The organism is Streptomyces sp. NPDC041129 (assembly GCF_055592265.1).
In genome coordinates this window covers 1-57,671 of sequence record NZ_JBVIYV010000008.1, presented here as the reverse complement: position 1 = coordinate 57,671, position 57,671 = coordinate 1, and the positions used below count along the sequence as shown (strand labels likewise).

The window sequence follows — 57,671 nt, the reverse complement described above, 5'->3', positions numbered from 1 at the left end:
TCGAGCCGGTCACCGAGGGCGCCTTCGAGGACAGCGGCGCCACCGAGGCCGTGCTGTGCTCCAGCGACGCGCTCTACGCCGACCGCGCCGGACAGGCCGCCGAGTCGCTGCGCGCGGCCGGCGCCCGGCACGTGTTCCTGGCGGGCCGCCCGGCCGAGCACCCGGGCGTCGACTCGTACGTCTTCGCGGGCTGCGACGCCATCGACGTGCTGTCCGCGACCCTCGACCGCATGGGAGTGTCCTGATGGGAATCCCCGACTTCTCCGGCATCGAGCTGGGGACGCCGGCCGTCGACGGCGACGCCGAGGAGTGGAGTACGGCCGTCAAGCGGGCGACCGGGAGCGAGGAGCCGCTGTGGGAGACCCCGGAGGGCATCGGGGTCAAGCCGCTGTACACCGGCCGTGACCTGGAGGGCCTGGACTTCCTCGGCACGTTCCCGGGCGTCGCGCCGTACCTGCGCGGCCCGTACCCGACGATGTACGTCAACCAGCCCTGGACGATCCGCCAGTACGCGGGCTTCTCCACCGCCGAGGAGTCCAACGCGTTCTACCGGCGCAACCTGGCGGCGGGCCAGAAGGGCCTGTCGGTCGCCTTCGACCTGCCCACGCACCGGGGTTACGACAGCGACCACCCGCGGGTGACCGGTGACGTCGGCATGGCGGGCGTGGCCATCGACTCGATTCTCGACATGCGGCAGCTCTTCGACGGCATTCCGCTGGACAAGATGACCGTGTCGATGACCATGAACGGCGCGGTGCTGCCGATCCTGGCGCTGTACATCGTGGCGGCGGAGGAGCAGGGCGTACCGCCCGAGAAGCTGGCCGGAACCATTCAGAACGACATTCTGAAGGAGTTCATGGTCCGCAACACCTACATCTATCCGCCGAAGCCGTCGATGCGGATCATCTCCGACATCTTCGCGTACACCTCGCAGCGGATGCCCCGCTACAACTCCATCTCCATCTCCGGCTACCACATCCAGGAGGCCGGTGCGACGGCCGACCTGGAGCTGGCGTACACCCTCGCGGACGGGGTGGAGTACATCCGCGCCGGCCGTGAGGCCGGTCTGGACGTGGACGCGTTCGCGCCCCGGCTGTCGTTCTTCTGGGCGATCGGCATGAACTTCTTCATGGAGGTCGCGAAGCTCAGGGCGGCCCGGCTGCTGTGGGCCAAGCTGGTCTCGCAGTTCGACCCCAAGAACAGCAAGTCCCTTTCGCTGCGCACCCATTCGCAGACCTCGGGCTGGTCGCTGACCGCGCAGGACGTGTTCAACAACGTCACGCGTACGTGCGTGGAGGCGATGGCGGCGACCCAGGGCCACACCCAGTCGCTGCACACCAACGCCCTCGACGAGGCGCTGGCGCTGCCCACCGACTTCTCCGCCCGCATCGCCCGCAACACCCAGCTCCTCATCCAGCAGGAGTCGGGCACCACCCGGGTCATCGACCCGTGGGGCGGCAGCGCGTACGTGGAGCGGCTGACGTACGACCTCGCCCGCAAGGCCTGGGCGCACATCCAGGAGGTCGAGCAGGCGGGCGGCATGGCGCAGGCCATCGACGCCGGCATCCCGAAGCTGCGCGTGGAGGAGGCGGCGGCCCGCACGCAGGCCCGTATCGACTCCGGCCGCCAGCCGGTGATCGGCGTCAACAAGTACCGGGTGGACAGCGACGAGCAGATCGAGGTCCTGAAGGTCGACAACTCCTCGGTGCGCGCCCAGCAGATCGAGAAGCTGCGGCGACTGCGCGCGGAGCGGGACGAGCAGGCCTGCCGGGACGCGCTGGACGCGCTCACCCGGGCCGCCGACGGCAACGACAACCTGCTGGAGCTGGCCGTGCGCGCGGCCCGCGCCAAGGCGACCGTCGGTGAGATCTCCGACGCCCTGGAGAAGGTGTACGGCCGGCACGCGAGCCAGATCCGTACCATCTCCGGGGTGTACCGCAACGAAGCCGGCGAGTCCCCGTCCGTGGACCGCACCCGTGCCCTGGTGGACGCCTTCGAGGAGGCCGAGGGGCGCCGGCCGCGCATCCTGGTCGCCAAGATGGGCCAGGACGGCCACGACCGCGGCCAGAAGGTGATCGCGACCGCCTTCGCCGACCTCGGCTTCGACGTCGACGTCGGCCCGCTGTTCCAGACGCCGGAGGAGGTCGCCCGGCAGGCGGTCGAGGCCGACGTGCACGTGGTCGGGGTGTCCTCGCTGGCCGCCGGTCACCTCACGCTCGTACCGGCGCTGAAGGAGAAGCTGGCCGAGGAGGGCCGCGAGGACATCATGATCGTGGTCGGCGGGGTGATCCCGCCGCAGGACGTGCCGACCCTGCTCGAGATGGGTGCCACGGCGGTGTTCCCGCCCGGGACGGTGATCCCGGACGCGGCCTACGACCTGGTGAAGCGGCTGTCGGACGACCTCGGCCACGAGCGGTAGCCGCTGGTGGCAGCGATCGATCTCGACACGTATGTGAAGGGTGTGCTCGACGGCAGGCGGGCCCTGGTGGCCCGCGCCATCACGCTGGTCGAGTCCACCCGGCCGCAGCACCGGGCGCTGGCGCAGGAGCTGCTCACCGAGCTGCTTCCGCACAGCGGCCGGGCGCGGCGGATCGGTATCAGCGGTGTGCCGGGCGTCGGCAAGTCGACGTTCATCGACGCGTTCGGCACGCTGCTGACCTCGCTGGGCCACCGGGTGGCCGTCCTCGCGGTGGACCCCTCCTCCACCCGCACCGGCGGCTCGATCCTGGGTGACAAGACCCGGATGGAGCGCCTCGCGGTCGACCCCGGCGCCTTCGTGCGGCCCTCCCCCAGCGCGGGCACGCTGGGCGGGGTCGCGAAGGCGACCCGGGAGTCGATGGTGGTGATGGAGGCCGCCGGGTACGACGTGATCCTGGTGGAGACCGTCGGCGTCGGCCAGTCGGAGACGGCGGTCGCCGACATGGTCGACTCCTTCCTGCTGCTCACCCTGGCCCGCACCGGCGACCAGCTCCAGGGCATCAAGAAGGGCGTCCTGGAACTGGCCGACGTGATCGCCGTCAACAAGGCCGACGGCCCGCACGAACGGGACGCGCGGGCGGCGGCGCGTGAACTGGCGGGCGCGCTGCGGCTGATGCACGGCAAGGACGCCTTCTGGACGCCGCCGGTGCTGAGTTGCAGCGCCCGTGAGTCGGCCGGACTGGACGTGGTCTGGGAGCGGCTGGAGCAGCACCGTACGCTGCTGGACTCCACCGGCCGGCTCGCCGCGAAGCGGCGGGACCAGCAGGTCGACTGGACGTGGTCGATGGTCCGGGACGAGCTGCTGGGCCGGCTGCACGCGGATCCGGCCGTGCGTGCAGCCGCCCCCGCCCTCGAACAGCAGGTCAGGGACGGCACGTTGACGGCGACCCTGGCGGCGGAGGGCATCCTGCGGGCCTTCGGGGAACGGCGGGACCCGGCGCCGGGGCGGTGAGCCCCGGCGCCGGGACCGCGGGCGCGACCTCACGGGTCCTCAGGGTGGGGCGCGCGGCCCTCGCGCGGTGCTCCCGGGAGTGTCACGGAGTGCGGAAGCCGCGGAAGGTCACGTGCTCGCGGGACGTGAACCCCAGTCGCTCGTAGAGCGCGATCGCGCCGGTGTTCGCCTCCGCCACGTGCAGGAAGGGACGTTCCCCGCGTTCCAGGACGCGGGCGACGAGGGCGTCGATCAGCCGGGCGGCGTGGCCCCGGCCGCGTGCCTCGGGAGCGGTGCAGACGGCGCTGATCTCGGTCCAGCCCGGGGGCCGCAGCCGTTCCCCGGCCATCGCCACCAGCCTGCCGTTGTCGCGGATGCCGAGGTAGGTGCCCAGTTCGGGGGTGCGCGGCCGGAACGGTCCCGGGCGGGTCCGCTCGACGAGGTCGAGCATCTCGGGCACGCTGTCCGGGCCGAGTTCGAGCACCTTCGCGCCGGTCTCCGGGCGCGGGGGCGCGGACCGGCCACCTGACCAGGTCATCTGGCGGCCTTCCATGGTGAAGACCGGCTCCCAGTCCTGCGGCGGAGTGGCCGGGCGGCTGAACATGTCGGCGAGTTCACCGGGGCCGAGCAGCCGGGCGAGGTCGGCCCATGCGGCCGGGTCCGGGTCGGCGGACACCGCGCAGAAGGTCGCCACGTCCGGCAGGTAGCCGGCGGCCCGGCCGAACCGGCGGGCGAGATGGGCGTGGTGGCCGCGGAGCGATTCACCCACGGGGTCGTCGAGTGCCACGGCGTCGCGGTTCACCATCGTGCTGTCCCTCTCGTCCGGCGCGCGCGGGTCGGTCGCCCCGGGCAGCGATCATAGGCACGCGCCGTCCCGCTGGGCGAAGGCTCCGGGCGGGCCGGGCGGGGTGCGTGGTCCCCGCCCGGCCCGGCGGGGTCAGCCGGCCCGGTGGAAGGCGTTCAGCCGGGCGGTGAGGTGGGCGGCGGCGCCCTCCATCAGGGTGTCGGCGATCGCCTCCACCGTGCGGGCGGACCACGGCTGCAGACCGGTGCCCTCGACCACCTGGTTGAATGCGCCCATCGCCGGTCCGCAGTGCACCAGGTAGTCCACCCGGTGCCGGTCGTCGCCGGTCACCGCGAGCCGGAAGCCGCGGGTGAAGTAGGCCCGGAAGAACTCCGCCAGCTCCTGCTTCGGGTCCCCGCCGGGCGCCGCGGGCGCCGGGTGCGCTCCGCCCAGGTAGCGGTCGAGGATCTGGGTCATGGTCTCGTCGTCCAGCTCGGCCGCGGAGGCGTGCCGGCGCCACAGCTCGTGCAGCCGGGACGCCCGCGCGGGGAAGAACAGGCCCCGCTTGAGATAGCGGGCCCGCGTGCCGAACTCGAACAGTTCGCCCCACGGCGCCGTGTCCACGTCGTACTCCCGCGCCGCCTGCAGGACGTCCTTCACCTCGGCGCTGGTGGCGGCCTCGGCGGAGCACTGGTTGACGGAGCCCGTCAGGACGAACTCCGCGCCGAGCAGGAACGTCGCCGCCACCGCCTCCGGGGTGCCGAGGCCGCCCGCGCAGCCCACGTGGACCCGGTGCCCGGACGCGGTGGTGGCCGCGTCGCGCAGCCGCAGCACGGCGGGGAGCAGGGTCAGCAGGTCGGCGGTGCTGGTCAGCCAGCCGCCGTCGGCCTCCACGCACAGGTCGTCCGCCATGGGCCGGCCGGCCGCGGCGCGCGCCTCCTCGGCTGTGACCTCGCCGGTCTCCACCAGCCGGGCGACCAGCCGCTCGGGCGGCGGGGCCAGGAACTCCGCGGCCACGTCGGTGCGGCTGACCTTGGCGATGATCCGGCCGCCCTTGAGCCGGAACCGCACCAGGGCCGGGGTGATCAGCGGGAAGCCGGAGGCCTCCACCAGGTCGATACCGTGCCGCAGCAGCAGGTCCACCAGCGCCGACTCCTCCTGAGGGGCGCCGTGCCGGTAGAGCAGGTTGGCGCCGAAGGCACCGCCGAGGCCCAGGTCGCCGGCCAGTTCCCGGAGCCTGCCGTCGACCTCCTCCAGGGTCAGGCCGCCGGTGCCGAGGAAGCCGAGCAGGCCGGCCTTCGACGCCGCGCCGAGCATCTGGCGGCCCGAGATCCCGCCGTACAGCGAACCCAGCAGGTAGGCGCGGCGCAGGCCGTAGCGCTCCCGGAACGTGGCCGCGCCCAGGGTGTCGGCGGTCGTCGCGGCGGTGACCGGCGCGGTGACCGGTGCCTCGGCGGGGGTGGCCGCCGGAGACGCGGCCTGGGTGCGCCGTTCGGGCACCGGCGTCACGGGGACGGCGCGCGGGGTGGGGGCGGGCAGCGGCTCGGCGGTCTTCCTGATCTTCGCGACCAGGTTGGTCAGCACCCGGCCGGGCCCGATTTCCACGAAGTCGAAGTCGCCGTGGCCCATCAGCCGGCGCACCGTGTCGGTCCAGCGGACCGGCGAGACGATCTGCGCGGTCAGTGTCTCCTTGATCGCCTCGGGGTCGTACGGCTGCCCGTCCACGTTGGCCAACACCGGCACGTCCGGCGCCCGGAAGGTGAAGCCGTCGAGGAAGCGGGCGAACTCCTCGGCCGTACCGCGCATGTAGCGGGAGTGGAAGGGGGCGCTGACGTTGAGCCGCACCGCACGGGCGCCCGCGGCCTCCACGGCGGCGCAGGCCGTCTCGACGGACTCGCTCGGGCCGGAGAGCACGAGCTGGTCGGGGGCGTTGTGGTTGGCGATGTCGACGTCCTCGATGCCCGCCTCGGCCAGGACCCGAGGCAGACCCGCCTCGTCCAGACCGACCACGGCCGCCATGCCGCCGCCACCGGCCTCGGCCATCAGCGCACCGCGCCGCTGCACCAGGCGCAGCCCGGTCTCGAAGTCGAAGACACCGGCGGCGAACAGGGCCACGTACTCGCCGAGGCTGTGGCCGATCAGGTAGTCGGCCGGCGCGGGATCCCCGGCCTGCCGCTCCAGGTGGCCGAGGGCGCTCACGGCGTAGAGCGCGGGCTGGGTGAACTGCGTCTGGCCCAGGCGCCGTTCGGGGTCGTCGACGCACAGCTCGGCGAGGGAGTAGCCGAGCACACGGTCGGCGGTCGCGGTGTGCTCGGGGTACTTCTCCAAAAGCTGCCGGCCCATGCCCCGTGCCTGGGACCCCTGGCCGGGGAAACCGTAGACCTTCATGCGATGTGCCTTCCTTGGTGTCTTCGGTCGGTTCCGTGTCGCCGGGGCGGCCAGTTCGCGGGCCTTGTCCAGCAGGCCCGGGTCGTGGCCGAACGGGCTGAGAAGGGCGAGCGACTTCGATCGCGTGCCCGCCGGGAGGTTGCCTCGGACGAAGTTGTGCAGGGTGCCCGAGGGGCCGAGGTCCAGGTAGAGGAAGTCGCCGCGGGCGCGCATCCGGTCCATGGCCCGCTGGAACTCGATGGGTCTGCGGGCCACCTGCCAGAAGTGCTCGGCGCTCGGCCGCTCGACCAACTCCCCGTCCACGCAGGACACCCAGGGCAGCTCCGGCGGGGCGAACTCGACCTCGTCCAGTGAGGGCCGGCACGCGTCGAGCACCTCGTCCATCAGGTGGGAGTGGTAGGCGTACTCGACGGGGACGCGCTGGTGCAGCACGTCGGCGCGGCGCAGCGCGGCCTCGGCCCGGTCGAGGTCGCCGTCCGTGCCGGCGACCACGAAGTGACCCGGATAGTTGCGGGCGGCGATCTCGCAGGCCCGCAGCTCGGGCACCCGGTCCAGCACCCCGGGCCGCGCGAGCACGGCGAGCATGCCGCCGCGCGGGCCGGCCCCGAGCCCCTCGGCCTGCCGGACCAGCAGCCGCAGGCAGGTGTCGGGCGCGATGCTGCCGGACACCGCGGCCGCGGCGTACTCGCCCAGGCTGGAGCCCAGCAGGTGGTCGGGCTCCACCCCGGCCGAGCGCAGGGTCTCGGCGAGGGCGAGCTCGATCATGACGATCGCCGGATGGGTGAGCCGGGTGTCGGTGAAGGGGTCGTTGCGGCGCCGGTCCGGGTCGAACAGCCGGGCGAGCACGGACTCGCCCAGCTCCTCGGCCACGACGGCGTCGTGGCGGCGCAGCGCCGCCCGGAACACCTCGTTCTCGGCGAAGAGTTCCCGGCCCATCCCGTAGTACTGCGAGCCCTGCCCGGAGAACATGAAGACCACGGGCAGCGCTCCCGGGGCGGTGCCGCTCATCGGTACGTGTCCCAGAACAGGCCCGCCGTCGCGGGCTCGGCCGCCGGAGCGGGCTCGGCGGGTGCCGCGGGCCCTGCGGGGTCCTCGGACCGGCCGTCGGCACCCCGCACCACGACCCTGCGGTCGAGCGGGGGCTCGGGCAGCGGGGCGCGGGTGGCGCGGTGGTCCGCCGGGGCGGGCGCGAGCAGCAGGTGCGCGTTGGTGCCGCCGTCCGCGAAGCAGTTGAGCGCGGCGGCTTCGGCGCCGGCCGGCCAGGGGGCCGCCGCGCGCGGGAAGTACAGCGCGGAGGCGTCCAGGTCGAAGTGCGGCAACGGCTCCTGTCCGGAGCGGAACGGCACCTGCGTGCGGTGCTGGAGCATCAGCACCACCTTGATGAACGCGGCGATGCCCTCGGCGGCCAGCGGGTGGCCGATGTTCGGCTTGACGGAGCCGAGGGCGACCGGGGCCGAGCGGGCCGTGGCGGTGCCGTAGACGCCGTCGATCGCCTTCAGTTCGAGCAGGTCGGTGACGGCGGCCCCGGTGGCGTTGGTCTCCACCCAGCCGATGTCCCCCGGGGCGTGGCCGCTGCGGGCGAGCGCCTCGGTCATCACGGCCTTCTGCGCCTGCAGGTTGGGGGTGGCCGGTCCCGCCGTACGGCCGTCGTTGTTGACGGCGATGCCGCGCAGCACCGCGAGCACCCGGTCGCCGGCGGCGCGGGCGGCCGCGAGCGGCTTGAGCACCACGACGCCGACGCCCTCGCCGAGGACGAGTCCCGCGGCCCTGCGGTCGAAGACGTGGAACTCCGGGCCCGGGTTGAGCAGGCCGCGCCGGCCGAAGACCTGGTGCGCCCGGTCGTCGGCGAGCAGGCTCACCCCGGCGACGACCGCGGCCTCCACCGAACCGGACCGCAGCGCCTGCACGGCGGTGTCCATCGCGACCAGCGCGGAGGAACAGGCGGTGTCCACGACCAGGCTCGGGCCCTGGAAGTCGAAGAACTGCGAGACGTTCGCCGCCAGGTAGTTCTGCCCCGTCACCACGACCGGGTTCCTGGACCGCTCCAGCGCGCCCGGGTCGGGGGTGTGGGTGGCGCGGCCGCCGACGTACACGCCGATCCGGCGGCCCTTGAGGTCGGCGGGCCGGTAACCGGCGTGGTGCACGGCTCTGTTGACCTCCTCGAGCAGCAGCAGCGCCTGCGGGTCCATGGCAGCCACGTCCGCCTCGGACAGCAGGAACGCCTCCGGGTCGAATCGCAGGACGCCCGGCAGCAGGCCGGCGTGGTGGCCGAGCGGGCGGCCGAAGCGTTCCTCGGGGACCGGCCGCAGTGCCGAGCGGCCCTCGCGCAGCAGCTCCCAGTAGGCGTCGGCGGAACCGGCGTCGGGGAAGCGGCAGGACAGGCCCACGACCGCGATGTCCGACGCGGTCTGCGTGGCGGGCGCGGAAGGAGCCGGGGTGGGCGCCGGGGCGGTTTCCCGGCCGCGCGGGGAGCCGCTCGCGGGGGTGCCCGCCGGGGGCTCGGCCGGGGCGGGGCCCGGTGCGGGTGCGGGCGCGGGCGTGACGTCCTGCGCCGGAGTGCCGAATACGGCGAGGAGTTCCGCGCGGTGCGCCTCGGCCAGGTGCCCGGCGAAGGCGTCGACGGTCGGGTGTTCGAGCAGCGCCGACGGGTCGACGGAGACGTCCAGGCGCTTGGCGACGGACTGGACGAGCTGGGAGACCATGATCGAGTCCATGCCGTAGTCCTGGACCGGTACGTCACCGGAGAGCCGGGCGCGGTCGAAGCGCAGCTCCTCGGCGAGCCGGTCGAGCAGCCAGGAGGCGGCCGCGTCGGCCGCCGCACGCACCCGGGCTTCCCCGTCCGGTCCCTGGGCGGGAGCGGCGGAGCCGCTGGGCGCGGGCGCCTCGGGGGCCGTGGGGGCGGCCGGTGCCGAAGGGGCGGCCGGTGCCGGGTCCAGGCGGCGGGCGGTCAGGCGTCCGGGGTCGAATCCGGTGTCCGGGCGCGGCACGACCGGCATCACCACCCTGGCGCCGCTGCCCAGCGCCCGCTCCAGCAGGGCGAGTCCCTGTTCGTCGGAGAGGGCCGCCAGCCCGGAGGCCTGGTAGGCGGCGCTGCGGGCCTCGCCCATGCCGGTGTCCTTCCAGCTCGGCCACTGCACGCTGACCAGCGGGAGCCCGTACGGGCGGTGCAGGGCGACCGCGTCCAGGTAGGCGTTGGCCATCGCGTAGTCGCTCTGGCCGACGGCGAGGGCCGGTACGGCCGCGGCGATGGAGGAGTACACGACGAACAGGCCCAGCGGCTCGTCCCGGAACACCTCCAGCAGGGCGTCGAGGCCGAACACCTTGGGGCCGAGGACACGGGCGACGCCGGAGTGCGGCTTGCGTACGAACGCCGGGTTCTCGAAGTCGGTGACGCCCGCGCTGTGCACCACGCCGCCGACCGGGCCGAGCCGACCGCGGACGTCCGCGAGGGCCTTGGCGAGCGCCTCCCGCTCCTCCAGCGGCACCGCGAGGACCTCCAGTTCCACGCCCTGGTCAACCAGTTCGGCCAGCGGGCGCAGCTTGCGGCCCAGGGGCCCGTCCTGGGCGATGTGCGTGGCCCACTCGGCACGCGGGGGCAGTTCCTCGCGTCCGGTGAGGACCAGCTTGCGCACCCCGTGCTCGGCGACGAAGTGACGTGCGGTCAGCAGTCCGATGCCGCGCGTGCCGCCGGTGACCCAGAGCACGTGGCCGGCCGGGAAGCGCGGCGCGGCGCCCGCCCCGCCGGGCTCCTCCGTGAGCCGGGCCAGGTGCCGGGTGCCGTCGCGGTAGGCGACCTCGGCGGGCTCGTCGTCGTGGCACAGCTCGTCGGCCACCCAGCGGCAGAGCCGCTCGTCGCCGGCCGTGCCGTCGATCTCCACGTGGCGGGACCGGACGTGCCGGTACTCGCTCTGCAGCATCCGGTACAGGCCGATGCGGGCCGCGCCGCCGAGGCCGGGTGCGCCCTCGGGGGTGACGCGGGTGACCAGCAGCGCGCGCAGGTCGCGGCGGCCACGGTCGACGAGGTGCTGCAGCCAGCGCAGCCAGGTGGGCAGTGTGGTGTGGTCCGGGGCCGGGCCGGTGTCCGCGCAGCCCGCCAGGTCGACGACGGCGTCGAAGCGGTCCCAGCGGGTGCCGGCCGCGCCGAGTTCGGCGTCCAGCCGGTCGGTGGTGAGCACCTCGGCGGCGGGCAGGAGGGCGGCGAGCCGGGCGGCCAGTGCCTCGGTGCCGGGGGCGGCCAGTACGGCGGTCAGGCCCGGCTGCGCCGTGCGGGCGACGGGCGGGGCGGGCGTCCACCGCCGGGTGAGGAGCATGCCTCCGTCCGCCGGCGCGCCGGTGAGGGCGGCCAGTTCGTCGTCGGCGGCGGCCAGCCAGACCCGGTCCCCGTCGAAGGGATAGCCGGGCAGCGCCACCCGGCCCGGGTTGCCTCCGCGGTGCAGGTCCGTCCAGTCGACGGTCTGCCCACGGGTCCAGGCGTCGGCCAGGGCGGCCGGGCCGGCGGACAGCGGTGTGCCGGGGGCGGGGCGCCGCGGGTCGACCACTCCGGCCCAGCTACCGGCGGGCGTGCCACCGGCCGCGAACTCCTCCAGGCGTGCGGCCAGTTCGGGCAGTTCCTCGAAGAGGACGGCGAGCCGGTGGGCCATGGCCTCGCGCCCGGTCTGCAGGGTCCAGGCGACCTGCTGGGCCGTCGCCCCGCCGGTCTCCGCGCGCAGGTGGGCGGCCAGGCGGCGGGCCTGCGCGAGCAGCCGGCCGGCGTCCCGGGCGGAGAGGACCGCCAGGTGCGGCCCGGCCGGGGCGGCCGGGACGGGCGCGTCCGGGCCGAGGTGCTCCTGAAGGATGATGTGGGCGTTGGTGCCGCCCGCGCCGAAGGAGCTGACGCCCGCGGTCCGCGGCCGGACGGTGCCGTCCGCCGTCACCCGGCGCGCCCAGGGCGCCCGCTCGCGCTGGACCTCGAACGGGGTCGACGCGAAGTCGATGTTCGGGTTGAGGCGGTCGGCGTGCAGCGACGGGGCCAGCTCGCCGTGCCGCATCTGCAGCAGCACCTTGGTGATCGCGGCGATGCCGGCGGCCGACTCGGCGTGCCCGATGTTGGACTTGACCGAGCCGATGGGCAGCCGCTCGGGCAGGTCGCCCTCGAAGGCCCGCAGCATGCCGTTGACCTCGACCGGGTCGCCGAGCGCGGTTCCGGTGCCGTGCGCCTCGAGGTAGTCGAGGTCGGCGGGGCGCAGTCCGGCCCGGTCCAGCGCGGCCCGCACCAGGTCGCCCTGTGCCCGGGGGTTGGGGACGCTGTAACCGGCGCCCGCGCCGCCGTGGTTCACGGCGGACGCCTTGACCACGGCGAGTACGCGGTCGCCGTCGGCGACGGCCGCGTCCAGGCGCTTGAGCAGCACGGCGCCGGAGCCCTCGGCCGGGACGTAGCCGGTGCCGCCCTCGCCGAAGCTGCGGCAGCGGCCGTCCTCCGCGAGGAAGCCGCGCTGGGCGAGCTGGAGGAACTTCACCGGGTGGCTGGAGATGTTGACCCCGCCCGCCACCGCGACGTCGCAGTCGCCGTTGCGGATGGCCAGGCAGGCCTGGTGGATGGTGACCAGCGACGAGGAGCACATGGTGTCCAGGGCGACGCTGGGACCGGTGAAGTCGAAGAAGTACGACACCCGGTTCGCGACGGAGGCGTACGACGAGGAGGTCGCGAAGCCCTCTCCGCGCAGCGCGTCCCGCACGCCGTAGAGCTGATAGTGGCCGTACATCATGCCGACGAACACGCCGGTGCGCCCGCCGCGCAGTTGCTCGCGGGTGTAACCGGCGTCCTCCAGCAGGTGCCAGACCGTCTCCAGGAAGACCCTCTCCTGCGGGTCGGTGTGCTCGGCCTCGATCTGCGACATCCGGAAGAACAGCGGGTCGAAGCGGTCGGCGCCGGGCACGAAGCCGCCCCACTTGCCGTAGGTCTTGCCGGTGGCCGACTTGTCCGGGTCGTAGAAGACACCGTGGTCCCAGCGGTCGCCCGGGATCTCCTCGACGCTGTCGCGGCCGTCGCGCAGGTTGTGCCAGAACTCGGTGACGTCGCCGGCCTCGGGGTAGCGCCCGGCGACACCGATGACGGCGATGTCGTCCGCGCCGCCGGTCGGCACGGCGGAGGCCGTCACCGCCGCCGCGACCGGCTGCGCCGTACCCGCGGCCTGCGGCCCGGTCCCGGGGACGGCCGGTGCGGTCCCGGGGACGGCCGGTGCGGTCCCGGGGTCGGCCGGTGCGGTCCCGGGGACGGCCGGTGCGTTTCCGGGGACCGAGGGTGCCGACGGCGGTTCGGCGGCGGCGAAGGAGCCCGGGTGGGCGGCGGCGAGGTGGGTGGCCAGGTCGCGGACGGTCACGTGCTCGAAGAGCAGGGTCTTCGACAGCGGTCCGACATGCTGTTCGAGGGCGCGGATGAGGCTCATGGTGATCAGGGAGTCCACTCCGTACCGGTCGAAGGGCTCGGTGACGGTGATGTCCGCCTCCGGCGTCTTCAGCTCCCGTGCCAGCAGCCGCAGGACCAGCCGCTCGGCCTCCTCGCGCGATCCGGCGCCGACGGCGGAACCCGATCCGGCGTCGGCACCGGGCCGGGGGGCGGCGGGCGGCGCGGTCGTGGGGCCGGACAGGGCGGTGAGGATGCGGGCCGGGTCGCCGGGAGCGAGCAGCAGGGCCGGGGCGGTGCCGGCGAGGGCCCGCTCCAGCGCGTCCAGGGCGGGACGGGTGGCCAGCGGGCGCATGCCGAGCACGCGGTCCATGTACTCCTCGGCCTTGGCGTCGATGCGCATCCCGCCCTCGGACCACACGGGCCAGGCGGCGGAGAGGGTGCGGCCCCGGCGGGTGCCCGCCCTGCGCCGCTCCTCGCGGTGTTCGGCGAAGCGGTCGAGGAAGCCGCCCGCGAAGGCGTAGTCGGTCTGGCCGGCGTTGCCGAACGCGGCCGCGGCGGAGGAGTAGACGACGAAGTAGTCGAGCGGTTCCCCGGCCGTGGCCTCGTCCAGCAGGGTGGTGCCGCGCACCTTGGCGGCCAGCACGGCGTCCGCGTCGGCGCGTTCCTTGCCGCGCAGGAGCCCGTCGCGCAGCACACCGGCGGCGTGCAGGACACCGCTGACGTGACCGTAGGCGCCGCGCGCGTCGTCGATCAGCGCGCGCACGTCCCGGGGGTCGGCGACGTCGGCGAGCACGAGGCGGGCGCCGAGGGCGTCGATACGGGCCCGCGTAGCGGCGTCGGGTGCGGTGCGGGCGGCGAGGACGATGCCGCCGCCGGTCACCCCGGCCGCGCGGCGGGCGGCGGCGATGTGCTCGGCGGCGAGCAGGCCGAGGGCGCCGGTACCGCCGGTGACGATATGCGCGCCCGCGCCGGTGAACGCCGTGCCGGTTACGGCCGGAAGCGTGGTCCGGTGCCAGGAACGCCGCTCGGGGCCGTCCGGCGTGAGCCGTGCCTCGGTCTCCGGGCCGCCCTCGGCGAGGAGTTCGGCGACGACGTCCCGGGCCGGGGTGCCGGACGCGACCGCGAGCACGCCGAAGGCGATGGCCGGGTGCTCCAGTCGGACCGAGCGCGCGAAGGCGGCCAGTGCCGGGTCGGCGGGCGACGCGGCGGGCTCCGGGTGGACGTGCAGATAGGTCAGCGCGTCGTGCCGGTCGAGCTGCCAGGCCCTCAGGAAGGCGAGCGCGGTGTGGAATCCGGACTCCACCGCCGTGTCGCAGTCCGGCTCGCCCGCGGACAGGTGCAGGACGCGGACCGGGCCGGTCCCCGCGGCGCGGACGGCCGCGGCGGCGTCGAAGCCCGGGCCCAGCGGGACGCGGCGCACCTCGGCGCCGGCCGCGCGCAGCGCGGCGACGAGGCCGGCCTCGTCGGACGTGGCCGCGGTGCCGTCCGCCGGGGTCAGCAGCAGGACCGTGCCGGCCGGGCCCGGTCGGCGCCGGGGCGCGGACTGCCACCCGGGTTCGAAGGCGGCGACGGTACCGGTCGTGGGCAGGGCGCGCAGGGTGAAGGACTCCAGGGTGGCGACGGCGGTGCCGTGCTCGTCGAGCAGGGCCACGTCGAAGGAGAGCGATCCCTCGGGTGCCGGGCGCGCGGCCGGCGTGGCGTGGGCGAACACCCGCCGGGGCAGCGGGGCGTGGAGCCGGGCGGCGCCGAGCGAGAACGGCAGGTACGGCGCCGGGCCCGCGGGGTCGCTCGCGCCCGGTACCAGGCGGCCGGCCGTCTGCAGGGCGGCGTCGAGCAGCGCCGGGTGGAAGGCGTACGCGCCGGCGTCGGCGTGCAGCGCCTCGGGCAGCACCAGGGTGGCCAGCACCTCGTCCGGGCCCTCGGCGATCTCCTCGATCACCCGGAAGGCGGGGCCGTAGGCGAAGCCGAGCCGGGTGAAGCCCGCGTAGCAGTCCTCCCCGGTGGCGACGCGGGGGCAGCGGGCGCGGATGCCGGCCGGGTCGGCCGGAGCGGGCCGGGGGCCCGGTGCGTCGAGGTGGAGGGTGCCGGCGGCGTGCACGGGCGCGCCCGCGCCGTCGCCGCACACCTCGAAGGAGCGGTGGGCGCCGTCACCGGTGACCCGGACGGTCAGCCGGTGCTCGGCCCGGCCCGCCGGGAGCCGCACCGGCGCGGCCCACACCAGGTCGTCCACACCGCGTACGGGGGTGCCGGCGGCGGCGAGTTCACCGGCCAGACGGCCCATCTCCAGGTAGGCCACGCCGGGCAGGACGCGTTCGCCGCCGACGACGTGGTCGCGCAGGAAGAACTCGTCACCGGTCAGCGTCTTGAGGTACACGTGCTCGCCGGGGGCGGAGACGTCGGTGACGTCGGTGTCCAGGAGGGTGGGGTGCAGGCGGGCGGGAGCGCCCGGACCGGCGGAGACGACCGGGACGGCGGTGCCGGGAGCCGCCCAGTGGCGGGGCCCGGCGAAGGGGTAGGCCGGCAGGTGGACCCGGCGGCGGGGGGCGCCCCGGTGGAGGGCGGACCAGTCGACGTCGGCGCCGCCCAGCCAGTCGGCGGCGAGCCCCCACAGGTCGCCGGGGCCGGCGGCCGGGGTGTCCGGGCGGCCGTCGGCCGCCCGGCCGGTGCGCACCGCCGAGGGCCGCCCGGCCAAGTGGGCCAGCAGTTCGGCGCGCAGCCCGGCGCCGCCGTCCGCGACGACGGCGAGTCGGTGCGCCATGGGCTCGCGGCCCGTCTGCAGGGTGTGGGCGAGGTCGGCGGCCGGGACGTCGTGCCGCCCGAGGTGGTCGGCGAGCCGCTGGGCGGAGCGGCGCAGCGCCTCCTCGTCGCGGGCGGACAGCACGAAGAGCTGCTCGGCCGCGCTGTCGTCGCGGTCATCCGGCATGGGTGGTTCCTCCAGAACGATGTGCGCGTTGGCCCCGCCGAAGCCGAAGGAGCTGACGCCGCCGCGGCGCGGCTGCTCCGCTCCCGCGGCGTCCCGCGGACGCGGCCAGGGCCGGGCGGTGGCGGCGACCTCGAACGGGCCGCCGTCGAGCTCCAGATAGGGGTTGCGCTCGCGGAAGTGCAGGCTGGCCGGGATCGTGCCGTGCCGCAACGCGAGGACCACCTTGAACAGGCCGGCGATACCGGCGGCGGCCTCCAGGTGGCCGATGTTGGTCTTCACCGAGCCGATGGCGCAGGGCCGCGTCGTCTCCGCGAGCCCCTGTTCGGCCCGGATCCGCCGGAACGCGGTGCTCAGGCCGGTGGTCTCGATCGGGTCGCCGAGCGCGGTGCCGGTGCCGTGCGCCTCGATGTAGCCGACGGTGTCCAGCGGTACCCCGGCGCCCCGGTAGGCGTCGACGAGCAGGTCGGCCTGGGCGTCGGGGTTGGGGGCGGTGAGCGAGGTGGTCCGGCCGCCGTGGTTGACGGCGGCGGCCTTGATCACGGCGTGCACGGCGTCGCCGTCCCGGCGGGCCAGTGCGTGCGGCTTGAGCAGGACCACGCCCGCGCCCTCGCCGCGTACATAGCCGTCGGCGCGGCTGTCGAACGCCTTGCAGCGGCCGTCGGGGCTGAGCATCTCGCCCTGGCTGAGCGCCTCGTACACACCGGGGGCCAGGATGAGGCTGACGCCGCCCGCGATGGCCAGGTCGCAGGTGCCGTCGCGCAGGGCGGCGCAGGCCTGGTGGACGGCCGTCAGCGAGCCGGAGCAGGCGGTGTCGACGGCGATGCTGGGGCCGCGCAGGTCCAGCAGGTACGACACCCGGTTGGGGATGACGGACAGGGCGGCGCCGGTGAGGGTGTGGCCCTCGGTGCCGCGTCCCGCGGCCCGCTGCACCTCCAGGTAGTCGGAGTTGGTGACGGCGACGAACACGCCGACGCGCTTCCCGGCCAGCTCGGACGGCCGGTACCCGGCGTCCTCGATGGCCGACCACACCGTCTCCAGCATCAACCGCTGCTGCGGGTCCATGAGTTCGGCCTCGCGGGGCGAGATGCCGAAGAACGCGGCGTCGAACCGGTCGACGCCGGGCGCGAAGCCGCCCCAGCGGGAACGGGAGCGCGGGTGGTCGCGCCAGTCCCAGCGGTCGGCGGGGATCTCACCGACCAGGTCGTCCCCGGCGGCCAGATGCGTCCAGTACTCCTCCAGGTCGGCGGAGCCGGGCAGCCGGCCGGCCATCCCGATGACGGCGACGTCGGCGCCGGCCGGGGTGTGCCGCCCGTCGCCGGAGGTGCCCCGCGTCTGTGTGCCGGACGCGGCCCCCTGCCGGATCCCGGCCGTCTCGCGAGCCTCGAAGTCGCCCGGGCCCGGCGTCCCGCTGCCCGTGCCCGCCGTGGCGAAGCGGGCGGGCAGCTCGTGGGCGTGCTCCCGCCACAGGTGCTCGGCGAGGGCGTGCAGGGTGCCCCGGCGGTAGAAGAGGGTCGGGTAGACGGTGATGCCGTACGCCTTGCGCAGCTCGGCGCTGAGCGCGGTGAAGCTCACCGAGTTCATGCCCGTCTCGCCGAGCGGGGTGTGCGTGCCGATGTCCTCGGGACGCAGGCCGGTCAGGCCGGCGACCATGCGGGCCAGGTCGGCCTCGAGCGCCGGCCTGCCGCCCTCGGTGGCGGGCGGCACGACGAGTGCCGGTTCCCGTCGCGCGGGGCCGGCGCCGAAGCGGGCGCGCAGTTCGGGCAGCGGCAGGGCGGCGAGGGTGCCCCGGTCGACCTTCTCGTTGAGGGTGCGCGGGAACCCGGTGACGCGCAGCAGGGTCTCCGGGACCATGTGCTCGGGCAGCCAGGCGCCGAGCCGGTCGCGGGTGGGTTCGGCGGCGCCGTCGTCGAGGACGTAGCAGGCGAGCAGGGTGTGCGAGCCCGCGGCGGCGCCCCGGGCGACGACGACCGCCTCGCGGACGCCGTCCACGCGGCGCAGGGTCGCCTCGATCTCCTCCAGCTCCACCCGGAAGCCGCGCACCTTGACCTGGGAGTCGATCCGGCCGAGGTACTCGATCCGGCCGTCCGGCAGGCGGCGCACCAGGTCGCCCGTGCGGTACACGCGGGCGTCGGGTCCGGCGCCGGAGGGGTCGGGCAGGAAGCGCTCGGCGGTCAGTTCGGGCCGGCCGAGATAGCCGTCGGCGACGCCGTGGCCGCCGATGTACAGCTCGCCGGCCACTCCGGTGGGGACGGGCCTGCGGGCGCCGTCCAGGACGTGCAGGACGGTGTTGGCGATGGGTGTGCCGATGGTGACGCGCTCGCCGGGCGCGAGGCGGCAGGCCGCGGACCAGATGGTGGTCTCGGTGGGCCCGTAGAGGTTCCAGACCTCCTGGTTCCCGGCGAGCAGGGCCTCGGCGGTTCCGGCGGGCAGCGCCTCGCCGCCGCACAGCACCTTCAGCCGGGCGTCGCCCCGCCAGCCGGCCGCGAGCAGCATGCTCCAGGTGGCCGGGGTGGCCTGGACGACGGTGGCCGCGCTCGCCTCCAGCGCCTCGCGCAGCCGCAGGCCGTCCCGGGCGTCCTCGGCCGGGAGGATCTCGACCGTGGCACCGGTGATCAGCGGCAGGTACAGCTCGAGACCGGAGATGTCGAAGCAGACGGTGGTCAGGGCCAGCAGGGTGTCGCCGGGGCCGCAGCCGGGTTCGCGGGCCATCGACCACAGGAAGTTGGTCAGCGCGCGGTGCGGGACGCACACGCCCTTGGGGCGGCCGGTGGACCCGGAGGTGTAGATGACGTACGCGGTGTCGGCCGGGCCGGCCGGGCCCGGTGACGGGAGGGCGGGCGGCTGTTCGGCGGTGTCGACGACGAGCCGTGGCACCCCGCCCGGGTCGCCGGTCACCGACGAGTGGGTGAGCATCAGGTGCAGCTTCGCGTCCTCGGCCATGTAGGCGAGCCGGTCGCGCGGGTAGGCGGGGTCGAGCGGCACGTAGGTGCCGCCGGCCGCCTGGACGGCGAGCAGCGCTACGGGAAGCCCGGCGTCGCGCGGCAGCAGGACGCCCACGGTGCGGCCCCGGCCGACGCCGGCCGCGGTGAGCCGGGCGGCGAGGGCGTCGACGCGTTCGGTGAGCTCGCGGTAGGTCAGCTCGGTGTCGCGGTGGCGGACGGCGACGGCGTCGGGCCGGGCCTCCGCCTGGCGCCGTACGAGCTGCCAGACGAGGGTGTCCTCGGGGTAGTCGGCGGGCTCGGGCGCGGCGAGCAGGGCCCGTTCGGGGGCGGTGAGCAGGTCCAGTTCGCCGACGGCGGTGGCGGGCCGGTCCACGGCCGCGGCCAGCAGGGTGGCGAAGTGCTCACCGAGCCGGGCCACGGTGGCCTCGTCGAACAGGTCGGGGTCGTACTTCAGGGTGTAGCGGCAGCCCTCGGCCTGCTCCACCACTTCCAGGGTGAGGTCGAACTCGCCTTCCTGGTGGACGCCTTCGACCGGGCCGAGGACGACGGCGTCCGGGGTGTCGCCGGTGCGGGCGGCGCGCGTCCAGTTCTGGAAGTAGAAGGCGACGTTGAACGGGGCGCCGGTCTCGGGGTCGGCCCGGCGCAGGTCCTCGGCGAGGGTGATCAGCGGGTAGGCGCTGTGCTCCAGGGCGTCCAGCACGGTCCGGTGGACGCGTCCGAGGAGGCCGCGGAACTCCTCGCCGCCGTCGACGCGTTCGGCCAGCACGACCATGTTCATGAAGTAGCCGAGCACGTCGTCGTAGCCGCTCGGCGGCCGGCCCGCGGTGGGGGTGCCCACGGCGATGTCGTCCTGGTCGGCGTAGCGGTGCAGCAACGCGAACCAGGCCGCGAGGACCACGCCGAACAGGGAGGTCTGCTCCGCCGAGGCCAGGGCGCGGGCCCGGCTCGTGACGTCCGCCGGGATGTGCCCGTCCAGGCTCGCCCCGCGGTGGCCGGGGACGGCCGGGCGGGGCCGGTCCAGCGGCAGCGGCACCGCGGTGCGTCGGCCGCCCAGCCGTTCGGTCCAGTAGGCGCGCAGCCGTGCGCCCTCGTCGCCGGCGAGCAGGTCGCGCTGCCAGGCGGCGAAGTCGGCGTAGCCGCGGGCGGGGCGTTCGGGGTCCGGCGCGCGGCCGGCGCGGACCGTGCGGTAGCCGCGCTCCAGTTCGCGCAGCAGCAGGGCGATGGAGACGCCGTCGAAGACCGCGTGGTGGAAGGTGAGCAGCAGCGCGTTGCGGCCGTCGCCGAGGGTGTAGAGCGTGGCCCGCACCAGCGGCCCGGTGGGCAGTTCGAAGGGGCGGCGCAGGTCGGCGCGCATCCGCTCGCGCAGGTCGTCGTCGGTGACGGAGGTCAGGAAGACCTGCTGGAAGGGCAGTTCGGGTTCGGCCGCGACCCGGACGTACGGTGTGCCGTCGTCGCCGGTGCGGACGGTCGCGCGCAGCGCGTCGTGCCGGTCGACGATGTCCTGCAGGACGGTGCGCAGCGCGAGGACGTCGAGGTCGCGGTCGAGCCAGAGGGCGAGGGGAAGGTTGTACGCGTAGGTGCCGGGGGCGATCTGCTCGATCACCCACAGCGCGCGCTGGCCCTCGGTCAGCGGGTGGACGCGGCTCTCCGCGTCGGTCCTCGGGCGCAGGACGAGTTCGGCGGCAGCGGCGCTGCCCGGACCGGGGTCCTCGCGCCGCCGCCCGGCCGGGGCCGGTACGGCGTCGGCCGCGGCGGGCGCGGCGTCGGCCTGGGCGGGCCGCGGGGCGGCCGCGTCGGCCAGCCAGCCGGTGGTGAGGTGGGCGGTCAGCTCGCGCAGGGTGGGGCGTTCGAAGAAGTCGCCGAGCGGCACGGCGACGCCGAACGTCTCGTCCACGGCGGCGACGATCTTCATGCCGCTGAGCGAGTCGAAGCCGTAGTCGGCGAGCGGCCGGTCGGCGTCGATCCGCTCGTCCAGCTTGAGTACGCGCTCGACGAGTTCCCGCAGCCGCTCCCCCACGGCGTCGGCGCCGCCGGAGGGTGGGCCGGCCGGCTCGGTGACCGGAGCCTGGGCGGCGGTCTGCGGCCCGTCGGGGCTGGTGGTGGCGGGGGCGGTGGTGCGGGCGGCCGGGTCCGAGGTGAGCACGACGCCGTCGCTCTCGGCGACCAGCACGGTCTGTCCCAGCGCCGGGTCGTCGCCGCCGAGGGCGGTGACGGGGGCGTAGCCCTCCTCGTGCAGCAGCCGCGTCCAGCCCTCCGGGGAGGCCAGCGGCGAGTCGGGCAGCCGCAGTTCGCCGTCCCCGAACGCCCACCAGCCCTCCAGGACACCGCCGCCGATGGTGAGCAGGGGCCGTACGGAGGTCAGTTCGTTGAGCACCAGCCAGCCGCCGGGACGCAGCAGGGCCTTGGCCTTGCGCAGGGTGGCCCGCAGGTCGCTGGTGGCGTGCACGACGTTGGTGGCGAGCACCAGGTCGGCGGTGGCCGGGGTGAAGCCCTGTTCGGCCAGGCCGCGTTCGAGGTTGAGCACCTGGAAGCGGGCGAAGGGGTACTGCCCGGCGAACCGTTCGCGGCCGTGTTCCAGGAAGCGGGGCGAGATGTCGGTGAAGGTGTAGCCGACCCGGTCGGCGTGGCGTGCCAGGGCGGGCAGGACGCGTTCGCTGGTGGCGCCGGTGCCGGCGCCCAGCTCGACCACCTCGATGCCGCGGTCGGCCGGGAGTTGCGGCAGCCGTGCGTCGAGGAAGTGCCGGACGGTGTCGCGGACGAGGAGGTTGAAGGAGTCGGTGAGCGGGTTGCCCTTGTAGAAGTTCTGCACCAGCTTCATCGAGGAGCCGGGGAACATGATCTCGGTGGCGCCGACCTCGCCGCGCAGGATGCGCGGGTAGGCGTCGAGGAAGAGCCGGTTGAGGGTGACGGTGGGCTCGATGTCGGGGTGGGCTGCGGCGATCCGGTCGAACTCCGCCTCCCAGCGCCCGGACGCCTCGGCCTGGTCCACGGTGTCGACGGCCGCGGTGGTGGTGATCAGGTCGCCGTCGCGGGTGAGGTAGCCGGCGCCCGTGAGGATGTTGAGCAGTGCCTCGTGCAGGCGGGCGAACCGGTCGAGGATGCCGAGGCGGGTGCGCAGTTCCCCGGCGCCGTGCCGCTCGCCGGAGCGCCGCAGGACGCCCATGCGCTGGTAGACGCCGAGCAGCATGGGCGCGGAGACGGCCTCCAGCTCCTCGTATCCGGTGAGGACGCGGCGGGCGGCGGGGTCCGGGCCCGGTCCGGCCGCCAGCTCCGTGGCGGACCCGGCGAGGGTGGCGGGGTGGCCGCCGCCCGCCAGTTCGCCGTCCAGGGCCGGGTCGTGGCCCATGGCCTCCAGGGCGCGCCGTCCGGCGCGGATCGGCATCGCCTGGGGCAGTCCGCTGCCGAGGACGCGGCGCACGGCGGCGATGCCCTCGGCGGGGCCGAAGTCGCGGATGCCGAGGCCGGCGAAGATCTCCGCGAGGCCCGGTCGCGCGCCCGAGCCGACCTGGCCCCAGTACCCCTGGTTGACGACGGTGACGGGGTGGGGCAGCCGGTCGCGCAGGAAAAGGGCGTAGGCGTCCTCGGTGGCGGAGGCGCAGATGTAGGCACCGTTGCCGGCGAAGCTGCCGAAGGAGCCGGCCGAGGAGAAGTAGGCCAGGAAGTCCAGCGGCCGGCCGGCCACGGCGGCCGCGAGCGCGGCGGCGCCGACGGTCTTGACCTGGACGGCGGCGGTGAAGGCGGCCTCGTCCAGTTCGGCCAGCGGGTGGTTGTCGAAGGCCATGGCGGCGTGCACGACGCCGTGCAGGGCGCCGAACCGGCCGTACGCCTCGTCGACGGCGGCGGTCAGGTCGGCCACCGAGCAGGCGTCGCCGGAGACGTGGGTGACGTCGCCACCGAGGGCGCGGATCTCGTCGGCGACCGCGCGCTGTGCGGGGCCGGGCTCGTTGCGGCTGAACCAGACCAGGCGGGCCCGGTGGTGCCGGGCGAGGTGGCGGCTGAGTTCCTGGGCTATGCCCCCGGTGCCGCCGACGAGCAGGTAGACGCCGCGGTCGCGGAAGACGGGGCCGGGTTCGGGCAGGGTGACCCGGCCGAGGCGGCGGACGTAGCGGATCCCGCCGCGCAGGGCGACGGTGCGTCCCGCGGGGTCGGCGGGGGCGGCCAGGACGGCGTCCACGAGGGCTTCGGTGGCCCGGTCGCCGTCGAGGTCGGCACCGGCGTAGTCCAGGGCGCTGACGCTCAGGTCGGGCCGTTCCTTGGCGACGACCTGGAGCAGTCCGTGCAACCCGGCGGCGAACGGGTTGGCGGCGGAGCTCCCCGCGACCGCGTGCACGTCGCTGGTCACCACGACGAGGCGGGCCGGGGCGAGGGTACGCGCCAGGTGGAACAGGGACAGCGGGCCGTGCCGCAGGTGCTCGCGCGCCCGGTCGAGACCGACGGCGTCGGTGACGGCGGTGCCCGCCCCGCCGAGGTGGATCACCAGGTCGGCGCCCTCGGTGGCCTTCAGCCAGTCCTCGAGGGGCTGTTCGTCGAGCGCGACGAGGTCGACGCGGGCGAGCGGGTCGCGGGCCGCGATCGCCTCGCCGAGCCGCCGTGAGGCGGCGGTGACCAGGACGACGGTCCGGCCGGCCCTCGGCGCGGCGGGAACGGCGGGTGCGGCCTCGCGCACCCACACCGGACGGTAGAAGTCGGGGAGCCCCACGGTGGGTTCGGGGACCGGCGTCGCGGGGACGGCGGGCGGCCGGGGTATCCAGTACCGCTTGCGGGCGAAGGGGTAGGAGGGCAGCTCGGTCCGCCTGGCCGTGGCGGGGGTGAGGCGGGACCAGTCGACGTCGGCGCCCGCGACCCACCGCTCGGCGACCGCCGTCAGGTCCCGCTGCTCCAAGGCCCCTTCCAGGGCCTCGGCCTCGGCACCGGTGAGGACGACCCGGGCGCGGGTGGCACGGCCGGTGGTGATCCGCGCGTCGGTCCCCCCGGCGGCGTACGCCTCCAGTGCGGCGGCCGCGTCGGAGAGCAGGCGGGCGGGCAGGGCGAGGCGGAACTCGTGGGCGGTGCGGCCCGCCTGGAGGGTGTGGGCGACGTCGGCCAGCCGCGGCGCGCCGGGCGCGGGCGCGGTGGCGGGCTCCGGGCGCCGTACGGCCGCCACCGCGCTCGCGATGGCGCCGATGGTGGCCGCCGCGCCTAGGGCGGCGGGCGGTTCACCGTCCAGTTCGGCGGCGAGCAGTTCGTGGTAGCGGGCGCGTTCGGTGACGGAGAACCCGCACTCGGCCAGGTCGGTACCCAGGTCGAGGTGTTCGGCGGGCACGCCGATGGTGCGCGCGGCGAGGTCCAGGCACAGGCGCTGAGCGTCGGCGAGCGCCGTGTCGGGGTCCGCGTCCGGGGCGGGTTCCCCGGCCCGGCGCAGGTGGGCGGCCAGGTCCGCGGCGGCGGCGCGCAGCCGGTCCTCGCTCTTGGCGGAGAGCACCAGCAACTGCTCGCCGTCCGGGGCGGCGGGCGCCTGTTCCGAGGTGTCCGGCAGGTACTCCTCCACCAGGACGCAGGCGTTGGCGCCGCCTCCGCCGAAGGAGCTGACCAGCGCGCGCAGCGGGGCGCCCGGCTCGGCCGGGGTCCAGGGGGCGAGTGCCTGCTGGATCTCGAAGGGCGTGCCGGAGAAGTCGATGTCGGGGTTGCGGCGGGCGGAGTTCAGCGACGGGGCCAGCGCGCGGTGCCGCAACTGGAGCAGCACCTTGGTCAGCCCGGCGATGCCGGCCGCGGATTCCAGGTGCCCGATGTTGGACTTCACGGAGCCGACGGCGACGGCCGGCCGCTCGGCGCCGGACCGGCCGCCGAACGCCTCGGCGAGGCCGGCGATCTCGATGGGGTCGCCGAGCGGGGTGCCGGTGCCGTGGGCCTCCACGTAGCCGACGGCGGCCGGCTCCACCCCGGCGCGCCGCAGCGCGCCGCGGATCACCTCGGCCTGCGCGGCGGCGCTGGGCACGGTGTAACCGCCGGTCTTGCCACCGGCGTTGATGGCGGAGCCGCGGATGACGCCGAGCACGCGGTCACCGTCCGCGACGGCGTCGGCGATGGGCCGCAGCAGCACGGCGCCCACACCCTCGCCGTCCACGAAGCCGTCGGCTCCGGCGCCGAAGCTCTTCAGCCGGTCGTCGTGGGAGATCATCCCGCGGTCCGCCAGCATGCGCAGGTGCATGGGGTGCAGGATCAGGTTGACCCCGCCGGCCACGGCGGCCCGGCACTCCCCCGCCCGGATGCTCTCGCAGGCCAGATGGATCGCGGTGAGCGAGGCGGAGCAGGCGGTGTCGACGGCGAGGCTGGGGCCGGTGAAGTCGAAGGTGTAGGACACCCGGTTGGCGATCGACCAGTGGTTGGAGTGGGCGTCGGTGCGCACGCCGCGCGCGTTCGCCTCGCCGCCCATCCACTCGTAGTTGTTGTTCATGACGCCGACGAAGACGCCGACCGGTCCGCGTGCGGCGAGCCGGGCGGCCGGGTGACCCGCGTCGTCCAGGACGGCGGCGGCGGTCTGCAGGAAGAGGCGTTCCTGCGGGTCCATGGCCTCGGCGTCGGCGGGCGAGATCTGGAAGAAGAGCGGGTCGAACTTGTCGACGTCGTCGATGAACCCCGCCCACTTGCTGTAGCTGCCGTGGGTCCCGGCGGGGTCGTAGTGCGCGTCGGCGTCCCAGCGGTCGGCGGGCACCTCGCGGATGCAGTGCCGGCCCGCCCGCAGGTTCTCCCACAGCTCGCCGACGGTGCCGGCCAGCGGGTAGCGGCCGGAGACTCCGACGATCGCCACGCCGTCGCCGGCCGCCGGGGTCTGGCCCGGGTCGCGGGCGGCCAGCAGGCTCAGCAGCAGCTTGCGCTTGTCGTCCACAGTTGCTCTCTCTCAGGTCTTCGATCGGCCGCCGCGGGCCGGGAGTTCGCCGCCGGGAGGCGGTCCGGCCGGGGCCGTGGCCGGCCCCGGTCGGGTGAGGTGGCGGCCGGTGCGGTACGTCCGGGGCCGCCGGGGGTCAGGCCGGGTCCGTGGCGCGCGCCGCGGCCCGCTGGGCGCGCCGGGAGACCCGGGCCGGTTCGGCTGGCGCGGCCGGTCCGGCGCCGGGCGCCGGGGCCAGGCCCATCAGTTCGGCGAGGTTGCCGACGAAGGAACGGATGGTGGGGAACTCGACGAAGGCCGTGGCCGGGACCTCGAAGTCGAGTTGCTCGCCGAGCTTGGCGACGACCTCGATGAGGACCAGCGAGTCGAGGCCGAGGTCGAAGAGGTTGGTGTCGAGCACGGCGCGGTCGCGGCCGCCGAGCACCTTGCCGATCTCCCCGGTGAGGTAGTCGGTCACGAGCCGCACGTTGTACTCGGGGTCGGCCGGGTCGAACCGGTGCAGCAGCCGGTCGTCGTCCTGGCCGGCCCGAGCGGCGGGGCCGTGGCTGCCGGGCTCCACCCAGTGGCGGCGCCGTTCGAAGGGCTGGGTGGGCAGCGGGACGCGGTGGACGTCACGGTCCCCGTGGACGGCCGCGAAGTCGAGGGCGGCGCCCCGCGCCCACGCCTGGGCGGCGACGGTGAGCAGGTGGGCGTGGCCGGCCGGGACGCCGTCCGGCGGGGTGAGCGCGAGGGCGAAGTCGCCGGTGTCCGCGAGGAGCGCGTCCAGTGCGTCGGAGGATGCCCGGCCGGTCCAGGCCGCCGGGTCGCGGGCCTCGTCCTCGGTCATCCAGCGGCCGGTGCGCGGGCTGAGCACGGGCAGCCGGGGCGCCTGCGCGCGCTCCGGCGGGGTGCCGGTGGCGAGGGCGAGGGCGTCGGCGAGCGGGAGCGCCCCGGACAGGGCCGCGGCGGCGGCCGTCCCGGTCCCGGTCGCGGCGAGGCCGGCCGGGGTGAGACCCCAGGAGGTCAGGGCGGTGGCGAGGGCGTACTCGTGGGCGAAGGCCGCGTGCGGGTCGTCGCCGGCGAGCAGGTCCTCGGTGCGGCCGGCCCGGCCGAGGGCCGCGGCGCAGGCGTCGGCGGCGTCCCGGTAGGCGGGCACCGCGCCGTACAGCTCGGCGGTGTCCGCCGCGTCGGCGCCGGTGCCGGTGAGGACCAGCACGGCGCCGGTCCCGTCGGGTCCGGCGACGCCCTGCCGGGTGCGTCCCTCGTCGCCGAGGGCGAGGGCCATGGCGGCCTCGCGGGTGCCGCGGGCGACCACGGCGAGCCGGTGGGAGTGGGCGCGGCGGCCGAGCCCGAGGGTCTGGGCGACGGCGGCGAGGTCGAGGCCGGGGCGGGCCCGGAGGTGGCGGGCGAGCGCCCCGGCGGACTGCTTCAGGGAGCTCTCGGAGCGCGCGGAGAGCACCAGCAGCTCCGGGGCGCCGCCCGGGTCCGTCTCGGTGCGGGCCGGCGGCTCCTCGAGGACGACGTGGGCGTTGGTGCCGCCGATACCGAAGGAGCTGACGCCCGCCCGCAGCGGGTGGTCGCCCTCGGCCTTCCAGTCGGTGGTGCCGGTGTTGACGTAGAAGGGGCTCGTGGCGAAGTCGATCTCGGGGTTGGGCCGGGTGTAGTGCAGGCTCGGCACCAGCGTGCGGTGTTCCAGCATCAGCGCGGTCTTGATCAGGCCGGCCATCCCGGCCGCGGTGTCGAGGTGGCCGATGTTGGTCTTCACCGAACCGAGCGCGCAGTACCCGGTCTCCTCCGCGCCGCCCTGCCGGAACGCCTCGGTGAGCGCGGCGACCTCGATCGGGTCGCCGAGCGGGGTGCCGGTGCCGTGCGCCTCGACGTAGCCGACGCTCCCGGGGTCGACGTCGGCCACATCCTGGGCGTCGGCGATGACCTCGGCCTGACCGGCGATGCTGGGCGCGGTGTAACCGGTCTTGGCGGAGCCGTCGTTGTTGACGGCGGAGCCCTTGACCACGGCGTGGATCCAGTCGCCGTCGGCGAGCGCCTCGGAGAGCCGCTTGAGGACGACGACTCCGGCGCCGCTGCCGATGACGGTGCCCCGGGCCTCGGCGTCGAAGGCGCGGCAGTGGCCGTCGGGAGAGAAGATCATGCCGTCCTGGTACTGGTAGCCCTGGCGCGGCGGGGCGAGGTGGACGGCGCCGACGAGGGCCATGTCGCACTCGCCGCCGAGCAGCGCGAGGCACGCGGTGTGCACGGCCACCAGTGAGGTGGAGCAGGCGGTGTTGACGCTCATGCTGGGGCCGCGCAGGTCGAGCTTGTAGGACACCCGGGTGGCCAGGAAGTCCTTGTCGTTGGCGAGCATCAGCCGGTAGTGGTCGACGGTGGACGCGGCCCGGTAGCGCTCGCCGAGGTTGTGCAGCAGGTAGGTGTTGAGGCCGGCGCCCGCGTAGACGCCGATGTGCCCGTCGGTGCGCCCGGGGTCGTACCCGGCCCGCTGCAGGGCCTCCAGTGCGCACTCCAGGAAGACGCGGTGCTGCGGGTCGAGGATCTCGGCCTCGTCGTGGGTGAACTGGAACAGCTCGGAGTCGAACAGGTCGGTGCCGTCGATGGTCTGGGCGGCCCGGACGTAGCGGGGGTCGGCCAGCCGTTCGGCGGGGACGCCGGCGGCGAGCAGTTCCTCGTCGGTGTAGCGGGTCAGGGTCTCGCGGCCCTCGCTGAGCACGTCCCAGAACCGCTCGACGGAGTCCGCGCCCGGGAACCGGCAGGCCATGCCGACGATGGCGACGTCGGAGTCGGAAGGGGTCATGGTGGTTGTCTCCTGTTGCTGCCGGCTTCTCAGCCGAGCTGTATGCCGAGGTCCGCGGCGACGGACCGCATGTCGAGGAAGCTCCTGGCGACGAAGCGGGCGGCGTCCTCGCCGGCGTCCATCCGCTGGAACAGGTCGATAAGGCTGCGTTCGTGCTCGTCGCGGTCGCCCTCGCCGGCGGCGATCTCCCGGACCACCGTGCCGAGCCGCTCCTCGACGTCCGCGAGGTCGAGCGAGCGGGGGAACTTGATGCTGAAGGTGTTCCGGTCGTAGGAGGCGTTGCGCTTGACGGACCGGACGTGGCTGGCCGCGTTGAGCTTGTAGAACATGCAGTCGAAGTTCTTGAACGAGTAGTAGTTCAGGAGCGGGAAGAGGGTGCAGTGCGTCTCCATCGGCGAGGACTCGTACAGGCCCTTGGCGCGCAGTTCCTCGACGATGCGGTCGGGGTCGTAGTCGTGGCGCATCGCGATGAACGGGAAGACGATCTTCGGCAGGTTCTCGTCGTCGTCGAAGAGCAGTTCCTCGAGCTGCCCGCCGAAGAGGGTGTCGGTGAGCCGCTCGCCGAACGTCTTGTAGAAGCCGCGGACGATCTCGCGGACGTTGGACTCCATGGTGAGGATCTGCTGCGGGTCGGCGCACAGCGCGATGTAGGGGATCTTCTGCCGGTAGGCCATGAGGATGGCGCGGAGCACGAAGAAGGTGCGGCAGGAGACGCAGGGCAGCTTCTCGTCGAGGTAGTTGCCCGGCTTCTTGGGCGCCGGGCGGTTGAACACCTCGCGCATCATCAGCTTGATGTTGTCGTCGTCGGCGTCGAGGACGAACGTCGCCGGGATCTTCTCCCGGGCGAGCGCGATGTTCTGCGCGGCGTGCACGCTCTCGAAGGGCACGTCGAAGGTGAAGGCCAGCACCCGCTTGCCGTACTCGTTGGCGAACTTGTCCAGCATGTACGTGCTGTCCTTGCCGCCGCTGTACATGAACAGGCAGTCGTACTCACCCGGTCCGGCCTTCGCCTGCTGGAACTCGGTGAACACCTCGCTGGTGTAGCGGTAGTTGACGAGGAGGTCGGAGGCGAAGTCCAGGTTGCACAGGTTGCACACCCCCTGGTCGTCGAGCACCACCCCCGGGTGGTCGGCCTTGAGTGAGCAGACGGTGCAACTGGACACGGAACCCCCTGTGGAACCCGTCGGATACGGCTGTGCGGTGTGTGTGGTCGGTGCGGTGCGGTGGCCGGTCGTCACGGGCGCTGCCTCCGGTCGCGTCGGCGGGCCAGCGCCCCGGCGTCGCGGGAGCGCCGGGGCCGGCGCGCGGCGGGCCCGGGGGCCTCGCCGGCGTGCGCGGCCATGGCCCGTACGGTCGGGTGGCCGAACATGTCGAGGCGGGTGACCCGCAGGCCGAGCCGCTCCCGCAGGGCGGCGACCACGGACGTCAGGCGCAGCGAGTCGCCGCCGGCGTCGAAGAAGTTGTCCTCCGCGCCGACCTCCTCCAGGCCCAGCACCTCGCACCAGATGCCGGCGATGCGGCGTTCCAGGTCGGTGCGGGCGGCGGCCCCGCCCCCGGCGATCCGGGTGCCGCCAGGCCGGGGCAGGGCGCCCCGGTCCACCTTGCCGTTCGGGGTGAGGGGCAGCTCCGGCAGGGCGACGACGGCGGACGGGACCATGTAGGCGGGCAGTACCTCACGCAGGCCGGCGCGCAGCGCGTCCGGGGCCGGGGCGCCGGGCCCGGTGACGTAGGCGACGAGGCGGCGCTCGCCCGGCCGGTCCTCGCGCACCACGGCGACGGCGGCGGTGACACCGTCGGCGCGCCGAAGCGCGGACTCCACTTCGCCGAGTTCGACGCGGTAGCCGTTGAGCTTGACCTGGCCGTCGATGCGCTCCAGGTACTCCAGGCGGCCGTCGGGCAGGTGCCGCACCAGGTCGCCGGTGCGGTAGGCCCGGCCGGTGCCGGCCCCGGGTGCGGTCACGAAGCGTTCGGCGGTCAGCTCCGGGCGGCCCAGGTAGCCGTCGGCGACGCCGTCGCCGGACAGGTACAGCTCGCCGGGGACACCGGGCGGGACCGGGACGCCCCGCTCGTCGAGGACGTGGCAGCGGGTGTTGCCGATGGGGCGGCCGATGGTGACGGGCTCGCCGGGACGCACCCGGTCGACGGTGGACCAGATCGTCGTCTCGGTCGGCCCGTACATGTTGTACAGGGCGCCGACGAGCGGGGCGAGCCGGTCGGCGAGTTCGCCGGGCAGCGGCTCGCCGCCGCACAGGGCGCGCATGGCCGGGTCGCCCCGCCAGCCGGCGGTCAGCAGCATCTGCCAGGTGGTCGGGGTGGCCTGCAGGACGGTGGGCGCCGACCGCTCCACCCGCTCGCGCAGCGCGAAGCCGTCGGCGGCGACGGCGGCGGACAGCACCTCCACGGTGCCGCCGCGCACCAGCGGCAGGTACAGCTCCAGGCCGGCGATGTCGAAGCAGACGGTGGTGAGGGCGAGCAGCGAGTCCGTGGAACCGAAGCCGGGGGTACGGGCCATGGTCCACAGGAAGTTGACCAGGGCCCGGTGTCCGACCTGGACGCCCTTGGGCGTCCCGGTGGAACCGGAGGTGTAGATGACGTAGGCGGGCGCGTCCGGCTCGGACCGGTCGAACGGGCCGGTCCCGTCCGCCTCGGGGGTGGTGTCGGCCAGGACCTCCGGCACCACGACGGGCGTGGCCGGGAAGCCCTTGAGGGTGCCGCGCAGGGCCTCGTCGGTGAGGACGAGGCCGGCCCCCGAGTCGGTCAGCATGTGGCCGATGCGGGCGGCCGGGTAGATGGGGTCGATCGGCACGTAGGCGGCGCCGCTGCGCATCACCGCGAGCAGACTGACCAGCAGCTCCGCCGAGCGCTCCAGGAGGACGCCGACCACGGTCCCGGGTCCGGCGCCCAGCCCGGCCAGGTGCCGGGCCAGCCGGTCGGCCGCGGCGTCCAGTTCCGCGTAGGTCAGCTCGCGGTCCTCGAAGCGTACGGCGGTGAGGTCCGGGGCGGCACAGGCCAGGTCGCCGACAAGCCGGCTGACGGTGCGCTCGCGCGGGTAGTCGGCGGCGGTGTCGTTCCACCGTCGCAGCACCAGCTCCCGCTCCTCGGGTCCGAGCAGTTCGACGGAGCCGAGCGGGTCCTCGGGCGCCGTCGCGGCACCGTCCAGGAAGAGGGCGAAGTGCGCTGCCAGCCAGCTTTCCTGACGTGCCGTCGTCTCTGTGCCGCCGAAGCGCACCGAGCCGTCGGCGTCGATCCGGACGGTCAGCGGGCGGCGGGTGGGTTCGGCCGGTCCGTCGGGCAGGATCACGCCGACGGGCAGCCCGGTGCGGGCGGCACCGGCCAGCTCGGGGTGTCGCAGCGCCACGTCGCGGCGGTACGGCGCCCGGGCCCGGATCCGGTCCAGTTCGGCGCCGGCCCGGCCGGTGAGGTCGGCGAGGGTGTCCTCCAGCAGGCCGTGCGGGGCGCGCAACGGCACCTCGGTGGCCAGCAGCCCGGCCGCCGTGCCGCCGGCGGGCGGGACGGACACGGCGACGTCCTGTTCGCCGCCGCGGGAGAGCCGGGCGAGGAAGGCCAGGACGGCGGCGAGCGCGACCCGCTCGGGCGCGGCGCCGTCGCGGGTGAGGGCCTCGGGCAGCGGAACGGGACCGGCCGGGCGGGCCTGGTCGGCCAGGCCGCCGAACCGGGGCGGCAGCATGGGCTCCAGTGACCGGAGCAGCCGCAGCCAGTGCCGCTCCTGCCGGTGCGCGGCGCGGGCGGCCTCGGCCAGCTCGGCCGCTTCGGCGTCGGTGAGGTGCGGGAAGCGGCCGTCGTGGTCGCCGGCCAGGGCCCCGGCGAGCGCGACGGGGTCGAGCCGTTCGCCGGAAAGGTCGGCGAGATCGGTGAGGCGCACGTCCCGGTCGCCGGTGGCCACGGTGAGGGCGTCGGGGCCGGAGCCGACGACCGTGCCGGGCGCGGCGGTGGAGGCCCGGCCGGTGACCTCCGTGCCGCGCACGGCGACCAGTTCACCGCCGAGGGCGAGCAGCGCGGTGCCGAAGTCGTTGCGGCGGCGCCCGAACGAGGTGGCCCGTACCAGCGCGTCCAGCTCGGCGGCGGGCTGGTGCCAGTCGAAGACACCGGCGCGGGGCAGTCCGTCGTAGCGGCCGTGGTAGGTCCGCAGGCCGAGGTCCTGCGGGGTGCGGGTGACCGTGCCGGCGGCGAGTTCGTCGACCAGTTCGGCGAAGGACTCGATACCCGCCTCGAAGCAGGCCACGTCCAGGTCGTGCGCGGTGGCGTCCTGGTCGACGGGCAGCGCGCGCCGCTTGAGCACGTCGCCGGTGTCCGCCTCGCGGTCCATCACGTGCCAGGTCACGCCGTGCTGCTTGTCGCCCTCGAGGATCGCCCAGCTCGTGGCGAACAGACCGGCGTGCCGGGGCAGCGGGCCGTCGTGGAAGTTCACCGGCAGCCCGGCCGGCAGCGCCAGCACCTCCTCGGGCAGCATCCGCAGGTTGGCGATGCTGAACAGGTGGTCGAAGCGCAGCGGTGCCAGCCGCTCGGCGAGGTCCGGGCCGAACCGCACGGCGGGCAGACCCTCGCCCTCGGCCCAGGCGAGCAGCTCGGGCGACGGGGACACCACGGCGGCCACCGTGTGCCCGCGGGCCAGGAGCAGTCTCGTGCACTCGACGAGGAGGGTCTCCTCGCCGATCACGACGCAAGTGAACGGCTCGGCAGTCATCGTCCCTCTCCTTCGAACTTCCCGCGCTCCGCGAGCAGTACGGCCAGCAGCTCGTCCACGGCCGCGTCGGACAGGCCCTCGATCAGACGCCCGGCGTCGGCGGCCGGGTCGGGACCGGCCGGGGCGGTGGCGGGACCTGGGGCCACGGCGGGACCGGGGGTGGTGGCGGGCCCGGTGGGTGCCGGCACCGATCGGGAGCCGGTGGGTGCCGGCACCGGTCGGGCGCCGGGGGCGGCCGGCTCCTCGGGCCGGACCGCGGCCTCGGGGGCCGCTTCGGCGCCTCGCTCCGGGGCCGGTTCACCGGTGACGTCCGGCGCCGGTTCGCCGGTCCGTGCCGGGGCCGGTGGCGTGGTCGTCGCCGCAAGGCCTTGGAAGTGCTCGGCCAGGCGCCGGACGGTGATGCGCTCGAAGAGCAGCGTCGCCGGCTGGGGGCCGTACACGCCCTCCAGGGCCCGGGTCAGTTCCAGCACGACCAGCGAGTCCACTCCGTAGTTCTCGAAGGTGAGGTCCGGGTCGAGCTGGTCCGGGGCGAGCTCCAGCACCCGGGCGAACACCTCGGTCACCTTGCGGAGTTCGTCGTCGACGGCGGCGCGGTCGACGGCCTGGGCGGCCGGGGTCCTGTCGGCGACGGGAGCGGCCTGGGCGCCGGCGGCCCCGGGCGCGGCCTCGACGGCCGGGGGCCGGGACGCGGGCACCAGGCCGTCGCTGACGGCGGCGATGACGCTCTGGAAGGCCGGGCCGGCCTCCGTGGCCGGCGCCGCCGCGCCGATGTGGGTGAACCCGCAGACGGCCAGCGCGTCCCGCCACTGGCGTTCGCTCGCCAGCGGAGAGCGGGGCAGCCGCTGCTCGGGGTCGGCGAACAGCCACCAGCCGGGGGTGAGGCCGAAGACGAGCGCGAGCTGGTCCCGCGGCCGGGTGCCCTCGACCAGCAGCAGGGCCCCGCCCCGCCGCAGCAGCGCCTTGGCCCGCAGCAGCGTGCCGGTCAGGCGCTGCGTGGCGTGGAAGACGTTGGTGCCGAGCACCACGTCGTACGCGCCGGGCTCGATGCCCTGGCCCTCGGCGTCCGCCTCGATGTCGAGCACTTCGAAGCGGGCGAAGGGGTGGCCGGCGCCGAACCGGGCCCGGGCCTTGCGGACGAAGGCCGGGGAGACGTCGGTGAAGACGTACTCGACGGAACCGGCGTACGGGGCGAGCGCGGCCAGCACCGTCGCGGTGGTGCCGCCCGTGCCCGCGCCGACCTCCAGGATCCGTACCGTGCGGCCGGGCTCGGCGGCCAGGCCGGCCCGTACCCGCTCGGTCACCAGCCGCGCCACCTCGGCGTTGCAGCGGTCGGTGACCGGGTCGCCCCGGTACACGGCGGCCACCCGCTCGGCGGAGCCGTCGGGGAAGAGGACGTCCATCGCGGAGCGGCGGCCGGTGAGCACGTCGGGCAGCGCGGCCAGGCAGTCCCGCAGCAGCGTGCCGATGGGGGCGAGGGCCGGGTGCCGGTCCGTCAGTTCGCCGAGCGCGGCCAGCAGGGCGGCCTCGTCCTCCACGGCGCGGCCCGTCGGACGGAGCCCGCCGTCGTCGTCGGCGCGCAGCAGGCCCGTCGTCACCAGGATGGCGAGCTGGGCCTCGAACAGCGCCCGGTGCTCCGGTACGACACCCAGTCGGGCGGCGAGTTCCTCGTGGCCGGGCCCGGGGGCGCCGGTCGTGAACTGCTCGAACAGGCCGGCCCGGCGCAGTGCCGGGGCCAGCAGCCGGTGCGCGAGGTCCTCCAGCAGGTCGACCGCGCGCTGGTGCCCGGCCAGTTCGCCCTCGTCGGTGATGGTCCGGCCGGTGAAGCGGACCTCGGGCAGCGGGCCGGAGGTGCCGGCGTGCTGTCCGGGCAGCACGGTCAGGGTGCGGTCCGGGTCGATGCCCAGGTTGTCCAGGATGTGCCGCTCGGCGTCCAGCGCGAACACCTGCGGCAGGCCCGCCGCCAGCGCGCGCTCCACCACGGCCATACCGCGCTCGGCGGTCAGCGGCCGGATGCCGGCGGCCTCGAACCGGCGCAGCACGCGCTCGCGTTCGGCGTCACCGCCCGCGTGCCAGTACCCGAGGTTCAGGACGCGCACCGGGAAGGGCAGCGTCCGCCCGGCGTGCGCGGCGTAGGCGTCGGCGAAGGTGCAGCCGGCCGCGTAGCCCGCCTGGCCGTGGTTGCCCTCGAAGGCCACGCCGGAGGAGTAGAAGAGCACGAAGTCCAGCGGCTCCTCGCGCACCGCGTCCAGCACCGCGAGGGCGGTGTCCGTCTTGGACTCCACGGCGCGGCGCAGCTCCGGTTCGGACAGCTCGCGCAGCTCCCGGTTGACCAGCACCATCGCCGCGTTGAACACGCCGTGCAGGGCGCCGAACTCCTGCCGGGCCAGCCGTACGGCCTCGGCGAGCGCGGCCGGGTCGCCGGCGTCCAGGGCGAGGTGGCGCACCTCGGCCCCGTCCTTCTCCAGTTCGGCGATCGTGCGCCGGCGCGTCTCGTCCAGTGGGGAGCGGCCGACCACGACCAGCTTCGCCCCGTAGGCGCGGGCGAGGTGCCGGCAGGTGTCCCGGCCGACGGCGCCGAGACCGCCGACGACGAGGTAGACGCCGCCCTGCCGGAACGGGGGTGTGGCGCCCGGCAGTTCGACGCGTTCCAGGGTGCGGACCCGGCGTACGCCGGCCCGGATCGACACGGGGGCCGGGCGGGCCGGGAACGGCTCGGCCACGATCGCCCGCGCGGTCTCCGCGGCCTCCGCGGAGCGCACGTCGACCAGCGCGACCCGCAGGTTCGGGTACTCCTTGGCCGCCACGGACGCCAGTCCCGCGAGGCCCGCGGCCCACGGGGCGGAGGCGTCGCCCGCCTCCAGCGGGTGCACGTCGGTGGTGACCACCTTCAGCCGAAGCGCCCGGTCGAGGACGCCGTGCCGGTCCAGGGCCCGCACCAGGCGGTGCAGGGCGAGGACCGAGCGGTCCGTCAGGGCCCGGAGCTCACGCCGGCCGGCGGGCTCACGGCCGGGGCCGGCACCCGTCTCCGCACCTGTTCCGGGACCGGTCTCGGGACCGGTTCCGGTGCCGAGGAAGTAGACCAGGTCCGGCGTGGCCTCGCGCAGGGCGTGGTCCAGGCCGGCGTCGGTGAGACCGTCGGAGGCGATCCGCAGCCGCCGTACGTCCGCCCCTGTGTGGGCGGCGGCGAGGTCCGCGGCGAGACCGGTGTCCGGGCGCTCGGCGACCAGCAGCACGGTCCGGGCCGGTTCGGCCCGCCCGTCGGCGGGGCGGGCGGTCCACACGGGCCGGTGGACGACCACCGCCGGGTCCTTGGCCTGCCGGTAGGTCAGGCCGGTGAACCGGACGCGAGCGGCGCCGGAATCGTCGCAGAGCAGGACGTCGTAGCGGTCGGTGCCGGTCCGGCGGACGTACGACCAGCCGGTGACCGGGACCCGGCCGAGGACGTCGACGCGGTCGGCCGCGAAGGGCAGCATCGGGGTGCTCCGGCCGGGGCGGTGACGCGCCATCAGGGCGGCGACGGTGTGCAGGGCGGCGTCCAGGACGCCCGGGTGCAGGGCGTGGCCCGCGTCGCCGTCCACGGCGCCGATCCGGCCCAGTACCTCCTCGTCACCGGTCCACACCTCGCGGACCCTGCGGAAGAACGGGCCGTACGGCAGGCCCTGGTCCGCCAGCAGCCGGTAGAAGGCGTCCCCGTCCGCGCCCGCGTCGAGGCGGGCGCGCAGCTGAGCCACGTCGAGCGCGGCCGGGGCGTCCTGGGCGTCACCGACCCGGCCGCGGGACCGGACGGTGCCGTCGGGGCCGCGCACCTCGTAGCCGTCGCCGTCCAGGGCCACGGTCACCTCGTCGCCGGAACCGGACAGGGCCAGCGGGGCCACCCAGCGCACGTCGGTCAGGGCCCGGCCGGTCAGCGCTCCGTGCGCCTCGGCGACGAGGTCGAGATGGCCGGTGCCCGGCAGGATGGGCCGGCCGCCGACGACGTGGTCGCGCAGCACGGGCTCGTCCGCGGCGAGCCGCCGCCGCCACTCGCGGGACGCGGTGGGGGCGGAGGCCGGTGCCGCAGGCGTGGGGACGCGCGGGGCGGGGAGGCGCGGGGCGGGCACCTGGGCCCGGACGGGGGCCGCCGGGCGGGGCACGGGTGCCGAGGCCGATGTGGCGGGGCCGGTGTCCAGCCAGTGCCGTACGCGCTCGAACGGGTAGGTGGGCAACGGTACTCGGCGGGGAGTGCCGGGCCGCATCCGGTCGACCAGGTCCCAGTCGACGGTGACGCCGGACACCCACAGCCGGGCCAGCAGGTCGTCTCCCCCGGCGCTGATCTGGGCGGCCAGGAAGTCGTCGCCGCCGACGGTCTCGGTCAGCAGGCCGGCCAGCGCCGGGTGCTGCTCGACCCGGCCGCGGTGCAGCCTCTGGTCGTCCTCGCCGCGCCCGAAGGCGGTGAGCGCGGCCGCCGCGTCGGCGAGGTCCGTGGCGACGAACGCCAGCCGCTCGGCGAGGGGTTCGCGGCCGGTGCGCAGGGTGTGCGAGACGTCGGCGAGCCGCGGCGCGGCCGGGTCGCCCTGCGCGGCGGCGCCGAGGGCGCGGCCCATCCCGGCCGCGTAGGCGCGCAGCCGGGTCTCGTCGCGGGCGGAGAGCACGATCAGCCCGGGCGTCTCGGGCCCGGCGTCGGCGGGCTCGGGTGCGAGGTACTCCTCGACGACGACGTGGGCGTTGGTGCCGCCCGCGCCGAAGGAGCTGACGGCGGCGCGGCGCGGCAGCGGGCGGCCGTCGGCGTCGTACGGCCGGGGCCAGGGCCGCTTCTCGCGCTGCACGGTGAACGGCGAGCGGGTGAAGTCGATGACGGGGTTGGTCTCCTCGGCGTGCAGCGTGGGCAGCAGGGTGCCGTTGCGGAGCTGGAGGACGGCCTTGGTGAGCCCGGCGATGCCCGCGGCCCCCTCCAGGTGGCCGATGGCGGACTTCACCGAGCCGAGCGCGCAGAAGCCGGTGTCGCCGGTGTCCCGGGCGAAGGCCTGCGCGAGCGCGGTGTGCTCGATCGGGTCGCCGAGGGCGGTGCCGGTGCCGTGGGCCTCGACGCAGCCGATGGTCCGCGCGTCGATGCCGGCGGCGGTCAGGGCCTGCTCGATCAGGGCCTGCTGGGCCTGCGGGTTGGGCACGGTGAAGCCGCTGGTGCGGCCGCCGTGGTTGACGGCGGTGGCGCGGATCACGGCGTGCACGGTGTCGCCGTCGCGCACGGCGTCCGACAGCCGCTTGAGCAGCACCGCGCCGACTCCCTCGCCGGGCACGTAGCCGCTGCCGCCGGCCCCGAAGGCGCGGCACAGCCCGTCGGTGGACAGCATCGTCCGGTGGCTGAGGTGGACGTACTTGTCGGGGTGGACTGAGACGTTCACCCCACCCGCGAGGGCGTACGAGCACTCGCCGCGGCGGATGCTCTCGCAGGCCTGGTGGACGGCGACGAGGGACGCCGAGCAGGCGGTGTCCACGACCACGCTGGGTCCGCGGAAGTCGCCGAAGTAGGAGACCTGGTTGGCGATGGAGGCGCGGTTGGCGAGGACCACCTGGTGGTTGCCGCGCGCGGACTCGGTGGCGGCGAGGACGGCGTAGTCGTCCCACATCACGCCGACGAACACGCCGACGTCGTGTCCCTGGCCGCCGAAGCGGGGCGCGGGGAGGCGGGAGGGCGGGTAGCCGGCGTTCTCCAGCGCGGACCAGGCGGTCTCCAGGAACAGCCGTTCCTGCGGGTCCATGGTGCGGGCCTGCTTGGGCGAGATCCGGAAGAACAGCGAGTCGAAGCTGTCGACGTCGTCCAGGAAGCCGCCCCAGCGGCCGTAGCTGCGGCCGGGTGCGGCGGGGTCCGGGTCGAACAGGGCGTCGGCGTCCCAGCGGTCGGCCGGTACCTCGGTGACGCAGTCGCGTCCCTCGGCGAGGTTGCGCCAGAACTCGTCCAGGTCGCGGGCCTTGGGGTAACGGCCGCTGATGCCGACGACGGCGATCGGCTCGTCCTCGGCCGGTACCGGCCGGGGCGGCTCCGGGCGGGTCACCGGCGCCGGGACGGGTGCGCTGACGGGCGGCGCGGTGATGGTACCGGCGGTGCCGGCGGTGGCCGCCGGGAAGAGGCGGGTCACGGCCTCGGCGTGTTCGGCGAGGACGTGGTCGGCCAGCTCGTCGACGGTGCGGCACTCGAAGAACACGGTGCCGCGCAGACCGGGGAAGTTCTTTCCGAGCAGGGAGTTGGACTCCATGACGAGTACCGAGTCCATGCCGTAGTCGTCGAGCGGGATCCGGCTGTCGAGCCGTCCCACGGGCAGCTTCAGCACGCCGGCCAGGGCGGTGCGCAGGTGCTCCACCAGCCGGGACCGCACGCGGTCGTCCGCGGCGGGTCGAGCCGGTGCGACCGGCTCGGCCGGTGCGTTGCCGGGGGCGGGGGTGGTGCCGTGGGCGGCGGAGGTGGTGCCGTGGGCGGCGGGGGTGGTGCCGGCCGGGGGCTCCGTGGTGGTGCCGGTGAGGGCCGTGTCGACGGCGGCCGCCTCGCCCCAGGCGGGGACCAGCCACGCGCTGCCGCCGCCGAGGGCGCCGTCGAGCAGGGCGACGCCCTGCTCGGCGTCGAGCGGACGCATGCCGGTGCGCCGGGTGTAGGCGGCCAGTTCCTGTTCCCGGACCAGCCCGTCGACCCCGCCGACGGCCCACAGCGGCCAGGCCAGGGACAGGCTGCGGCCGTGCCGCAGCCCCTGCCGCGTCCAGCGGTCGCGCCGCGCCGTGTAGAGGTCGGCGAACCGGTTGGCCGTGGCGTAGCTGGCCGCGCCGAAGTCACCGATGACGGAGGAGACGGAGGAGAACACCACGAAGCAGTCGAGGTCGTCGTCGCGGGTGAGCCGGTCGAGGTGGACCAGGCCGTGGGTCTTGGCCGCGAGCACCCGGGTGAACCGCTCCCGGTCGCCGGGGTCGGCGCGGCCCTCGTCGGCGACGCCGGCCAGGTGGAACACACCGTGCAGGGCCCCGAAGCGGTCGCGGGCGGTGGCCAGGGCGGCGGCCAGTTCGTCGTGGCGGGCCACGTCGGCGCGCAGGGCGAGCACCTCGGCGCCGAGCCCGGTGAGTGTGCGGTGCCACTCGCGCGCGGCGGTGTCCGGCTCGGAGCGGCCGATCAGCACCAGTCTGGCCGCGCTGGTGCGGGCCAGGTGCTCGGCGAGGACACGGCCGATGGCTCCGCCGCCGCCGGTGACGACGTGGACGCCGCCCTCGCGCAGTGGTGAGGCGGGAGCGCCGGACGGCCGCACCGGCCGCAGGGCGCGGATCTGCCGTTCGCCGTTCGCGGTGCGGCGCGCCTCAAGCCCGGCCGCGCGGGGCACGGCGCGCAGTTCGGCGGCCACGGCCTCGGCGGTCGCGTCGGCGGCCAGGGCCGGGTCGAGGCCCAGGGTGAGCAGTTCGAGGCGGGGTGCGGTGGGAGCCGTGGACCGGGCGAAGCCGGCCAGGGCGGCCCACTCCGGCCGGTCGTGACCGCCCTCCTGGGGGTGGAGGACGAGCAGGCGCACACGGCCGGGCAGGGCGTCGGACCGGGCGGCGCCGAGCACCTGGAGCACCGTGCCGCAGACCCGGTCGAGCAGGCCGGCGGGGTCCCCTTCGTCCGCGGCCGGGGCGGGGGCGGTCACGCCTCCCACGACGGCGAGGTCCAGGCCGTCGGGGTGGGCGAGCCCGGCGAGGGCGTCGGCGAGGGCGCCGGGCTCCTCGGGGACGTTCACCACGCGGCGCCACACCCCGGTGGCGGCGAGGGCCGCCTCCAGCTCGGGGTGCCGGCCGAGTACGGCGAGGGTGTCGGCGGCACTCCCCTGCGCGGGTTCGCCGGCGGCCTCCCAGCAGGGCTCGTACAGGCGCGCCTCACCGCCTGAGGGGGCGGTGGTGCCCGGGGTGGGCGCGGCCTCGGACGCCCCGGACCCCGTGGTCCCGGACGCGGTGGCGGGCGCGGGCGTGCGGCCCGCGAAGTCACGCAGTTCGGCGAGGACGCGGCCCTGCTCGTCGTAGACGGTCAGGTCGAAGCGGAGGACGCCGGCCGTCTCCCCCGTCCGCCGGGCGTGGGCGAGGCAGACCGGCGGCAGCGGGGCGTGCACGTCGAGCGCGCCGAGGCTGAAGGGCACCGCGAGTTCGCCCGCGCGGGGCGCGGCGGTGCGGCCGGCCCAGTGGCAGGCCCGCAGGGCGCCGTCGAGCAGCGCCGGGGGCACCTCGGTGACCGGGCCGCCGTCGCCGGCGTCGAGCCGTACCAGGGCCTCGCCCGACCCGGCGCGGATCTCGTCGATGACCTGGAAGGAGGGGCCGTAGCCGAACCCGGCGGCCGTGTAGTCGGCGTAGGCGCCGGACCGGTCGCGCAGGACGGGGAGCCGGGCGCGCAGCGCGTCGAGGTCCTCCGGTGCGGCGGGCGCGGCGGGCGGAGCCGGGACGGCGCGGCCCCGGGCGTGGGTGGTGCGTTCGCCGCCGGTGTCGCCGTACACCTCGAAGAGCAGGGCGTCGCCGTCCGGGCGGAACGACACGCGCACCGTGCGCTCGCCGTCGGCGACCTCCACCGCGCGGCCCCACACCACCTCGCGCAGGGCGTGCCGGACGCCGGGCCGGGCGAGGTGGGCGGCGGCGCGGACGAACTCCAGCGTCGCGGCGCCGGCGAGGATGCGCCGGCCCTCGATGACGTGGTCGCGCAGCAGCGGGTCGCCGGAGCGCAGGGTCTTGGCGAAGCGGACCTCGTCGACGGTCGACTCGTTGGCGTCGACCAGCGGGTGCGGCGCGGAGGTGCCGAGGTCCGGGTCGAGCGGGATCCAGTAGCGCTCGGGGGCGAACGGGTAGAGCGGGGCGCGGGTCCGGCGCGGGGCGGGGCCCGGCCGGCCGGCGTGCCAGGCCCGCCAGTCGACGTCGGCGCCGGTCAGCCAGCGGCGGGTCAGCTCACCGAGCGGGCCGTCGTCGGTGATCGCGGGCTGGGGTTCTCCTGCGGCGCAGCGGCGCAGCGCGGCGGCGACGGCGGCACCGTCGGTGGCGACGACGGCGAAGCGGGCGTCCATGGCCTCGCGGCCGGTCTGGCTGGTGAAGCACAGGTCGGCGAGCGGCACCCGCTCGCTCTCCAGGAAGCGGGCGGCGCGTTCGGCGTGGGCGCGCAGCCGCTCCCCGTCCCGGGCGGACAGGACGAAGGCCACCGGCTCGACGGTGTGCTGCCGCGCGGCGGGGACGTCGGTCGCCGGCTCGGGGTGCGGCGACTCCTCCAGGACCAGGTGGGCGTTGGACCCGCCGGCGCCGAAGGAGCTGAGGCCGGCCCGGCGCGGGGTGTCCCCGCCGGGCCAGTCGGCCAGGTCGCGCTGGACGCGGAACGGGGAGCGGTCGAAATCGATGTTCGGGTTCAGCTCCTCGGCGTGCAGCGAGGGCACCAGCGTGCGGTGGGTGAACTGGAGCAGCACCTTGGTGAGTCCGGCCATGCCGGCGGCGGACTCCAGGTGGCCCACGTTGGACTTGACCGAGCCGATCGGCCAGGTGCCGGGGCCGGCTTCGGCGGTGCGGTACGCCTGGCCGAGCCCGGTCAGCTCGATCGGGTCGCCGAGCGCGGTGCCGGTGCCGTGGGCCTCGACGTAGCCGATGCCGTCCGGGGAGACCCCGGCCCGCTCCATGGCCGCGGTGACGGCGCGCTGCTGGGCGTGCGGGCTCGGCACGGTGTAGCCGTTGGTCCTGGCGCCGTGGTTGACGGCGCTGCCGAGGATCAGGCCGTGGACGCGGTCGCCGTCCGCCAGGGCGCGCCGGTACGGCTTGAGCAGGACGGCGCCGACGCCCTCGCCGGGCACGTAGCCGTCGCCGCCGGCGCCGAAGGCGCGGCAGCGGCCGTCGGAGGACAGGAAGCGGCCCTGGCTGAGGAAGGCGTACTTGTACGGGTGGACGGAGACGTTGACGCCACCGGCCAGCGCCAGTTCGCTCTCGCCCCGGCGCAGGCTCTCGCAGGCCAGGTGGATCGCGGTCAGCGAGGAGGAGCACATGGTGTCCAGCGCCATGCTCGGGCCGGAGAGGTTCAGCGCGTGGCTGACCCGGTTGGCGATGGTCGCGAACGACGAGCCGGTCAGCGGGCGTCCGCCGCGCAGGGCGTCGAGGGCGCCGTGGAACTGGTACTCGCCGTACATCACGCCGACGTAGACGCCGACCGGACGGCCCGCCAGGTCGGCGCGGCGGTAACCGGCGTCCTCCATGACGTGCCAGGCGTTCTGCAGGAACAGCCGTTCCTGGGGGTCCATCAGCTCCGCCTGGCGCGGGGAGATGCCGAAGAACAGCGGGTCGAAACGGTCGACGTCGCGTAGGAACCCGCCCCAGCGGGTGTGGGCGCGGCCGGGTGCGGCCGGGTCCGGGTCGTACCAGCGGGTGTGGTCCCAGCGGTCTGCGGGGATCTCGGTCACGCAGTCGCGGGCCTGTGTCAGGTTGGCCCAGAACTCGTCGATGTCGTCCGCCATGGGGTAGCGGCCGGCGATGCCGATGACCGCGATGGCGTCGTCGTCCTCCGCCGGTGAGGGCGCGGGGGTCCGGTCGCCGGGTGCGGTGCGGGTGGTACGAGCCGTACGGCCCGAGCGTGCCGTACGGGAGGGGCGCGGCGTCGCGGTCACCGGGGAGGCGGCCGGCGTCGACGCGGCGGCCCCGCCGGTCTCCTCGTCCCCGGCGGTGCCGCGCAGTTCGGCGCTGTGGTGCTCGGCGAAGTAGCCGGCGAGTTCGCCGAGGGTCGCGTACTCGAAGAAGAGGGTCTTGGACAGCCGGTCGAATCGCTTGTCGAGTTCGCGGTTGAGCTTGGTGATCGTCAGGGAGTCGATGCCATGGCGCTCGAACGGGTCGTCCTCGCCCAGTTCGGCCGGGTCCAGGCCCGTCTCGGCGGCGATCAGGTTCCGCAGCAGTGTCACGGCCAGGGCGCGCGGCTCCTCGCCGCCCGGGGCGCCGGCCGCTTCGGTGGTGACCGGGACCCGGCCGGCGGGGGCGCGTCCCGACAGCGTGCCGTCGATCCTCGCCAGGTCGCCGTGGGCCGCGACGAACGCGCCGGGCACGCCGAGGACCCGCGCGAACAGCGCGAGGCCCGTGTCGGTGGGCAGGACGCCGAAGCCGGTGCGGGCGGCGATGTCCGCGGCGGCCTCGTCGGTCTGCCGCATGCCGCCGTCGGCCCACATGGGCCAGGCGACCGAGGTGATCCGCGGGTGGCGCTCGGCGTAGGCGTCCAGATAGGCGTTGGCGTACGCGTAGTCGGTCTGGCCCGCGCTGCCGATGTGGGCGGCGATCGAGGAGAAGGCGACGAAGAAGTCCAGCGGGTCGTCGGCGGTGGCGGCGTCGAGCGCGCGCACTCCGCTCACCTTGGGCGCGAGGACGGCGGCGAAGTCGTCGGCGGTCTTGGTCAGGGCGAAGCCGTCGCGCAGCACGCCGGCCGCGTGGACGACACCGTTGATGGGGCCCATCTCCGCGCGTATCACAGCCATTTGGCGTTCCACCGCCGCCGGGTCCGAGACGTCCGCGGTGCGGTAGGACAGGCGTTCGGCGAGTGCGGCGGGCGGCTGCTCGCCGCGTCCGAGCAGCACCACGCGGGCGTCGGCGCGGCCGAGGATCCAGTCCGCGACGGCACGGCCGAGTCCGCCCGCGCCGCCGGAGACGACGTACACGCCGCCGTCGCGGACGGCGACGGGTTCGGCGGCCGGGGCGGGTGCGGGCCGGGGCACGCGGCGGCCGCCGGTGGTGTGGGTGACCTCGGGGTCGCGGCCGTCGCCGGCCAGTTCGGCGACGAGCGCGGCCGTCTCGTCCACGCCCTCGGCGAGTCCGACGGCCTGGACGGCGAGCAGCGGGTTCTCGGCCCGTACGGTCCGGGCGAAGGCGCCCAGCGCGGCACGCTCGGGCCGTGCGCCGTCGGCCTCGTGACGGTGCAGCAGCAGGACGCGCACGGGTGCGGTGGGCCGGGCCCGCAGCAGCCGCTGGACCAGCTCCAGCGCCTCCTCGGCCGTGGGCTCGTCCACCAGCAGCACGTCCGGTACGGCCCCGTCCGCCAGGCCGGTCCCGGCCGACGGCCCTGTCCCGGTCTCCGGCGCGGTCACCTCGCCGACGCCGCGGCCGGTCAGGGCGGCGGTGAGCCGCTCGCGGCGGGCGGCGGTCGCGGCGAGGACGACGCCGGTGGCGCCGGCCGGGGTGGCCGCGGTGTCGTCGGGCTCGGTGGGCGCGTCGGTCCAGCGGCGCACCAGCAGGGCCGGCTCACCCGGTTCGGTGGAACCGCTCGCAGCCGCTTCGCCGGTCCCGCCGAGCACCCGTACGGCCAGGTCGGTCAGCCGGGCGAGGACGGTGCCGTGGTCGTCGGTGAGGGTCAGGTCGGCGCGGGCCGACCGCTCGCCCAGCCGGCGGGTGGTGACCAGCGCCCGGCAGGCCCCGGCGACCGGGGCGTGCACGGTCAGTTCGGCGAGGGCCAGCGGCAGGAACCCCTCGGCGGTGTCGCCGTAGGAGCGGGCGAGGAGCAGCACCAGGGCGTGCAGCGCGCCGTCGAGGAGCGCCGGGTTGAGGACCGCGCCGTCGAGCGTGGCTCCGTCGGGCAGTTCGAGGGTGGCCAGGGCCTCCCCCTCGCCCAGCCGGACCTCGGTGAGGGCGCTCATCCGGGGGCCGTAGTCCAGGCCGAGGCGGCGCAGCGTGTCGTAGCACTCGGGGTGCCCAAGCGTCTCGGTGCAGCGGGCGGCCGCCGCCGCGAGGTCGACCGGGGCGGGCCGGTCGGCCGGGCCGGGCTCGATGCCGCCGGCCGCGTACACGGTGTCGTCGCCGGTGATCTCGAATCCGGCGCCGTCGTCCTCGCGCCAGAGCGAGATCAGCGAGGTGCGCGGCCCGGCGGCGTGGCTCAGCAGGCGCTCGAAGGAGACGTCGTGCAGGGAGACGGCCGTGCCGAGGGACAGCTCGGCCGCCGCGCGCGCGAGTTCGAGGTGCGCGGCGGCGGGCATGACGGGTTCGCCCTGGACCCGGTGGTCGGCGAGGTAGAACTCCTCACCGGTCCGGGTGGTGCGGTAGGCGAGGGTGTCGAGGGTGGAGACGTTCTCGTCGAGCAGGGGGTGCGGGCCCGCAGCGGCGAGCTGCGGGGCGGTGGCCTCGTCCGGTCCGGTCAGCCAGCAGCGGCGGCCCTCGAACGGGTAGGTGGGCAGCGGCACCCGGCCGCGCTCCTCGCCCGCGAACCAGCCCGCCCAGTCGACCTCGGCCCCGGCCTGCCAGGCACGGGCCACCCCGCCCCACGGCCCGTCGGCGACGCCGAGGGCGGTCCCGCGCACCTCGTCCGCCGCGCCGCGCAGCGCGACCCGGTCGCGGCCGGGGGCGGGACGGGGCGCCTCGGCGTCGGCGCGGCCGAGAGCGGCCACGGCCTCGGCGGGGGTCAGGGCTCCGGTGACGCACGCGGCGACGCGGGCGGCGAGTCCGTCACCGTGGACGGCGACGGGCCGCAGACCGAGGTCGAGCCACAGCCTGCCGAGCGCGTACTGCAGCGCGAAGGCCGCGCCCGGGGCGCCGTGGTCGAGCGCGCCGGCGGCCACGGCCGCGGCGTGGTGCCCGGCGAAGGCGGGTTCCGCGGCGCACCACCGCTCGGCCAGCCCGGCCGCGTCGGGCACCTCCTCGGCGAAGACGAAGGACACCTCGCCCGTGGCGGGGCGTTCGGGCACCTCGGCGCCGCGGAGCGCCCCGGCGAGGGCGGCGCGGTCGGCGCCGGTGACGGCGAGCCGGTACTCGTGGGCGCGGCGCCCGACCGCCAGGGTGTAGGCGACGTCGGCGAGTGCGGCGCGGTCGTCGCCCTCCAGGTGGGCGGCGAGGTCGCCGGCCGCGGTGCGCAGCGCGCTCGCGGTGCGGGCGGAGACCACCAGGACCTGCTGCGGGCGGGAGTCGCCGGCGGCGGGCGCGGGCGGCGCCTCCTGGAGTACCGCGTGCGCGTTGGTGCCGCCGATGCCGAAGGAGCTGACGCCCGCGCGCAGCGGCCCGTCCCCGGTCCACGGGGTGGTGGCGGTGCTGACCTTGAAGGGGCTCGCGGCGAAGTCGACGGCCGGGTTGGGCGTGCGGTGGTTGACGGTCGGCACCAGGGTGCGGTGCTTCATCATCAGCGCCGTCTTGATGACGCCGGCGACGCCGGCGGCGGCGTCGAGGTGGCCGACGTTGGACTTCACCGACCCGATCGCGCAGAAACCGGTGTCCGCGGTGGCCTCGCGGAAGGCCTTGGTGAGGGCGGAGACCTCGACGGGGTCGCCGAGCCGGGTCGCGGTGCCGTGGGCCTCGACGTAGCCGATGGAGCGCGGGTCGACGCCGGAGACGGTGTGCGCCTCACGGATGACGGCGCTCTGCCCGGCGGCACCGGGGGCGGCGAAACTGACCTTGCCGCTGCCGTCGTTGTTGGTGGCCGTGCCCTTGATGACGGCGTGGATGGTGTCCCGGTCGGCGAGGGCGTCCCGCAGCGGCTTCAGGACGACGACGCCCACGCCGTTGCCGAGGACGGTGCCGCCGGCCTCCGCGTCGAAGGCGCGCACGTGCCCGTCCGGGGACAGGATGGCACCTTCCTCGTACAAGTAGCCCTTGACCTGCGGCAGTTTGACGGTGACGCCGCCGGCCAGGGCCATGTCGCACTCGCCGTTGATCAGGCCCTGGCAGGCCAGGTGCAGGGCGACAAGCGAGGTGGAGCAGGCGGTCTGCACGGTGTAGCTCGGGCCCTTGAGGTCGAGCTTGTACGACAGCCGGGTGGCCAGGTAGTCCTTGTCGTTGCCGACCATCACCGCGAAGTGGCTGGAGGTGGTGGTCTGGTCGACGTGCGGCAGGACCTGCTGCTGGAGGTAGGTGTTGATGGCGGCGCCGGCGTAGACGCTGATCAGCCCGTCGAAGCGGGCCGGGTCGTAGCCGGCGTGCTCGAGGGCCGCGTGCCCGGTCTGCAGCATGATGCGGTGCTGCGGGTCGGTCATGGCGGCCTCGGCCGGGGTGAACTCGAAGTACCCGGTGTCGAAGAGGTCGACGTCGGGGATGACGCCGTGCGCCGGGACGTAGGCGGGGTCCGTCAGCAGCCGGGAGGGTACGCCCGCCGCCGCCAGTTCCTCGGGGCTGAACCGGGTGATGCCCTCGCGGCCCTCGCGCAGGAGGTGCCAGAAGGAGTCCAGGTCGTCGGCGCCGGGGAAACGCCCGGCCATGCCGATGATCGCCACATCCGTCTCGGCCACCTGGACCTCGGGGCTGCTCACTGGGCCAACTCTTCCTTCGCGTAGGGCTGTCCGGATGCGGACGGCCGGTTTCCGGCTGTGCTGGGGTGGGGGCGGGTGCCCTTCGGAGGTGCCGGGGCCGGGCACCGCGGCGGCCGCGCCCGGCGGGGGCGGCTCACCGTCCGGTCCTGCGTCGTGCGGGCCGCCGGCCGCCCTTGGGCTGGGTCCTGGCGGCGCCGGTGCGCGGGGCGGGCGGCCGGCCCCCGCCGGTGGCCGGTGCCGGGGCGCGCAGTTCGGCGAGCGAGCCGCCGGGGTCCTGGGCGATCCGGGCGAGGAGGTGTTCGTAGGCACGGGCGAGGCGCTCGGCCGTGGCCGGGGTGAACAGGTCGGTGCTGTACTCCAGGTAGCCCGCCAGACCCGCGCCGGTCTCCTGCACCACCAGGCTCAGGTCGTACCGGGACGTGCCGGCGTCGGTGCGGAGCTGGGTCACCGCCAGGGCGCCGGCGTCCTCGGCAGACGGCACGTCCCACGTGGGCAGCAGGTTGAACGTGGCCTGGAACAGCGGGGACCGGGCCGGGTCGCGGCGCGGCACCAGGGCGCCGACGAGGTCCGCGCACGGCACGTCCTTGTTGGCGTGGGCCTCGCCGGTGGCGTCCTTGGCCTGGGCCAGCAGCTCGGTGAAGGCGCGCCGCGGGTCCGCGTCGAGGCGCATCGGCAGCATGTTCACGAAGTAGCCGACCACGCCCTCCAGTTCGGCGTCGGGCCTATTGGCGACCGGGGTGCCGATGACCAGGTCGGGGTCGTCGCTCTCGCCGCCGAGCAGGGCGGCGAACGCCGACAGCAGCGTCATGTAGAGGGTGGCGCCGTGGTCCTGGCCGAGCCGCCGCAGACCGGCGGCCACCTCCCCGGGGGCGCTCAGCTCGACCTGGGCGCCCTGGTACGTCTTCACCGGGCACCGCTCGTAGTCGGTACGCACCGACAGGCACTCGGGCGCTCCGTCGAGCCGTCGCCGCCAGTGGTGCCGCTGACGGTCGAGCTCCTCGGCCGTGACGGCCGCGGCCTGCCGGCGGGCGAAGTCGGCGTAGCTCATCGGCAGCGGCGCGAGCGCCGGCTCCTCGTCCCGCGCGAACGCCTCGTACAGGGCCTGCTGTTCGGTCAGGACGATGTTCACCGACCAGCCGTCGAAGATCCCCCACGGGCGGGTCAGTACGGCGATGTGCCGGTCGTCGGCGAGCGTGAGCAGGTGGGAGCGCAGCGCGTACGGCCCCTCGGGGTCGAAGGGCCGGGCCCGTTCGGCGCGCAGCCAGGCGGCGAGGCCCGCCTCGTCGCGCGGGGCGGGCGCGACGGCCACCGCGAAACCGGCCGCGTCGTGCACGCGCTGGGTGAGGTCGCCGCCGGGGTGGCGGTGGTAGCCGGTGCGCAGCACGGCGTGCCGCTCCACGAGGGCGCGCACGCTGCGGACGAAGGCGTCGCGGTCGAGTGGCCCGTCGAGCCGGAAGGCGAGCTGCACGTTGTCGTGCGCGGCGGCCAGGTGCCCGCGCCGGTCGCGGAACCACAGGTCCCGCTGCTGCAGGGACAGGGGCGCGGTGTCCTCGGCCGGCACGCCGGCCGGGTCGTCCGGTGCAGTGCTCCCCTGGCCGCCCGGCACCGAGGCGACGCCGCCGGCGGCGGAGCCGGCCGCCTGCGATGCGCCCTCCCGCGAGACCGAGGCGGTGCCGTCACCCGGCACGCGAGGCGAACCGGCATGCGCCGGGTCCTCCTGCCCACCGGGCGCTTCGTGCACCGCGTCGGCCGGGCCTCCCGGCGCCGGGGCGGTGCGTTCGGCGGCCGCCGCGGCCGAACCGGCTCGCGCCGGGGCCGGCCGCCCGCCGAGCAGGTCGTCCACCGCGGCGGCCATCTCGGCCATGCCGGAGGCGGTGAACACCACCTGGAGCGGGAGGTCCGCGCCCATCTCCTTCTTCACCCGCAGCGAGAGCCGGGTGGCCAGCAGGGAGTGCCCGCCGAGGTCGAAGAAGGTGTCGTTGAGGCCGACGCGGGCGACGCCCAGCACCTCCGACACGATGCGGCACAGCTCGCGCTGGGTGGGCGTGTGCGGGGCGACGTACTCCTCGCGGGCCAGGTCGGCCTCGGTCGGCTCGGGCAGTGCGCCGCGGTCGACCTTGCCGTTGCGGTTGACCGGCAGTTCGTCGAGGACGACGAAGGCGGTCGGCACCATGTAGTCGGGCAGCCGCGCGGCCAGGTGCTCCTTGAGCCGCCGGGCGAGCGGTACGTCCGACCCGGTCTCCTCGCGCGGGGCCCGCACCGGGCTGACGTAGGCGACGAGGGAACGGGCGGCGCCGGTGCCGCGCGGCAGGACGACGGCCCGGTGCACGGCGGGGTGCCCGTGCAGGGCGTTCTCGATCTCGCCGGGCTCGACCCGGAATCCGCGGATCTTGACCTGGTCGTCGACCCGGCCGAGGTGCTCGATCAGCCCGTCGGCACGCCAGCGCACCAGGTCGCCGGTGCGGTACATGCGGGTGCCCGGGGTGAACGGGTTGGCCACGAACCGCTCGGCGGTCAGTCCCGGCCGGCCGAGGAAGCCGCGGGCGAGCTGGTCACCGGCGATGTACAGCTCGCCGGCCACGCCGGCCGGCAGCGGCCGCAGCGCGTCGTCGAGGACGTACGCCTGCGTGTTGTACACGGGCGCGCCGATGGGCACGCGGGTCGCGCCGGGCTCGGGGGTGTACGGGCCGTACAGGCCGAGGGCGCCGCCCACCTCGGTGGGGCCGCACAGGTTGAACAGCAGGGTGCCGGGCAGGGCCCGCGCCACCCGCTCTGCCAGCTCCACGGACAGCGGTTCGCCGGTGGCCTCGAGCCGGACCAGGCCGGTGCACTCGGCGGCGGCCGGCTCGGAGAGGAACTCGGCGAGCATGGAGGGCACGAAGTCGATGTCGGTGATGCCGTGTTCCCGGACGGCCGAGGCCAGGTACTCGGGGTCCTTCTGGCCGCCGGGGCGGGCGATGACGATCGTCGCGCCGACCTGCAGCGGCCAGAACAGCTCCTTGACCGAGACGTCGAAGCCGATGGAGGTCTTGAACAGGATCCGGTCGCCCTCCCCGCCCCGGTAGACGCCCTGGTCCCAGGCGAGCCAGTTCATGCTGGCGCGGTGGGTGATGACGACGCCCTTGGGCCGGCCGGTGGTGCCGGAGGTGTACAGCACGTAGGCGGGGTGGTCCGGGCGGACCTCGACGCCGGGGTCGGTGTCCGCCGTGCCGGAGGTGTCGGGCAGCTCGTCGAGGACGAGCAGCGGGCGGGCGTCGGAGACCATGGTCGCGCGGCGCTCGTCGGGCAGGTCGTCGGCGAGCGGCAGGTAGGCGGCGCCGGACTTGAGGATGCCGTAGATCGCGACGAGCAGGTCGAGGGAGCGTGCCATGCCGACGCCGACGATCCGCTCGGGGCCGGCGCCCCGCTCGATCAGCCAGTGCGCGAGCCGGTTGGCGCGGGCGTCGAACTCCGCGTAGGTCAGGGCCTGTTCCTCGTGCACGAGCGCCGTCGCGTCAGGCGTGCGGGCGGCCTGGGCGGCGAAGGCGGCGGTGAGGGTGGGCGCCGGCATCGGGGTGCCGGTGTCGTTCCACTCGGTCAGCAGGCGCCGCCGCTCGGCGGCGGGCAGCACGTCGAGGTCCAGGGCGCGGGTGCCGGTGCCGTCGTCGGCGGCGAGGGCCTCGGTCAGGCCGGTGAGGGCGGTGAGGAGGTACGCGGCGACGGCGTCGGCGGACAGCGAGTCGTCCACCTGGAGGTCGAGGGAGAGTTCGCTGCCGAAGTCGTCGACGGACACCGAAACCGGGTAGTTGATGCCGTCGGCGGCGGCGACGAACCGCACTCCGGCGTCGTCGATGCGCGGGGTCCCGGCCTCGCCGTGTCCGGGCTCGAAGTGGCGGAAGTTGGCGACCGCGCTGAACAGCGGGGCGTCGCCGTCCATGCCGCTGCACCGCTGGGCCAGGCCCAGCGGGGTGTGCTCGCGGGCCACCAGGCCGCGCAGCGCGAGGTCGACGTCGTCGATCAGCTCGCGGACGGTGCGGTCGGCCAGCCGGACCCGCAGCGGGAGGGTGTTGATGAAGTTGCCGAGCATCCGCTCGACGCCGGGCACGCCCTGGAGCCGTCCGGACATCACCGAGCCGAAGACGACGTCGTCGCGGTTGCTGCACGCGGCCACGACCCGTGCCCAGGCGGCGTGGAACAGGCAGGCGGGGCTGAGCCGCAGCCGCCTGGCCTGGGCACGCAGTTCGCCGGTGAGCTCCGCGGGGAGGCTGCGGCGCAGCCGGGTGACGCGGCGGGCGTCTCCGTGCACGTCGGCCAGGCCGAAGGGGAACGTCGGCTCGGTGACGTCGCCGAGGGCGGCGCGGAAGTGCTCCTCGGCCTCGTCGCCGGCCTGCCGGCTCAGCGTGTGGGCGACGAAGTCGCGGTACGGCGGCGGGGGCGGCAGCAGGTCGGCGCGGCCGGCCATGTGCAGGGCCAGTTCCCCGAGGGTGAGCCGCAGCGAGGTGGCGTCCTCGATGAGGTGGTGGGCGGTCAGCAGCAGGTACCGGCGCTCGGAGTCCGGGTCCTCGGCGACCGTCAGCCGCAGCAGCGGCGCGCTGTCGAGGCTCATCCGCTCGGGGCCGTCCAGCAGGGCGCGGGCCTGCCGCTCGGCGTCCCCGCCGGGTTCGAGGCGGACGCGGCTCAGCGGCAGCCGGGCCGTGCGGTGCACGACCTGCACGGGTTCGGGCAGTCCGGTGGTGAGGACGGCGGTGCGCATCACGTCGTGGCGGTCGACGACCGCCTGGAGGGCGGCGGTGAACCGGGCGCAGGCCGCCTCGTCATCGGCCACGTAGAGGGTGGAGACGAGGTAGGGGTCGTGGTCCGGGTCCATCAGGTGGTGGAAGAGGATGCCCTCCTGCGTCGACAGCAGCGGGTAGACGTCCTGCACGTTGGGCGCGCCGCCGGGCACGGCCGCGGTGATCGTGTCGAGCTGGTCCTGGGTGAGGTCGATCAGGGGCAGCAGTTCCGGGGTGAGCCGGGTGCAGCCGTCCGGGATCGGGTTGGGCGGGGCGCTGTACCCGTCCGTCCCGGGGGTGTCGTCGATCCGGGCGGCGAGGGCCGCGAGGCCGGGCTCGGCGAAGACGTCCTGCACGGCCGCGTTCAGACCGTGCTCCTTGAGCCGGGCCACCAGCACGGTGATCATCAGGGAGTGGCCGCCGAGGGCGAAGAAGTTGTCCTCGGCGCTGATCCGTTCGGCGTCGAACCCGGTCAGCTCGGCCCATACCTGGGCGAGCAGCCGTTCGGTGGGGGTGGCGGGGGCGACGTAGGCGCGCTGGGCGAAGGCGTCGATGCCGGGGGCGGGCAGGGCCGCCCGGTCGAGCTTGCCGTGAGCGGTGACGGGCAGGGCGTCCAGGACCACGAAGGCGCCGGGCACCATGTAGTCGGGCAGGGTCGCCGCCAGGTGCCGGGTCAGCTCGGCACGGTGGTCGTCGCCCGGGTGGGCGGGGTCCAGGACGGTGTACGCGACGAGGCGGGGGCTGCCCGGCTGGTCCTCGCGGACGAGGACGGCGCAGGCCCGCACGGCAGGGTGCTCGGCGAGGCGGTGCTCGATCTCGCCCGGCTCGATGCGGAAGCCGCGCAGTTTGACCTGGCCGTCGGCGCGGCCGAGGAACTCCAGGGTGCCGTCGGGCAGCCACCGTGCCAGGTCGCCGGTGCGGTACATGCGCGATCCGGGCGCGCCGAACGGGTCGGGCACGAATCGTTCGCGGGTCAGTTCCGGCTGGTGGAGGTAGCCGCGGGCGAGGCCGGCGCCGGCGATGTACAGCTCGCCGGCGCAGCCGATGCCCTGGGGCTCGCGGGCCTCGTTCAGGACGTACAGCCGGATGTTCTGGATGGGCCGGCCGATGGGCACCGTACGCGGGGCGGGTCCGGCGGGGCAGGTCCAGTGGCTGACGTCGACGGCGGCCTCGGTGGGGCCGTAGAGGTTGTGCAGGGGCGCCGGGTGGCGCTCGTGGTGGCGGGCGCACAGGTCCGGGGGCAGGGCCTCGCCGCTGCAGAAGACCTGGCGGACGGTGGTGCAGTCTCCCCAGCCCGGCTCCTCGACGATGGTGCGCAGCATGGAGGGCACGAAGTGCAGGGTGGTCACGCCGAATCGGCGGACGGCGGAGACCAGGTAGGCGGGGTCGCGGTGGCCGCCGGGCTCGGCGACGGCGAGCCGGGCCCCGGAGAGCAGGGGCCAGAAGAACTCCCACACCGACACGTCGAAGCTGTACGGGGTCTTCTGCAGGACGACGTCGTCCGCACCGAGGCGGTACTCGTTCTGCATCCACTCGATGCGGTTGACCGCCGCCCGGTGCTCGATCATGACGCCCTTGGGGCGGCCGGTGGAGCCGGAGGTGTGGATGACGTAGGCCAGGTGCTCGCTGGTCAGGCCGAGTTCGCCGGCGGGCAGGTCGTCCTCGCGGCCGCCGGTGACGTCCTGCCCGGCGCGGTCGCGCAGGGTGCCGTCGCGGTGCAGGCCGAGCAGGTGGGCGGCGCCGCGCAGGGGCTCGGTGTCGAGGTCCGGCTGGGTGAGGACCACCTGGACGCCGGTGGACTCGACGAGGGCGGCGCGCCGGGCATCGGGGTGGGTCGGCTCGATCGGCAGGTAGGCGCCGCCGGCCTTCAGGGTGCCCAGGATGCCGGCGACCATCTCGGCGGAGCGATGCGCGTGCAGGCCGACGAGGGTGTCCGGTCCGACGCCGTGCCCGCGCAGCCCGTGGGCGACGCGGTTGGCCCAGGCGTTGAGTTCGCCGTAGGTCCAGGAGCGGTCGGCGTCGACGAGCGCGGTGCGCTCCGGGTGGCGGCCCACCGCGTCCTCGAACAGCTCGTGCAGGCAGCGGTCGGCGGAGTACGGCCGCTCGGTGTCGTTCCACACCTCGACCACCTGGCGGCGCTCCTCGGCGTCCACCATGCTCAGCCCGGACAGGCGCCGGGACGGGTCCGCCGCGACGGCCTCCAGCAGCCGCGTGTAGTGGCCGATGAAGCGCCGGACGGTCTCCCGGTCGTACAGGTCGGTGTTGTACTCGACGGTGCCGGCCAGCCCGTCCGGGGTCTCCCGCAGGTCGACGGTGAGGTCGAACTTGGTCGAGGTCAGCTCGACGTCGACCGGGGTGACGTCCAGGTCACCGAGGGACGCTGAGCGCCCGGTCTGCGCCTCCTGGAGGACGAACAGGGTCTGGAAGACCGGCGAGTGCGCAAGGCTCCGTTCGGTGTCGAGCGCGTCCACCACGGCCTCGAACGGCACGTCCTGGTGGTCGTAGGCCTCCAGCGCGGTCTTCCTGACGCGCGCGAGGAGTTCCGGGAAGGCGGGGTCGCCGGACAGGTCGGTGCGCATCACCAGGGTGTTGGCGAAGAAGCCGACCAGGTCCTCCGCCTCGCGCCGGTTGCGGCCGGCGACCACGGTGCCGACGGCGATGTCGCTCTGGTGCGTGTAGCGGTGCAGGACGACGTCGTAGGCGGCCAGGAGGGTCATGTAGAGGGTGGCGTCGTGGGCCTTGGCCACGTCGCGCAGCGTGCCGAGCAGTCCGGCGGGGCAGCGGAAGCTCTCACTGGCGCCCGCGTACGTCTTCACGCGGGGGCGTTCCCGGTCGGCGGGCAGGGTGAGCCGGTGGTCGACGCCCGCCAACTGGCGCTTCCAGTAGCCGACCTGGCGATCCCGCACCTCGCCGGCGAGCCACTGCCGCTGCCAGTGCGCCCAGTCGGCGTACTGGACGGGCAGGGGTTCGAGCGGCGCGGGCCGGTCCGCGACGAACGCCTCGTAACAGGCCACCAGATCGCGGAAGAACACCCCGACCGACCAACCGTCGCAGACGCTGTGGTGGGTCGTGACGAGGAGGTGATGCTCCTGTTCGGAATGCCGCAGCAGACGGGCCCGGATGAGCGGTCCGCGCGCCAGGTCGAACGGGGCGGCGGCCTCCTCCCGGCAGATCCCGGGCAGGCGCGCCGGGTCGGCGAGTTCCTCCTGCGTGACGGTGAAGTCGGCGCCGTCGTCGACGATCTGCCCCGGCACGCCCTCGTGTTCGGCGAACCGGGTGCGCAGCACCTCGTGCCGCTGGACGATCGCCGTCAGGGCCCGTAGCAGCGCGGGCCGGTCGAGGCGGCCGCTGAGCCGCATCGCCACCGGGATGTTGTAGGCGGCGCCCGTGCCGCCCAGCTTCTCCAGGAACCACAGGCGCTGCTGGGTGAACGACAGCGGCAGCGGCTCGCCCGTGTCACGCGGCAGGCGCGGCACGGCACGCAGCGCGGACAGGTCGACGCCCTGCTTGCGCAGCAGCGCGATCACGGCGCGCTGCCGCTTCGCGGGCAGGGAGCGGATCCTCCGGACGAGGTCCAGTCCGCCGTCCTGACTGGTGATGTCCATCGTCAACTCTGCCTCAGCTCTCGATGTCCAGGGCGTCCAGCTCCTCGTCGCTCATGTGCTCGACGAGGGAGATGCTTTCGAGGATCAGGTCCACTTCGAGCGTGCCCGCGTCCGTCGTGCCGGCGGCGCGCCGCCCGAGCTCCAGGGCCATGTCGGCGAGCCGGGGCGCGCTGAAGACCGCCTCCACCGGCAGCTCCACGCCCGCCCGTTCGGTCAGCCGGTTGATGAGGCGGGTGGCGAGCAGCGAGTTGCCGCCGAGGGCGAAGAAGTCGCTGCGGCCGTCCAGCCGCTCCGGGGCGACGCCCAGGACGTCGGCCCAGGCCAGCGTCATCGTGCGCAGGGAGTCGGAGGGAGTGCCGGGCTCGGCGGGTGTGTCCGGCGCGGGCTGCTCGGTCGCCGTCCGCCGGGCGGCGGCGGGCTGCTCGGGCGTACGGCCGACCCAGTAGCGGCCCGTCTCGAAGGCCGTCGGCGGCAACGGCGCCATGGGACGGGGCCCGTCGTGCAGGCCTGCCCACGGCACCCGGACGCCGCGCGCCCAGAGTTCGGCGAGCTGCTCCAGGGCGCGGTCCTGGACCAGTCCGGCGAGGAAGGCCTCGCCGCGGGCGCCGGTCAGGACAGCGGCGAGCGGTCCGGCGTCCTCCTCGGCGTTGCCGCGGTGCACGCTCGCCCCGACGGCCGCCGTGGCCGGACCCTCGGCGAGCTCGGCGGCGAGGGCGTCACGGAGCTGCCCGCGGTCGGCGGCGACCAGCGCGAGCCGCTCTGCCTGGGGCTCCCGGCCGAGCTGGGAGGTGTAGGCGAGGTCGGCGAGGCTCACCGTGGAGTCGCCGTCGGCGCCGCCGAGGAAGTCGTGCAGGCGGCCCACGGCCGTGCGCAGCAGCTCGGGGGTGCGGGCGGAGACCAGGACGACCTGCGGTGCCGGGTCCGCCGCGACG

Annotated in this window: 12 protein-coding genes (1 of these 12 running past the window's edge); 3 read left to right on the top strand and 9 right to left on the bottom strand. The window is 75.4% G+C overall.

The genetic code is table 11. The features are described from left to right. The 3 genes in view from ACZ6B1_RS24330 to meaB are tightly spaced (at most 6 nt apart) and all read left to right on the top strand, a layout consistent with a single transcriptional unit that may run on beyond the window. A protein-coding gene (locus ACZ6B1_RS24330; protein WP_468781595.1) for a methylmalonyl-CoA mutase family protein crosses the window boundary here: on the top strand, nt 1-245 show its final stretch. Its footprint begins 1,573 nt before the window's first position; only the last 245 of its 1,818 coding nucleotides appear in the window; the start codon falls outside the window, past its left edge; the stop codon is at nt 243-245. Continuing rightward, nucleotides 245-2,419 carry a methylmalonyl-CoA mutase gene (gene scpA / locus ACZ6B1_RS24325; protein WP_468781593.1) on the top strand — a complete coding sequence of 725 codons (2,175 nt, stop codon included), beginning with the start codon at nt 245-247 and terminating at the stop codon, nt 2,417-2,419. The genes ACZ6B1_RS24330 and scpA overlap by 1 nt, the downstream gene beginning before the upstream one ends. A 6-nt stretch (nt 2,420-2,425) precedes the next feature. After that, nucleotides 2,426-3,430, top strand: coding sequence for a methylmalonyl Co-A mutase-associated GTPase MeaB (gene meaB / locus ACZ6B1_RS24320; RefSeq protein ID WP_468781591.1), 1,005 nt, complete (start codon nt 2,426-2,428; stop codon nt 3,428-3,430). Nucleotides 3,431-3,512: 82 nt separating this feature from the next. Here meaB and ACZ6B1_RS24315 read toward each other — a convergent pair whose 3' ends face one another. The 9 genes from ACZ6B1_RS24315 to ACZ6B1_RS24275 all read right to left on the bottom strand — a co-directional run. Beyond that, the gene (locus tag ACZ6B1_RS24315) at nt 3,513-4,214 is read right to left on the bottom strand and encodes a GNAT family N-acetyltransferase (protein ID WP_468781589.1); all 702 of its coding nucleotides are present in this window, start codon (nt 4,212-4,214) and stop codon (nt 3,513-3,515) included. A 132-nt stretch (nt 4,215-4,346) separates the two neighbouring features. Continuing rightward, nucleotides 4,347-7,589, bottom strand: a complete 3,243-nt coding sequence (gene fabD, locus ACZ6B1_RS24310) for an ACP S-malonyltransferase (RefSeq protein WP_468781587.1) — start codon at nt 7,587-7,589, stop codon at nt 4,347-4,349. Further along, complete coding sequence (locus tag ACZ6B1_RS24305; RefSeq protein ID WP_468781585.1) at nt 7,586-25,696, bottom strand: amino acid adenylation domain-containing protein; 18,111 nt, start codon at nt 25,694-25,696, stop codon at nt 7,586-7,588. Before ACZ6B1_RS24305 ends, fabD begins: the two co-directional genes overlap by 4 nt. A 136-nt stretch (nt 25,697-25,832) precedes the next feature. Continuing rightward, on the bottom strand, nt 25,833-28,481 hold the full coding sequence (locus ACZ6B1_RS24300; RefSeq protein WP_468781583.1) for a beta-ketoacyl synthase N-terminal-like domain-containing protein: 2,649 nt from the start codon (nt 28,479-28,481) through the stop codon (nt 25,833-25,835). Between the two features lie 29 nt (nt 28,482-28,510). Further along, the gene (locus ACZ6B1_RS24295; protein ID WP_468781581.1) at nt 28,511-29,644 is read right to left on the bottom strand and encodes an adenine nucleotide alpha hydrolase family protein; all 1,134 of its coding nucleotides are present in this window, start codon (nt 29,642-29,644) and stop codon (nt 28,511-28,513) included. Nucleotides 29,645-29,715: 71 nt separating this feature from the next. Continuing rightward, nucleotides 29,716-33,186 carry an amino acid adenylation domain-containing protein gene (locus ACZ6B1_RS24290; protein ID WP_468781579.1) on the bottom strand — a complete coding sequence of 1,157 codons (3,471 nt, stop codon included), beginning with the start codon at nt 33,184-33,186 and terminating at the stop codon, nt 29,716-29,718. Further along, a complete protein-coding gene (locus tag ACZ6B1_RS24285; protein WP_468781577.1) occupies nt 33,183-48,383 on the bottom strand; it encodes an SDR family NAD(P)-dependent oxidoreductase in 15,201 nt (5,066 codons plus the stop codon). Before ACZ6B1_RS24285 ends, ACZ6B1_RS24290 begins: the two co-directional genes overlap by 4 nt. 133 nt (nt 48,384-48,516) lie before the next feature. Then, nucleotides 48,517-56,739: an amino acid adenylation domain-containing protein gene (locus ACZ6B1_RS24280; protein WP_468781576.1), complete on the bottom strand. Its 8,223-nt coding sequence runs from the start codon at nt 56,737-56,739 to the stop codon at nt 48,517-48,519. A gap of 13 nt (nt 56,740-56,752) precedes the next feature. Continuing rightward, the coding region (locus tag ACZ6B1_RS24275; protein WP_468781574.1) for an acyl carrier protein at nt 56,753-57,671 on the bottom strand (919 nt) is incomplete at its 5' end.

What these genes read in the sequence shown, in the direction of transcription:
- scpA (WP_468781593.1), top strand. Translation starts at nt 245, where the DNA reads ATGGGAATCCCCGACTTCTCCGGCATCGAGCTGGGGACGCCGGCCGTC.
- ACZ6B1_RS24315 (WP_468781589.1), bottom strand. Translation starts at nt 4,214, where the DNA reads ATGGTGAACCGCGACGCCGTGGCACTCGACGACCCCGTGGGTGAATCG.
- ACZ6B1_RS24290 (WP_468781579.1), bottom strand. Translation starts at nt 33,186, where the DNA reads ATGACTGCCGAGCCGTTCACTTGCGTCGTGATCGGCGAGGAGACCCTC.
- ACZ6B1_RS24280 (WP_468781576.1), bottom strand. Translation starts at nt 56,739, where the DNA reads ATGGACATCACCAGTCAGGACGGCGGACTGGACCTCGTCCGGAGGATC.
- fabD (WP_468781587.1), bottom strand. Translation starts at nt 7,589, where the DNA reads ATGAGCGGCACCGCCCCGGGAGCGCTGCCCGTGGTCTTCATGTTCTCC.
- ACZ6B1_RS24300 (WP_468781583.1), bottom strand. Translation starts at nt 28,481, where the DNA reads ATGACCCCTTCCGACTCCGACGTCGCCATCGTCGGCATGGCCTGCCGG.